The sequence below is a fragment of the Clostridium sp. Marseille-QA1073 genome, assembly GCF_054863625.1.
Map to the genome: position 1 here is coordinate 115,343 of NZ_JBSVQM010000005.1, position 57,671 is coordinate 173,013.

General features: G+C 28.5%; 45 protein-coding genes, 5 tRNA genes and 2 other annotated features (2 of these 52 running past the window's edge). Of the genes, 5 read left to right on the top strand and 45 right to left on the bottom strand.

The annotated features are described in order from the left end of the window. The 8 genes from ACY1IQ_RS06225 to ACY1IQ_RS06260 all read right to left on the bottom strand — a co-directional run. A protein-coding gene (locus ACY1IQ_RS06225; protein ID WP_461613151.1) for a DUF871 domain-containing protein crosses the window boundary here: on the bottom strand, positions 1-883 show its 5' portion. It extends 200 nt beyond the left edge of the window; the window shows 883 of its 1,083 coding nt (coding positions 1-883); it begins with the start codon at positions 881-883; its stop codon lies off the left edge, out of view. 64 nt (positions 884-947) lie between these two features. Beyond that, on the bottom strand, positions 948-1,256 hold the full coding sequence (locus ACY1IQ_RS06230; RefSeq protein ID WP_461613152.1) for a PTS lactose/cellobiose transporter subunit IIA: 309 nt from the start codon (positions 1,254-1,256) through the stop codon (positions 948-950). A 13-nt stretch (positions 1,257-1,269) separates the two neighbouring features. Then, complete coding sequence (locus ACY1IQ_RS06235; protein ID WP_461613153.1) at positions 1,270-2,577, bottom strand: 6-phospho-beta-glucosidase; 1,308 nt, start codon at positions 2,575-2,577, stop codon at positions 1,270-1,272. A 120-nt stretch (positions 2,578-2,697) separates the two neighbouring features. Then, complete coding sequence (gene celB, locus ACY1IQ_RS06240; RefSeq protein ID WP_461613154.1) at positions 2,698-4,011, bottom strand: PTS cellobiose transporter subunit IIC; 1,314 nt, start codon at positions 4,009-4,011, stop codon at positions 2,698-2,700. Between the two features lie 36 nt (positions 4,012-4,047). Then, positions 4,048-4,350 carry a PTS sugar transporter subunit IIB gene (locus ACY1IQ_RS06245; protein ID WP_461613155.1) on the bottom strand — a complete coding sequence of 101 codons (303 nt, stop codon included), beginning with the start codon at positions 4,348-4,350 and terminating at the stop codon, positions 4,048-4,050. A 15-nt stretch (positions 4,351-4,365) separates the two neighbouring features. Beyond that, positions 4,366-5,274, bottom strand: a complete 909-nt coding sequence (locus ACY1IQ_RS06250) for a BadF/BadG/BcrA/BcrD ATPase family protein (protein WP_461613156.1) — start codon at positions 5,272-5,274, stop codon at positions 4,366-4,368. A 33-nt stretch (positions 5,275-5,307) separates the two neighbouring features. Further along, positions 5,308-5,574 carry an HPr family phosphocarrier protein gene (locus tag ACY1IQ_RS06255; RefSeq protein WP_291566385.1) on the bottom strand — a complete coding sequence of 89 codons (267 nt, stop codon included), beginning with the start codon at positions 5,572-5,574 and terminating at the stop codon, positions 5,308-5,310. Between the two features lie 548 nt (positions 5,575-6,122). After that, positions 6,123-8,831, bottom strand: coding sequence for a sigma 54-interacting transcriptional regulator (locus tag ACY1IQ_RS06260; RefSeq protein ID WP_461613157.1), 2,709 nt, complete (start codon positions 8,829-8,831; stop codon positions 6,123-6,125). A gap of 410 nt (positions 8,832-9,241) precedes the next feature. Here ACY1IQ_RS06260 and ACY1IQ_RS06265 point away from each other — a divergent pair, with 410 nt between their 5' ends. Continuing rightward, positions 9,242-9,964 carry a hypothetical protein gene (locus tag ACY1IQ_RS06265; RefSeq protein ID WP_461613158.1) on the top strand — a complete coding sequence of 241 codons (723 nt, stop codon included), beginning with the start codon at positions 9,242-9,244 and terminating at the stop codon, positions 9,962-9,964. A 477-nt stretch (positions 9,965-10,441) separates the two neighbouring features. On the opposite strand, the gene ACY1IQ_RS06270 is transcribed toward ACY1IQ_RS06265, so the two are convergent. Continuing rightward, complete coding sequence (locus ACY1IQ_RS06270; protein WP_461613159.1) at positions 10,442-11,791, bottom strand: glycosyltransferase family 2 protein; 1,350 nt, start codon at positions 11,789-11,791, stop codon at positions 10,442-10,444. Between the two features lie 519 nt (positions 11,792-12,310). Next, on the bottom strand, positions 12,311-12,448 hold the full coding sequence (locus ACY1IQ_RS06275; RefSeq protein ID WP_461613160.1) for a hypothetical protein: 138 nt from the start codon (positions 12,446-12,448) through the stop codon (positions 12,311-12,313). A 121-nt stretch (positions 12,449-12,569) separates the two neighbouring features. On the opposite strand from ACY1IQ_RS06275, the gene ACY1IQ_RS06280 reads away from it, so the two are divergent. After that, positions 12,570-13,889: an amidohydrolase gene (locus tag ACY1IQ_RS06280; protein ID WP_461613161.1), complete on the top strand. Its 1,320-nt coding sequence runs from the start codon at positions 12,570-12,572 to the stop codon at positions 13,887-13,889. Positions 13,890-14,002: 113 nt separating this feature from the next. Here the strand turns inward: ACY1IQ_RS06280 and ACY1IQ_RS06285 are convergent, their stop codons facing one another. The 4 genes from ACY1IQ_RS06285 to ACY1IQ_RS06300 all read right to left on the bottom strand — a co-directional run bounded on the left by ACY1IQ_RS06285 (position 14,003) and on the right by ACY1IQ_RS06300 (position 19,417). Continuing rightward, positions 14,003-15,736 carry an ABC transporter ATP-binding protein gene (locus ACY1IQ_RS06285; protein WP_461613162.1) on the bottom strand — a complete coding sequence of 578 codons (1,734 nt, stop codon included), beginning with the start codon at positions 15,734-15,736 and terminating at the stop codon, positions 14,003-14,005. Further along, the gene (locus ACY1IQ_RS06290) at positions 15,733-17,541 is read right to left on the bottom strand and encodes an ABC transporter ATP-binding protein (RefSeq protein ID WP_461613163.1); all 1,809 of its coding nucleotides are present in this window, start codon (positions 17,539-17,541) and stop codon (positions 15,733-15,735) included. The genes ACY1IQ_RS06285 and ACY1IQ_RS06290 overlap by 4 nt, the downstream gene beginning before the upstream one ends. A gap of 69 nt (positions 17,542-17,610) precedes the next feature. Beyond that, positions 17,611-18,066, bottom strand: coding sequence for a Fur family transcriptional regulator (locus ACY1IQ_RS06295; protein ID WP_461613164.1), 456 nt, complete (start codon positions 18,064-18,066; stop codon positions 17,611-17,613). A gap of 343 nt (positions 18,067-18,409) precedes the next feature. Then, complete coding sequence (locus tag ACY1IQ_RS06300; protein ID WP_461613165.1) at positions 18,410-19,417, bottom strand: helix-turn-helix transcriptional regulator; 1,008 nt, start codon at positions 19,415-19,417, stop codon at positions 18,410-18,412. 879 nt (positions 19,418-20,296) lie between these two features. Here ACY1IQ_RS06300 and ACY1IQ_RS06305 point away from each other — a divergent pair. Continuing rightward, the gene (locus tag ACY1IQ_RS06305) at positions 20,297-20,962 is read left to right on the top strand and encodes a hypothetical protein (RefSeq protein WP_461613166.1); all 666 of its coding nucleotides are present in this window, start codon (positions 20,297-20,299) and stop codon (positions 20,960-20,962) included. A gap of 581 nt (positions 20,963-21,543) precedes the next feature. After that, complete coding sequence (locus tag ACY1IQ_RS06310; protein ID WP_461613167.1) at positions 21,544-21,906, top strand: peptidoglycan-binding domain-containing protein; 363 nt, start codon at positions 21,544-21,546, stop codon at positions 21,904-21,906. Positions 21,907-22,143: 237 nt separating this feature from the next. Here ACY1IQ_RS06310 and ACY1IQ_RS06315 read toward each other — a convergent pair whose 3' ends face one another. The 17 genes from ACY1IQ_RS06315 to ytxC all read right to left on the bottom strand — a co-directional run bounded on the left by ACY1IQ_RS06315 (position 22,144) and on the right by ytxC (position 41,699). Continuing rightward, entirely contained in the window at positions 22,144-23,064 is a 921-nt protein-coding gene (locus tag ACY1IQ_RS06315; RefSeq protein ID WP_461613168.1) for a transposase, read from the bottom strand. A 306-nt stretch (positions 23,065-23,370) separates the two neighbouring features. Next, positions 23,371-24,390, bottom strand: a complete 1,020-nt coding sequence (locus tag ACY1IQ_RS06320) for an alpha-hydroxy-acid oxidizing protein (protein ID WP_461613169.1) — start codon at positions 24,388-24,390, stop codon at positions 23,371-23,373. Between the two features lie 18 nt (positions 24,391-24,408). Further along, positions 24,409-24,879 (bottom strand): 2-thiouracil desulfurase family protein, encoded by a 471-nt coding sequence (locus ACY1IQ_RS06325; protein WP_461613170.1) that lies wholly within the window; start codon positions 24,877-24,879, stop codon positions 24,409-24,411. 90 nt (positions 24,880-24,969) lie between these two features. After that, entirely contained in the window at positions 24,970-27,336 is a 2,367-nt protein-coding gene (locus tag ACY1IQ_RS06330; protein WP_461613171.1) for an endonuclease MutS2, read from the bottom strand. 17 nt (positions 27,337-27,353) lie between these two features. Further along, on the bottom strand, positions 27,354-29,711 hold the full coding sequence (locus tag ACY1IQ_RS06335; protein ID WP_461613172.1) for a DUF3656 domain-containing U32 family peptidase: 2,358 nt from the start codon (positions 29,709-29,711) through the stop codon (positions 27,354-27,356). A 209-nt stretch (positions 29,712-29,920) separates the two neighbouring features. Further along, positions 29,921-30,916 carry a glycosyltransferase family 4 protein gene (locus tag ACY1IQ_RS06340; protein WP_461613173.1) on the bottom strand — a complete coding sequence of 332 codons (996 nt, stop codon included), beginning with the start codon at positions 30,914-30,916 and terminating at the stop codon, positions 29,921-29,923. 260 nt (positions 30,917-31,176) lie between these two features. Beyond that, positions 31,177-31,650, bottom strand: coding sequence for an ASCH domain-containing protein (locus ACY1IQ_RS06345; protein ID WP_461613174.1), 474 nt, complete (start codon positions 31,648-31,650; stop codon positions 31,177-31,179). 81 nt (positions 31,651-31,731) lie between these two features. Further along, entirely contained in the window at positions 31,732-32,346 is a 615-nt protein-coding gene (locus ACY1IQ_RS06350; protein WP_461613175.1) for a cell division protein ZapA, read from the bottom strand. A gap of 245 nt (positions 32,347-32,591) precedes the next feature. Beyond that, the gene (pheT, locus tag ACY1IQ_RS06355) at positions 32,592-34,976 is read right to left on the bottom strand and encodes a phenylalanine--tRNA ligase subunit beta (RefSeq protein ID WP_461613176.1); all 2,385 of its coding nucleotides are present in this window, start codon (positions 34,974-34,976) and stop codon (positions 32,592-32,594) included. 24 nt (positions 34,977-35,000) lie between these two features. Further along, positions 35,001-36,017, bottom strand: a complete 1,017-nt coding sequence (gene pheS, locus ACY1IQ_RS06360; RefSeq protein WP_461613177.1) for a phenylalanine--tRNA ligase subunit alpha — start codon at positions 36,015-36,017, stop codon at positions 35,001-35,003. Positions 36,018-36,188: 171 nt separating this feature from the next. Continuing rightward, positions 36,189-36,424, bottom strand: a binding site (T-box leader). Positions 36,425-36,479: 55 nt separating this feature from the next. Further along, the gene (locus tag ACY1IQ_RS06365; RefSeq protein WP_461613178.1) at positions 36,480-37,265 is read right to left on the bottom strand and encodes a TrmH family RNA methyltransferase; all 786 of its coding nucleotides are present in this window, start codon (positions 37,263-37,265) and stop codon (positions 36,480-36,482) included. Between the two features lie 11 nt (positions 37,266-37,276). Further along, a complete protein-coding gene (locus tag ACY1IQ_RS06370) occupies positions 37,277-37,936 on the bottom strand; it encodes a potassium channel family protein (RefSeq protein ID WP_461613179.1) in 660 nt (219 codons plus the stop codon). A 12-nt stretch (positions 37,937-37,948) separates the two neighbouring features. Beyond that, positions 37,949-39,304 carry a TrkH family potassium uptake protein gene (locus tag ACY1IQ_RS06375; protein ID WP_461613180.1) on the bottom strand — a complete coding sequence of 452 codons (1,356 nt, stop codon included), beginning with the start codon at positions 39,302-39,304 and terminating at the stop codon, positions 37,949-37,951. Positions 39,305-39,467: 163 nt separating this feature from the next. Further along, a complete protein-coding gene (gene rplT, locus ACY1IQ_RS06380) occupies positions 39,468-39,827 on the bottom strand; it encodes a 50S ribosomal protein L20 (RefSeq protein WP_039631142.1) in 360 nt (119 codons plus the stop codon). Between the two features lie 27 nt (positions 39,828-39,854). Next, positions 39,855-40,052 (bottom strand): 50S ribosomal protein L35, encoded by a 198-nt coding sequence (gene rpmI, locus ACY1IQ_RS06385; protein WP_291564431.1) that lies wholly within the window; start codon positions 40,050-40,052, stop codon positions 39,855-39,857. Between the two features lie 23 nt (positions 40,053-40,075). Further along, positions 40,076-40,603 (bottom strand): translation initiation factor IF-3, encoded by a 528-nt coding sequence (gene infC, locus ACY1IQ_RS06390; RefSeq protein WP_461613181.1) that lies wholly within the window; start codon positions 40,601-40,603, stop codon positions 40,076-40,078. A gap of 20 nt (positions 40,604-40,623) precedes the next feature. Continuing rightward, positions 40,624-40,730, bottom strand: a sequence feature (ribosomal protein L20 leader region). Positions 40,731-40,799: 69 nt separating this feature from the next. Then, the gene (ytxC, locus tag ACY1IQ_RS06395; protein ID WP_461613182.1) at positions 40,800-41,699 is read right to left on the bottom strand and encodes a putative sporulation protein YtxC; all 900 of its coding nucleotides are present in this window, start codon (positions 41,697-41,699) and stop codon (positions 40,800-40,802) included. A 181-nt stretch (positions 41,700-41,880) separates the two neighbouring features. Between ytxC and ACY1IQ_RS06400 the strand changes: the two genes are divergently transcribed. Next, positions 41,881-42,588, top strand: coding sequence for a DUF6873 family GME fold protein (locus tag ACY1IQ_RS06400; RefSeq protein ID WP_461613183.1), 708 nt, complete (start codon positions 41,881-41,883; stop codon positions 42,586-42,588). A 246-nt stretch (positions 42,589-42,834) separates the two neighbouring features. Here ACY1IQ_RS06400 and ACY1IQ_RS06405 read toward each other — a convergent pair. The 14 genes from ACY1IQ_RS06405 to ACY1IQ_RS06470 form a co-directional block, all read right to left on the bottom strand. Then, positions 42,835-42,908: transfer RNA gene (locus ACY1IQ_RS06405), tRNA-Cys, on the bottom strand. Between the two features lie 4 nt (positions 42,909-42,912). Next, a tRNA-Gly gene (locus tag ACY1IQ_RS06410) sits at positions 42,913-42,987 on the bottom strand. 7 nt (positions 42,988-42,994) lie between these two features. Further along, positions 42,995-43,070: transfer RNA gene (locus ACY1IQ_RS06415), tRNA-Phe, on the bottom strand. A 28-nt stretch (positions 43,071-43,098) separates the two neighbouring features. Beyond that, a tRNA-Asp gene (locus ACY1IQ_RS06420) sits at positions 43,099-43,175 on the bottom strand. Between the two features lie 10 nt (positions 43,176-43,185). After that, a tRNA-Val gene (locus ACY1IQ_RS06425) sits at positions 43,186-43,261 on the bottom strand. A 406-nt stretch (positions 43,262-43,667) separates the two neighbouring features. Continuing rightward, entirely contained in the window at positions 43,668-44,543 is an 876-nt protein-coding gene (gene hslO / locus ACY1IQ_RS06430) for an Hsp33 family molecular chaperone HslO (RefSeq protein ID WP_461613184.1), read from the bottom strand. 187 nt (positions 44,544-44,730) lie between these two features. Continuing rightward, the gene (locus ACY1IQ_RS06435; RefSeq protein ID WP_461613185.1) at positions 44,731-45,468 is read right to left on the bottom strand and encodes a class I SAM-dependent DNA methyltransferase; all 738 of its coding nucleotides are present in this window, start codon (positions 45,466-45,468) and stop codon (positions 44,731-44,733) included. Positions 45,469-45,629: 161 nt separating this feature from the next. Continuing rightward, a complete protein-coding gene (locus tag ACY1IQ_RS06440) occupies positions 45,630-45,872 on the bottom strand; it encodes a small, acid-soluble spore protein, alpha/beta type (protein ID WP_291568991.1) in 243 nt (80 codons plus the stop codon). A 369-nt stretch (positions 45,873-46,241) separates the two neighbouring features. After that, on the bottom strand, positions 46,242-47,945 hold the full coding sequence (locus ACY1IQ_RS06445; RefSeq protein WP_461613186.1) for a peptide ABC transporter substrate-binding protein: 1,704 nt from the start codon (positions 47,943-47,945) through the stop codon (positions 46,242-46,244). A gap of 861 nt (positions 47,946-48,806) precedes the next feature. Further along, positions 48,807-50,504 (bottom strand): peptide ABC transporter substrate-binding protein, encoded by a 1,698-nt coding sequence (locus ACY1IQ_RS06450; RefSeq protein ID WP_461613187.1) that lies wholly within the window; start codon positions 50,502-50,504, stop codon positions 48,807-48,809. A gap of 543 nt (positions 50,505-51,047) precedes the next feature. Continuing rightward, the gene (locus tag ACY1IQ_RS06455) at positions 51,048-52,748 is read right to left on the bottom strand and encodes a peptide ABC transporter substrate-binding protein (protein ID WP_461613188.1); all 1,701 of its coding nucleotides are present in this window, start codon (positions 52,746-52,748) and stop codon (positions 51,048-51,050) included. Between the two features lie 517 nt (positions 52,749-53,265). Next, positions 53,266-54,966, bottom strand: coding sequence for a peptide ABC transporter substrate-binding protein (locus ACY1IQ_RS06460; RefSeq protein ID WP_461613189.1), 1,701 nt, complete (start codon positions 54,964-54,966; stop codon positions 53,266-53,268). Between the two features lie 1,662 nt (positions 54,967-56,628). Further along, positions 56,629-57,594, bottom strand: a complete 966-nt coding sequence (locus ACY1IQ_RS06465) for an ABC transporter ATP-binding protein (protein WP_461613190.1) — start codon at positions 57,592-57,594, stop codon at positions 56,629-56,631. Further along, positions 57,587-57,671: the 3' portion of an ABC transporter ATP-binding protein gene (locus ACY1IQ_RS06470; RefSeq protein WP_461613191.1), read on the bottom strand. Its footprint extends 947 nt past the window's final position; the window shows 85 of its 1,032 coding nt (coding positions 948-1,032); its start codon lies beyond the right edge, outside the window; it ends in the stop codon at positions 57,587-57,589. Before ACY1IQ_RS06470 ends, ACY1IQ_RS06465 begins: the two co-directional genes overlap by 8 nt.

Sequence of the window (57,671 nt, forward strand, 5' to 3'; positions counted from 1 at the left end):
ATTCAAATTTATGATTTTTATATTTTACACGACTTTCCGTTGATCTAATCATATATTCAGATATATCTCCTCTATTGAAATGACTTTCCTCTAAAACTATTTTTTTCTCTATTTCTGGTAATCCCTCTAAAAGTTTGACCTTAAGTTCAAAAATATCCTTATTTAATCTACTAAGTCTATAAAGTTCTTCTTCTGATGCAAAACAATTTGCTATTATAACGTCATCAATCAATTCTGTATTAAATAAATCTTTTGCTTGAACATCAATTGGTAAAAATCTATGTTCTTCTAAAGTACATAGTCCATGAGAAGTTGGCCATGGTCCAAAATTTCCATTAGAAGAACTAATAAAAGCAGCCGTCCTTATACCTTTTTCTTTAAACTCTCTCGATGTGTTCAAGAAGTGTTTTCTTGATATCCCTGTATATCTATGAGGATAAAAGTTATGACATCCTATTATATTATCTTTATTAGGGCAATAACTTAAAATATTATCAAGATATTTAGTTCCATTGCTCATATTTATTTCAATTTTAAGCCCATATGGATTAAAACTCATTATGCTTTCTTCCGTTCCTGAAAACCCTAAATCTAATCTTATTCCACTTAAATTTATTTGAGAAAAGAATTGAAGATCTTTATAACTTAGGTTTAATTTTTTAAAAATAGAGGGATCTACATCTGCAATAACTTCCATTCCTAACTCTTTTGCAGTATTTGTTATTTCTTTAAACTGATTTAAATTATTTTCTATATTTTCTCCCAAAGATATAAGACAAGTGAATACTCTTGTAAATCCATATTTTGCAGCCATTTTTAAATAATCTTTATATTTTTCTATGTCCCCTTGTGGAGGATATATTGATATTCCTAATTTTCGCATTTAACTATCTCCATTTTTACTTCAAATTTTAATCAATACTAAGATCATAATATATATTTTTTTCTTAATTATTACTTGACACTTTTTTATACATATCTACAAATTCTATAGCTAAATCCCTCATGGTTATGGCATTCATTAAATGATCTTGAGCATGAACCATAAGCAATGTAATTTCAATTTTTTCATTTCTTGCTTCTGATTGAATAAGTTTTGTTTGTTCTTTATGAGCCTCTTCAAGACTTTTATCTGCTAATTGAAGACATTTTTCAGCCTCTTCAAAATTTCCTATTTTTGCATTGGTTATAGATTCCATAGAAAAGCTTTTAGCTTCTCCACTATAAGATATTAATTTAAATATTATATTTTCCATTATAAATTCCTCCCTACTTAAATTGAGGTAAATATTCTTTGTTTTCATCAAGTATATCTTTCAATAATTTTTTAGTAGTGTTTATTGAACCTCCTAATGGATTATTGATTAATGCTAAAAAAGCTTGATTATAATCTCCATTTATTGCTGCTTCTATTGTAAGAGTTTCATAAGCTTTAACCTGTTGTATAAGCCCTCTTATAGAATCCGGCAAAATTCCTACTGATATAGGTATAGCTCCATTTTTATTTACAATTGTATTTGTCTCTATAACTGAATTATTAGGTAAATCTACTATGGCACCATTATTTTTTACATTTAAAGTATGAATTTCATTTTTATCATTGTATATAGCACTCATAAGAGAAATTGCAGCTTCTGAATAATAAGCTCCTCCTCTTTTATCTAGCTCAGATGGCTTTTCATCAAGGTTTTGGTCATCATATATTTTAAATAATTTATTTTCTATCTCCATTACTTGTTTTGCTCTTGTACCATGTCCATTTTTTATCTCTTCTAATTCTTCTTTTAGAACCTCATTTTTCATATAAAAATATCTATGATAAGGACAAGGAATCATATTTAAAGATTTTAAAAACTCTTTATCCCATTTTAAATCAGGAATATTATTCATATTTATAGAAGCACCATTGGAAAGCTTACGAATTATATCCTTTGTTATATCCTCTCCATCAAGATAAACTGACTTTCCATAAACCATATGATTAAGACCTACAAAATCTATTCTTATTCTATTTCCTTCTACATCAAGTAATTTTCCAATATTATTTCTCATTGTTATTGGAACATTGCATACTCCAATAGCTTTAACTTTTGTATAACTTAAAACAGTTTCAGTAATAATTCCTGCTGGATTTGTGAAATTAATTAAAAATGCCCCTGGAGCTAATTCACTAATATCTTTACATATATCAAGTATTACCGGTATTGTTCTAAGTGCTTTAATAAATCCACCTACACCAGTAGTTTCTTGACCAATGAGATTATACTTTAATGGTATGTTCTCATCTTTTAATCTTGCTTCAAGTCCACCTACTCTAAATTGAGTAACAACAAAATCTGCATCTTTTATAGCTTCTTTTCTATTCAAAGTTGAAGTTATTTTTGTTTTGATATTATGTTTATTTAACATCCTTAAAGAAAGTTTGCTAATTATGTCAAGTTTCCATTGACCCTTTTCTACATCTACTAATGCTATTTCTCTTACAGGGAATTCTTCAATTCTTTGTATTATTCCATGAATAAGTTCTGGAGTATAGCTACTCCCTCCACCAATTACAGCAATTTTAATACTATTCATTCTTTCCCCTCCAATCATAAAATTATGTAATACTTTTCCTTTAAATAGAAAAATATCTTTTGTTGAATTATGCATGAAATTTACAATAAATATTGTAGATTCCATGCATAATTTTAAACTTTAACTTTTTATGCTATTATCTATTTCCTTTATTATAGTTTTAGATTTTTTATCCTCAATTTTTTCTGCTAAAACAATGAAAGGAATATATATAATCACACCGATAGCAAGATTTACTATTTGTAATAGAGAACCTCTAATTGATCCTCCAGTTGCAATCCATCCACTAATTAGAGGTGGTGTAGTCCATGGCACCATAGCAATAGTACGAGGAACTAATCCTGTAGCAATAGCAATATAACTTATTATTGTTAATAGCACTGGTGTTAAAATAAATGGTATTATAAATGCTGGATTTAATACAATAGGCATTCCATATATCATAGATTCATTTATATTAAATAATCCTGGTCCTAATGAAAGGTTTGCCATATTTCTATGATGCTTACGTTTTGAAGCTATATAAATAGCAATTATTAAACAAATTGTTGCACCTGAACCTCCCATATAGACAAAGGCATCGAAGAATGGTTTTGTAACGATATTTGGTATAGATGCATTAGCTGCACCAGCTGCGGCAGCTGCCATATTCTTCTCAAGTGCTGGAAGATAAACTGCTTGCATAACCGGTTCTAATATATTGGAACCATGTAATCCAAAGAACCAGAATAAGTGATTTAAAAGTGCAATTAATATTGCTGACCAAAGTGTATTTGCTACTGCTCCTAAAGGTGCTTGTAGTGCATCATAAATTAATTTATGAATATCATCTACTCCAATTACAGCAAATAATATCCTAATTACTGAAAATATAGCTATTGTTATCATAACTGGTAATAATGATGCAAAGGATTTGGAAACTGCTGGTGGTACATTATCTGGCATTTTAATTATAAGTGACTTATTTCTTCTTAGCCTTACAAATATCTCTGTAGATATAAGTGCTACAATTATTGCTAAGAATAATCCCACTCCTCCAGCTGCACTATAAGGTATTCCTGAACCATCTGCTGTAGGTTTTGTTATAGATAATAGTGCTGCAAAAGCTACAACACCTGCTGTAAGTCCATCAGATTCATAGGACTTTGCAAGATTATAAGCTATAGTAAACACTACAAGAAATGACATTATAGCAAAAGATCCTGACCAAATGTTTCCTCCAAAGTTTTTCCATGACTCACCAAACACATTAGTCATAAAATTTTGATATGCTTCTATTGGTAATGCATTGATTAATGTACCTAATGAACCTGCTATAATCAATGGCATTAAAGTTACAAATCCATCTCTTATTGCTACAAGATGTCTTTGAGCACCTATTCGGCCTGCTACAGGTACAAAATGTTTCTCCATAAAATTAATAAATTTTTTCATTTTTTACCCCCCTAATATTTATAAAAGAGATTCTATTTACTTAGTCATGTCAATAGCTTGTTTTAATACAGCCTCTCCGTTCATAGTTCCGTACAAAATACTGTCAATTACACTTACTGGTATTCCCTTTGGTGTCATTAATTTTTCCATCTTTCCAAGTAGATATCTAACTTGAGGACCAAGTAAAACCACATCTACATCTTCATGATTTTTTACATCTGCTTCTCCTATTGCAAATATTTCAGCTTCTAAATTTTCCTTAGCTGCAGCATCCTGCATCTTCTTTACTAATAAACTAGTAGACATTCCTGCACAACAAACCAACATTATTTTTTTCATAACTTTCTCTCCTTTTTAATATCCATTACTTTTTAAGGCTAGATTTAATGCACCATGGGCTGAGTCTTTATAAGGAGCATGAATTATTACTTCGGGGAATTCATCATTTATTTTTTTCTTTAATAAACTATTTATAAGAGATGATTTTAAAAGTATGCTGCCTCCAAAACTTAGTTGAAAATTCTGAATTTTCATCTTAAATGAAAGAGTTTTGACCATTTTAAATAAATCTTCTACAGCTTTATTTACGATGTCTTTAGAGATTTTATCGGAATAATAGCTTTCTAATACAAGAGGTGCAAGGTCAGCAATATGTTGTTTTTTTGAATTATAAATAAATGGTATAAGTTCTTCATAGTCCGAAATTCCAAGATTTTTACTTACCTTTTCCCAAAGTATAGTTGTTTCACTTCTTCCATCATAGCTTTCCATTATCTTCTTAAGTGCATCTCTTCCAATGGCAAATCCACTTCCCTCATCGTCAATTATATGGCCCCATCCTCCTACTCTAACAGCATTACCATGGATATCAATGCCATAGGATATGGATCCAGTACCACTAATTAAAATGGCATCTCTCATGTCACCATTTGCCCCAACCAAAGTAGTTATGGAATCATTAAATATTAATAACTTATTTTTATAGCCTAATGTCCTAAAAATATTCTTTAAAAGGTTTTCATCATCCTCACAATCAATTCCAGCTCCGCCTAAACATATTGCACTAATATTTTCTTTAGCAATATTGTATTTATCATAAAAATAAGTGAACATGGAACTGAATACCTCTTCTGTTTGTTTTACGCCTACGCTGTGATAATTTGTAGGGCCAGATTTAAAACTGCCTATAACTTCATTATTATGGTTTCCTAAAAGACAAATAGTTTTTGTGCCGCCTCCGTCAATTCCAATATAATAGCCCATATACTCCTCCTTCTTGTAATGGAACATTAGCTGTTATTCATTAGGTAAAGTTTTATTGAATAATTCTTCTAATTCATTAAATGCTTCTGTTTCATCCTCCCCATCTATTAAAACAGATACACTATCTCCCATTGCTGCCCCAATACTCAAAATTCCTATTATGCTTTTTGCATTTGCTGATCTTCCATCTTTCTCAATGGTAATATTAGATTCAAATTGTTGTGTTAAATTAACCAATGTAGCTGCTGGTCGTGCATGAAGCCCTGATTTACTTTTTACTGTTACATTTAATTTCTTCATAACTTACCTCCTTTACACTAATAATTAAAGCAAATGCTATGCCAAAATTCTCATTTATATATAATTATTCTATATTTTTTTACTTTTTTAATAATGAATGGCTCTACTAAAGGCTTTATCATATAAATAAAAATTTTTCACAGTATTATTTACAACTAATATTAAGAAAAACTAAATTTAAATAATTCAAATAAATGAAGAAATTTTTTAAAATTTATATTTTATTACAGTCCCATAACCCTTGTTATCTCAATAGTTTGATAAGTATTAATCTCATCCTAACAATAAAATATTTATATTTCAATAAAAATATAAATACGGAAAAATAGTGTGTATACTGATATACACACTATTCTTATAGACTACACAGATTACACTATACTTGCAATGTAATAGGTATAAAATAACATGACTACTTAAGGATTATATAAATATTTGAACTTATATAAGTAAATAAGTTATGCAATAATAAATCTAATAACAAAACTTATTGACATAATATAGTATAAAATGGTTTAACACAATATCCAAATATTCTTCAAGTATATTTAATCTAATTCATTAAACATAAACATACGGCAAATATAGGCCGTTTCATTATTTGTAATTTCTACATCATATTGTTCTTCAAGGTTTTTTAAACATTGTTTTATTTGTACAATTTCTCTACTGTATTCATCAGTGAAGTCTTCCAAATCTTTAAATATTGATTCATTACCGCCATTCTTTAGTTTATCTATTAAAAAACATATATGAATTATTATTCCTATTTCGACTTCATCACTAATGGCTTTTTCTAACTGTATTTTTATTTTTTCAACTGTTTGTTTTACATCTTCAACAGTTCTTTCACAACCGTCAAAATTTAAGTGTTCTTTAAGTGATGAACTAATTTTATTATAAGTATCATTTACTTCAACTATTTCTTTAAGGGTATTTATCCCACCTTCAATTAATAAATCTTTTGCAGATATAAAAGGTATATCATCTATATGAATTTTTACTGTTCCAACTATAGCTAAAATTTTATAATTTTCTCTATAATAATCTACTGAACTTAAAAACTCTCTTCTATTTATGATATTCATTGGAATTATCTCTATTTTCTCAGTACTTGGTAATTTCTCACAAATAACTCGTTTTAACCTTTCCGCAGCTCCATCTCCAGTAAAACAAGCAGTTATAATAATATTCTTCTTTTCTATATTAGTTTTTCTGATTGGTTCTCTTATAAAAGAATTATTTTCTTTACAACTTTGGTATACTTCTATTAAGTCTCTGCCCAAAACTGCTTTTCTTAAACCTTCAATAACCATAGGAGTACTGGCTCTATCAATAGTTTTAACAACTATTCCAGTTTCTTCATATATCATATCTCCAAAATTTACTAGTGACCCCATATCAACTAAAAGCAAAACGCCCTTTCCTTTATTTATATCTTGTGCCTTCTTCTTCGCTAACTGGTATGCCTCTTCTGCATTCATAGTTAAAGGCATGTCTAGAGCAACTGCATGATTTACTCCCACCAAATCATTAGCAACCTGTACCATACTGCTAGCAGTACTATTTCCATGAAATATTACAAGTATCCCTACTTTATCTTTTTCTTCATTTTCTAATTCAAAAGAATTTGATGCTAAAAACATAGCAATATAACCTATTTCGTCAAGAGGTGTTTCGATATAAAAGGTATTATCAATGACCCTTGCTATTTCCATAGCAATTAAGAACTCCTCATCATATTTAGCTCTTATAAAATTCAATTTTGGATTATATATTTTCCTTCCACTCTTAATTCTTCTTATACTGCCATTTAAATGTAATGCAAGAGCAAAATATAAATTATCATCATATTCTTTATAAAGTTTATTTTGTGCAAAAGTTAATATATAATCTACTGTGTTAACTATCTCTTCTCCAACTATATTTATTATTTCCTCCCTCTTAACCTTAGATGTTATATATCCAATATGTTTTTTAAAATGACTTTCTATATCAATATTAAGGATTTGATTAATCTCACTATCTTGAATACCAGTTGCTTTTAAATTTTCTAACTTTCTTTCTATATCATCATAAAAATCTCCTTTTTCCTCATTACTCTCCTCCATTTCTTTTAATTCTTCTTCTTTATAATAAAATTTAAGTATATCCCCAGTATTTTTTAAAATATTATCTATTTCTTCTCTATTATCTTTTATTTTTAAAATTCCCTTTTTTACATAAATAGGTAGATCTTCTTGAGTGATTATTATATAACTTTTTCTTTGTGATTTATAATTTAAAAATGCCTTTGCACAGGCTAATTGTATATCACTTTTTAACTGTCCTATATTATTGGGACAATCGTATAATAAAAAAGACTCTAAAGAATTACGATTGATATATATGCTCTTTCCCAATCTTTTCGATTCATCCTTTATGAATAACTCAATAAGCCTATATCTTTCCTTCATTCCTCTATTCATTAATGATGGTAAAGTAATTATCATTGGAATCCTTCTAGTAAATGTCTTTAAAAGATGAGATTGAGGATTTTCCGTGGTAGCAGCTATTATCTGGACTGATGCCCTTTCTATTCTTTCCGTTTCGCCTAACAGTCTAAAGTGTCCTTTATCTATAAATGTAAAAAGTATTTCCTGTCCATGAGGTGGCAGTCTATGTACTTCATCAAGAAATATAACTCCACCATCAGCCTTTTTTAGCAATCCTTCTCTATCTTTATCTGCGCCAGTATATGCACCTTTTTTTACTCCAAAGATATAGGCTATTAAAAGTTGAGGATTATCTGCGTAATCAGCACAATTAAAATGTATAAAAGGTGCATCAAAAGAAAGCATTCCTGCCTCTACAGAGAATTTATACATAAGCTCCGCAAAAAGTGACTTTCCAACTCCTGTTTCTCCAAGGATAAGAGTATGTAATCCCTTTGGTGGATAAAGTATAGCTGCCTTAGCCTGCTGAATAGGCATTCGTAGACTATTCTTGGAACCTATAATGTTATCAAGACTATTTTTACCGTCATCTGAAGCAACAATATTTTCTTCTAAAATTTTATAAAGTACTGGACGACCTTGAATCTTCTGAAGCTTTTTTTCTAAATAAAGTTTATTAAGATGTCTGCTAACATTTGCCCTATCTAAATTTAATACTTTACTTACATCAAAAGCAGATACTCCCTTTGGCATTTTCTTTTGCAATACTGAAACTGTCTGTAATATTTTATCCTTACTCTTCAAAACATTCCCTCCAAACATTAGTAGGAAAATTTTATAAAAACAAATTCATACATCTTTTAAAAATAACTAGTAGAACCTTCTAAGAACATTTTTACAAAGTTCGATGTATATAATATAAATTCCACAGCATTATCTAGTTATTTTTTTAAAGGATGCGTTATTTATATAATTATAACACTTCTAAATGTTATTCACATTATTTGGAAGAAACTTTTAAAGCTGTTATTAATAAATTTACATAAAAACCATATTTTCAAAATATAATTATGATTATAAAAAATTATTTATTAGATTTTTCATAGTATATACTAGAAATTTTAAAAGTTATACTCTAAAATCCCAAAAAGCTGTAGCCTGATTTTTTAAACTACATACTATAATTATTAGAAAGTAATCCTTTCAATTAGATTGTAAAAGGAGATTTAATTATGAAGAATATAAAAGAAGTTATTAATATAGATAATTCAAATGATCAAACAGCAACTACATCAACAGAAGAAAAAATGATTCCTGAATTAACATTAGAAACATCAATGACAAAAGATGCATTGGTAAATACAACATCAGAAGAAGAAATGGAAGAAGAAACTGATTTACCAACTGAAACTAAAGAAGCTAATGCCATATTGCCATGTGGTTCTCCTTGCCCTCCAATGCCTAATCGTACAGCAAATTTTTGTTGTATAATAGATATTCCTAGTAATCTAAGAATTACTGCATTTGATGCTGCAAGAATTACCTATAACCTTGATTGTTTACAGTGTGTTGTAGAACCTTGCACTACTACTGCTACAGTTTGCGGCTGCCCTATAACTCTTACTGTGTTTAATGTGAAAATTGTAGGATGTATCCCATTCTTGATAAATGCCTTTATTACCAGTACAGCATGTACAAGAGTTAGAAATGGCTTCCCTAGAGATGCTTCTTTATGTTGTCATGATTCTGTATGCGTAAATAATATTATATGTACTAGATGTAGTGAAGCTGAAGCTAATGCTGCATGTGATATTATTCGTAAAAAACTAGATAACTGTACTTGTGTTGATGCAACTATTAATCCTCTTAGACCATTAGGTTGTTCTAATTTCCCTGGAGTGATTAAAGGCATCGCTGTTTCTGGTTTCTTTACTCTTCCAAATTGCAATCCATAGGATATCTTCTTAATATTAACTAAAATTTTTCTTATAAGTTACTCATATAAATAGAAAAATTATGGCTGTTCCTTTTGGAGCAGCCTTCTTAATTAATATTAATTATCTTAAGTTAAATTTTAAGTTTCCTACAAAAATTATCTTATTATATAAAATCTTTAAAGTTAAATAAGAATATTGCTCCTATTAATCCAAATCAATATAATACTAGAACATTATTTGACTCTTTTATAACTTACTTTAGATAGATTACAAATTAAATTTTCAACATTTCTCTTATATTCTATAGTAGTTAAAATTATTAACTTTACATTCATCATCTATCGTAGTAAAAATGTTAATCTACCTTCTAAATATACATAAAAATTTAAATAATAAGAAGTACTTTTTCGTAAAAAAGCACTTCCTATTATTTAATCTAGTTTACTATACTGTAAATATTATAAATTAATTCTATTTTTAAATATCACTTATTTATTATTTCCACTTACGTCTAAGATTTAATATTTCTTGAGAATATCCTATTATAGACATAGGGCTCATAATCATTTGATACATAAGTACATATACAATAAAACCTAATATATTTCTTCTTACTCTTAATCCTAGTCTTTTAAATACATGCCTTTGATACCTATAAAGTATAAAATTCTGAAATAGTGCTAAAGGCATAACAAATAATGTAAAAGGCCCTACTACCCAAAATATTCCAAATAATGCTAGTATCAATCCTGGCATCCAACAAAAAGTATATACAAAATCAAGATATGGCATAACAAGATTTATACCTGTAAGATAACGAACATAGAATATTGGATGTTGCCAAGGCTTAACTATTTTTAAAGCCTCAAGCATTCCTCTTGCCCATCGGCTTCTCTGCCTTGACAAATGCTTTAATGTTTTAGGTACATCTGTAAAAGCTACAGCTAATGGTTCAAAATATACTTTAAGATTATGCTTTAAAAAATTCCAAGTTAAAACAATATCTTCACCAATGGCATCAGGCCATCCTTCCATTAATCTTAAAGCCTCTGTTCTGTATAAAGAATAAGCTCCTTGAGCTACCAATGTTCCTTGATATAAACCTTGCATTCTCTTAATACTAGCAATTCCTAAAAAATAATCCCATTCCTGAAGCTTTGCAATAAAATTTTCTCTACTATTTCTTACCAAAACAGTTCCTGCTACAGCGCAAACCTCTTTTGGTGCAGATTTAATTCTTGATACAATGTACCTTATTGCAGATTTATGCAATAAAGTGTCTGCATCTAAAGTAACTGTATACTTCGTTGTTATGTAATTTAAAGCGCTATTTAAAGCATTATATTTTCCTAGCTTTTCTTCATAAAGAACTTGTAAATTTAAGCTCATTTCTTCTCCTGCTACCTGTGCAGAATTAAATGTGTTATCTGTAGAACCATTATCAACAACAATTACATTAATGTTTCCATCGTAATCTTGATTTGCTATATATCTTAAAGTATTAGCAATATTTTTTTCTTCATTTTTACATGCAATGATAATTGTAATTTCATCATTAGGGCTTGTATCTAAAAAATCTGGCTGCCTATCCATTAGAAGACTAGTAACAATAAATGCATTAATATAACCCGGTATATACCCTATACCAGCAATAATTAATATTGCTACTGGTTTTGTAACTATCATTCCAAGATCATTTATCCATGGTAAAGATACATATATAGAAAATATCATCCAACTAAATGCAATTATATGACTTAATAAAAACTTATAAGGTACTTTAATATAAATTTTTTTATGAAATAAATTTATTTTGTTTTTTACTTTAGTTTCAATCTCAAACATTTTAACCTCCATTCTACTAGTCTATAAATATAATATTTAAATATTTATATTGTATTACAAATATTCAATATAATGTAAGCATTTTTACATAAATATTCTTACAAGAATTAATTATTTTGCACTAATATTATAACTTATGAAATTAAGAAATTCAGTACTTTTAAATATGTAGTTTATGGTAATTTAAATCATAAATAGGAAATTATACATAATAAAAATATTATGTAAAATAATATGCTTTCAGTAATTACAGAAATAAACTCTAGTCTTTGTTTTCCTATCATTTGCTAATTCATATTACAAAATATTAGATCTTAATTTTTCTAAAAATAAAAAACAGAGATATTTATTTTTAATGAAATTAATATTAAAAGAAGTGCTAATAAATTATTAGTAATGCTTTTAATTGGTTAATAGATAGACTTAAGCATTTCTATCGTTAAACTTTTCCAGATATTATGATTTCAGTATTAGCTGCTATAATTTTATGATAGTAAAATATATTCTCCCTGTATTTTCTTAGGTTACTATTATAGCTTTACTTTTAACTCTACCTTCTAGTACTATATTTAAATTAGTTATAGAGTAAACTAATAATATAAATTTTCTAAGTATTACTACACCTATCTTAGCTTTTGCTGGAATTTCTATAGGCAATAAAAGAGATGTCTTGTAAAATTGTAATAATATATAATAGTATTTATAAATATCTTTTTTTCTTACTAGGTATGTCCCATTTTATTCTAAAATTTTAAGATAAAATATAGGAGGAATAAAAATGAATAAAGATGAATTAAAAAAACAAGTAATTAAAACTATTGATAAAAATAGAGATAAAATTATTGAAATAGGTAAAAAAATATACTCTACTCCCGAGTTTGGATATAAAGAATTTAAAACTACAAATACAGTAGTAGACTTTATGAAAAATGAATTAAATTTAGATGTTGAAGAAAATATTGCAGTTACAGGATGTAGATCTGAAATAAATTCTAATAAAACTGGCCCTAAGATAGCCATATTAGGTGAGCTAGATGCTATATTCTGCAAAGACCATAAAGATGCTAATGAAATAGGTGCTATTCATGCATGTGGTCATAATATACAAATAGCTGGAATGTTAGGAGCTGCTGTGGGACTTGTTAAATCTGGCGTTACTGATAAGTTAGATGGTAAAATAGAATTTATAGCAACTCCTGCTGAAGAATTAATAGAATTAGAATATAGAGATAATTTAAGAAAAGATAAAAAAATAAAATTCTTTGGTGGAAAACAGGAACTTATTTATCGTGGTTACTTTGATGGTGTAGATATTTCTATGATGTTTCACTCTTTATATATGGGTGAAGATAAAGCCTTGGTAGGTACTGAAAGTAATGGATTTATAGCAAAGAAAATTAATTTTATAGGAAAAGAAGCACATGCTGGTTCAGCACCTTATGAAGGTATTAATGCTTTAAATGCTGCTATGCTTGCTATGAATAATGTACACGCCCAAAGGGAAACTTTTAAGGAAAGTGAAAGAGTTCGATTTCATCCAATAATAACTAAAGGTGGGGACATAGTAAATTCAGTTCCTGCAGATGTTAGAATAGAATCTTATGTTAGAGCTAGAACTATAGAAGGAATGTTAGATGCAAATGCTAAAATTAATCGTGCTCTAATGGCTGGTGCTTTTGCTGTAGGAGCTGAAATAGAGATTACAGAAATTCCAGGCTATTTACCAATATTAAGATATAGAGAATTAGATAATTTATTTAAAGATAATTTAATTACTATTGGAATAGCTGAAGATAAAATAATAGATGGAGGAGATTTTACAGGCTCCTTTGATTTTGGAGATGTATCACAATTAATGCCTACTCTTCATCCTATGATAGGTGGAATAAAAGGAAGTCTTCATTCTAGAGAATATGAAATAATAGACGAAAATTTAGCATATATAACCCCTGCAAAAGCAATGGCATTAACTGTAGTAGATTTATTATATGACAATGCAAAGAATGCAAATGAAATATTAAATAACTTTACTCCTAAAATGACTAAAGAAGAATATTTAAAATTGATGGATAGTAATGATAAAGTAATAAAAGCATAAAAATAACATTATCTTAAATATCTTTATCCTAAATCATTTGAATAACAAAAATTCATAATTATAAAGCAATCCCCGTAGAACTTATTTATTCTACAGGGATTGATTTATAATTATTATGAAGATATACTCCATCTGCTAGATTGATGTTGTAAATTCCAAAGACGAGAATATAATCCTTTTTGAGAAATTAACTCCTCATGAATACCTTGCTCTACAACTTCTCCATTATCTAAGACAATAATATTATCTGCTTGACAAATAGTTTTTAGTCTATGCGCAACTACAATAACTGTTCTTCCTTGGATAAGTTCATTTATTGCTCTTTGTATATCTACTTCATTTTCTGGATCCAATGATGCAGTTGCTTCATCTAAAAGTACTACTGGTGCATCCTTTAGTATTGCCCTAGCAATAGAAATACGCTGCTTTTCCCCACCGGAAAGAGTGGAACCTCCTTCTCCTACAGGAGTATCGTACCCTTGAGGAAGCTTCATAATAAAGTCATGACAACATGCTCTTTTTGCTGCTTCTTCTACTTCACTCTGCGTTGCGTTCTCTTTACCAAATCTTATGTTATTTCCAATGGTGTCTTGAAAGAGATATACATCTTGAAATACCATAGAAACCTTCTTAAGAAGAGCTTCTGGCTCTAAATTTTTCATATTTTCATTCCCTATGAGAACTTCACCTTTCTGCGGATCATAAAAACGAGCTATTAATTTTAAAATAGTACTCTTTCCACTACCAGAAGGTCCTACCAATGCAGTTAATGATCCCTCTGACATCTTCACAGAGACATCTTTAAGAACACTGTTAGTTCCATATCCAAATGTAACATTTTTTAATTCAATATCATGACCTTCAGATGGCATTTTATCTCCTGATAAAACAGGTTCATTTAATAAATTTACAATTCTTTCTCCTGCTTGCTGATCGTAATTAATTTCTGAGAAATCCCCAAGCGCTGTAGTTAGAGGATCAAATACTCTTGTCCCTACAATTAAAAATGTAACAAATGTTATAATATCCAATTTTCCACCTAAAAGTAAATGTGTGCCCACAAACACCATTACTGTAAGTCCTGCTCTAATACAAGCTAGCGCTGCCAATACTATTGGTTGTAAAAATCCTTCTATTTTTATACTTTCAATCATAAATTGTCTAAATGCCTTTTCAAGACGAGTAAATCTTTCTCCTGTTAAATTGTATGCTTTAATGGTTCCTATACCGTTTAAATACTCTTGTAATCTATTAGCAGCATATATTTTAGATTCCATATGTCTCTTACCTACTCTTTTTTGTAATTTAGAAGTAGCTTTTATAATCAAAGTTCCTACAGGTAGCGCCACAAACATAGCAATAGCCATACGCCAATCCAGAAATAACAATCCAATAAAAGCAATCACTGGCATAACTAATGCTCCCACTAACTGAGGCATAAGGTGAGATATACAATGTTCTATTAGAGCAAAGTCACCCATCATCATATTTCCAAGATCACCAGGGTCTCTGCTTGTCAAATATCCAAGTGGTAATTGTCTTAAATGTTCAGCTAATTTAGCTCTTCCCTCTGCAGCAACTATAAATGCTCCTCTATACGCTGACTTATAAGCAGGTATTTCTCCTAAAAACATTATTATCATAGATACAAATAATGCACCACAGGTTAACCACAACTTGCCTATATCAAGAGCTGCTCCAGTTGAATAAGATTCAAATATTATTTTTGCTGCTGTTATCGCTAAAGTAAAAGGTAAGATATTTAAAATATTAGATAGAACCGAAAAGAAAATTGGTTTTCTTAACTTCTCTGGATTTCCAGCAGTTATATTATAAAGGATTTTCATGCTATACTACCTCCCTTTTCAAGCTTCCATTTTCCTGCATCAGTATATGCATCCCACATTTTTTTATAAAGCCCATTATTTGCTTTTAATTTCTGATGTGTACCTTTTTCTACAATGCATCCTTCATTTAGAACAATAATTTGTTCTGAGTCTTGTATAGATGAAAGTCTATGAGCAATAACTATTACGGTCTTATTTTTCATTAATTCTTTAAGTGCTAATTGCATTTGATATTCGTTTTCTGGATCAGCAAAAGCTGTTGCTTCATCAAGTACTAAAATAGGAGAGTTCTTAAGTATAGCTCTTGCTACTGATACCCTCTGTTCTTCACCACCAGAAAGATAAGTTCCACCTTCTCCTATGAGAGTATCATATCCATTTGGAAATCTTTCAATAAACTCATGACATTGTGCAGCTTTTGCAGCAGCATACACTTCCTCTTTAGTTGCATCAGGTCTTCCTACCAAAATATTTTCATAAATAGTATCATAGAATAAAAATGAATCTTGAAAAACAAAAGATACTGTATTCATTAAATTCTCTGTACTCATATCCCGTATATCCACTCCACCTATAGTGATGGAACCTTTTTTTACATCCCAAAATCTAGGAATTAAGTTTGCAATTGTAGATTTTCCTGAACCAGAAGGACCTACAAGGGCAGTTACTTTTCCTTGTTCTGCCTTAAAATTTATATTTGAAAGTGCTTCTTTACGTATTGAGTTTTCAGTTGAATCATAACTAAAGGATACATTTTGAAATTTAATATCAAATTTTTTTGGCATTTTAGGATTCTTTACTTCGGGCATAGCTTCTTCTTTAAGAATTTTATCTATACGTTCAACACCTTCAGAAATATCTCCTATTGTAGAAGCAAAATTAGCAAACTTATACATAGGAGCTGATACTCCTGGTGCCATAATTAAAAAGAAAAGTAAAGTTAGCGCAAATGCTATATTTTCAGGTTTTCCACTTAAAATATATACACCTACAGGTAAAATAAATGTTAAAGAAGCTCCTAGCATTACCTTAAAAAAAACATAGCTATTTTGAAACTGATCTGTATATCTTACACAATAATCTCTATAACTTATCATATCATCATAAAATTTTCTAAAGGAACGTACAGTTTGTCCAAATATCTTTATAACTGGCATACCTCTTACATATTGTACAGTTGATGCATTGATTCTCTCTAAGGAATCATGATAAAACTTTAAGTTTTCTTTAGCTTTTTCACCAGTTCTCATTCTAGACTGAACAAAAAAACCTAAAAATAGTGGCACAATGCAAGCAATGGCAAGCAATGGACTCAAATAAAACATTGCTATTATCATTACTACTGTTGTAGCTAATACATTAACTAAATCCGGTAATTGATGAGCAACAAAGTTCTCAATTTTTTCTACATTTTGTTCCATAGTTTTTTTGATTGCTCCTGTGGAGTTCTTAGTAAAATATCCAAGTGGGAGTTTTACTATATGAGTTGAAAGTTTTACACGTAATCCATATAATATACGATAAGCAGCCATATGGGAACATAACCCAGAAAAATACATAGTTATAATTCCACCAATTAATCCTATTAATGCTATAGTGCCCCAATGCATCATTAATGCTCCATTAGCTAAAGAAGGATTAAAAGCATTCTTTAACAATTCTGCAAGTATAAAATAAATAGATATATAAGGTACAAGCATACAAATAGCACTAATAGATGATAATGTCCCTGAAATAATTAGTAGCCCTCGTTTTTCTCCAGCAATTTCTAATAAACGAGGGATTCCTGACTTTTTCTTTTCCAAAATTTTTGCCTCCTTTATATTGAAAATATTATACATTTAATTGTTTTAATTTTTTATTATGTATAAAGCTTAACTATTTTCATTACATACACTACATAGCCCATAAAATATAATATTATAGTTATTTATTTTAAACTTATTATTATTTTCTATTGTGCGTTCTACTTTATCTAAAAGTTCAGCTTCAATCTCTACAATCTTTTTGCAATTTAAACATATTAAATGTGGATGATATCCTTTGGAACCTATAGGAATAATCTCATATTTAGTAAAACCATCACCTAGATCAATTTCATGCAAAAAACCTATTTCTTTTAGTAAAAGTACAGTTCTATATATCGTTGCAATACCTATATCAGGTATGGTAATTTTTACAAGATCATAGATATCTTTTATAGATAAATGATCAAATTTATTTTCTATAATAATATTGACTATTGATTTCCTTTGAACCGTTAATCTGTAACCTTTCTCCATCAATTTGTTTTTTATATATTTTACTTCCTCTAGTGATAGTTTTGACATTCAATTCTTCTCCTTTTCCCTTTATACCTATCATCTTAAGCATCCGAAAAAATAACTATTTAAAGATACCAAAGATGCTAATATACTGGTTAGTTTTTTAAAGTTACTTTAATATTATTGAAGTGTAATTATACTTTGCTTACTTAATACACCTCCTTTATAAGTTGATATTTTAATTTTCTTCAAAAATATTATTGATAATGATTATCCCTATCATTTATTGTAAAAGAACTAATTCTTCCTCTCTACTCATATAAGGATTTAAAAAGACGAAAAAAGGATTATTAAATAAAAAATTGCTGTTATCATTTTTCTACACAGCAATTTTTTGATATTCTATATCTCATTGTTTAACTACGTTTTGTAAATATTCCTTTGGATTAACTCCAAACTTCCTGCGAAAAGCTGAAGCAAAATGGCTTGCATTTGCATATCCCACTAGGCTTACAACTTCACTAACCTGCATATTCTTTTTTTCTAACAACAAACGAGCTGTTTCTAATCTCTTATCGATAACATATGCATATACCGTATCGCCAAATATCTCTTTAAATCCATTTTTAAGCTTAAATTCATTAAGACATATCATCTTAGATAATCCTGTTAACGTAGGTGGATCAACTAAATTATTGTCCAAAATTTCTTTAGCCTTATAGAGGCTTTCTATATCTTCATTAGAAAGCTTTATTGAATTATGTTTTTCTTGTTGATAAATTCTTTCATTAAGATATATTGCAAGAATTTCAAGTATCTTACCTTCCATATAAATGTTTTTTAATCCCTTTTCATATGGACAATTCAGTATTTGTTGTAAAACAACCTGTATAGATGGCGTAATCTTATCTCTATAAAATATCTCATCCTTCTTACCATTACAAAATGTATTCCATTCTTTTTCAATGTTCTCTGTTATTTGATGAAATTTCTTAGGATGAATTTTGATCTCTATAAAATTAAAATTTCGCTCAGGTAAATAAGTACATCTTTTTATATTTTCTCTATTTTTAGCCTTAGCGAAAAAACTCTCTCCATTAGAAAGTCCAAATTGATCTTTATTCCCTTCAAATTCCCATTCTATTCCATCTCCTACACAGAAAAACATATCTATATGTGGAGTCTTTGAAATACCTTGCACCTCCATTTTTTTATGAAAAGTCATATTGAAATCTATAATTTGAATATTTTCATAAGAAACAATTTGTTTGAAGTACCCATGTCCTATTTCTTTAGGAATCTTGAATTCATGGCCATTAGCTTCTAAATTATATATATTAGTAAGATCTTTACAAACAGAACATTTTCCCTCTGTTATATTTGTTATATCATATTCCCTCATCCCTTTATTAAGCATAGTAATTCACTCCCTTTTATTATTATGCTTTTATAATTATCATGATTTTTTGCTTTATATTAATGATTGTAAAAGTCAACAAAAATATGTGATATTTTTAAATCTCTGTTATACCTATATGATATTAAACATAAAATAATGATAATAATAATCATTTTCATTACATATCTTTAAAATATGCAGCTATTAAAAGCTGCTTTATATTATAAATAAAAAATTATTCTATTAAAATAACATTATCTAATATGTATTATACTGCTTGCAATCATCATTATCAACATATTCTAGATTTTATATCTATCTTACTTTTCTAATTAATAATAATTATTATTAAAATTTTATTTAAGAACATATCCACAATAAGAACTATTTCATCTCTTTTAATAACTACTATACTTACACTTACCAGTTACTTTTATACTCTTTAAGGGACGGTTCATTTTTATTCTTATATTTCTATAAAATAATATAATATAACTTAAAACATAATCATGAACCGTCCCCCAGATATGGTTAGTTAATAAAACTATCTCTATTTTCTAAAAGATTCTATTGTTCCTTTTTATGGCTAAAAATTTTTCAGAACTAATTACTATAGCTAATACCTCTAAATATAAAAGCATTTAATTACCTTTGTTATAATAAATATGTAAGATTTTATTCTCAAATTGAATCTATAGTACATTTAATTTAGAATGAATTTTTTTAATTAAAAATATTTTATATAATACACTAATTTAAATTAATTTTTAGAGTTAATTATACATTTTCACCCATATATTTCATAAAATTTCATTTACATTTTTACAATTTCATGATAATATTACATATTGTTATACTTTACAACATAATTTTACATTAAAAAGGAAGGGTTATTTTATGAAAAAATTAAAAAATTTACTTTTATTAACGGCTGTTTTAGCTGTATTTACTTTTGGAGGCTGTTCTTCTAAAGAAAAAGCAGAACCTGTAGAGCCTATGAAAGCTAGCTTTGAAACTAAAGATTACGATGGAAAGAATTTCACTGCATCAATCCCTACAAATTGGGAAGTTGACGAGAAAACAATGGCTCCTATAGTATCATTTTTAAACGTTTCTGAAAGTACTGAAAATTTTGTTTCTAATGCTAATGTTAATATATTAGACTTACCTAAAGAAGACTTAGGAGACATGAGTAAATATGCTGAACTTGTAAAGAAAGAACTTGAAAATACTCAACAAGGACTTATTTTTAACGTAACTAATTCTGAAGCTATAAATCTTCCAAGTGGACAAGGTGCTTTATTTGAATTAGACATCAAGCTTTCACCTGAATCAATCAAATCTTTAGTGGATAGCAACAAGCTTGATAAAGAATGGTTAGACATACTTAATAAAACTGGTTCTATAGATGCTTTAAAAGATGAAGTATATTATAAGCAAATTCAAATACATATGCCACAAAATAATAAAATGGCTGTAATTGGTTATGCTTTCACACCAGCTAGCTCTGCAAACAATAAAGAAATAACTACTTATTTAGCTCATCATCTTAAAGTAAAATAAAATTTATATTTAAATTCATAGAAAAAAGTCTACTTACTTTTAATGTAAGTAGACTTTTTTCTATGTTTAGGGGACGGTTCATTTTTATTCTCATATTTTTATATAATACTATAATTCATTTTAAATATAATTATGAACCGTCCCTATTTCTATAGTAAATACCTTAATAGCGCTAATTTCTCCTAAAATTATTCTTTCACTGCTAATGCTTATAAATCCATTCTTACTCGAATTTATCTAAAGACTTTAACTGGTGAATAATATATTTAACTTTATTATACATATACTGAGAAATTCAGTACTTTCTAAGTATATAGGTTATAGTAATTTAATTCATAAATAGAGATCTGTGTACAGTAAAAATTTGTATAAAAAATAGCTATGTAAAATAGCCCTTGAGTTAAACTTAAATAGTGCACTTAATATAACTTATATTTTCACAATTTATATTAAATAATTATATTTATCATCATAATATTGTATAAAAAATAAATAATTTGATTTTATTGGACTATTATGGCAATATTTATATAAATAGTATATATTTGTATAAATATAATAAATTTTAAGGGGGAATTATCATGAAAAAACTTTTTATCGTAGCATTAACTGCTACTATGGTCACTACAGGATTAGTAATACCAGCAAAGGCTACAACTAAAACTAATATTGAAGAGTCAATGGGGAAATTAAGCTTTTCACAATCATACACTCAATCAGCTTATATTAGAACTTTATCTATAGGTTCATCAGGAAGTGATGTAAGAGTATTACAAGATTGCCTTATTTATATAGGCTATAGTCTTGAATCTGATGGTTATTTTGGACCTAGAACAGAGTCTGCAGTTAAAAGTTTCCAACGTAGTCACGGGCTTACTCCTGATGGTATAGTTGGACCATTAACTTGGGATGCAATTAATAAGGCAGTTGGTGGTATTCATTAAAATAAGCTAACTAAGGGACGGTTCATTCTTATTGACTAAAATTTTATAATATAATTAAACTAAATTATGAACCGTCCCTTAAATAAATAAATAAATAAATAAATAAATATTTACTATAATTAAATATCTTTAGATTTGTTGATATTTTAAGTTTCATCAAAATTTTATTGTAATTCTTAAGCTTGTCCTACTTTGTGTGTACATAAATAATGCTTTTAGATTTTTTATTTTAAATCGTTATGCTATCTTTTGAGCATTTAGATCTACTAACTCATCTAACATAGCTTGGTAAAATCTATTTCTAACTATTAGTTCTACTCCATATTTGCAAAGCATAGATACATTAGATTGTGTTATATTTTCTAATGTTTTGCATATCTCTTTTTGGCTTTTACCACTAAACTGAGTTAAAAATACTACATATATAGCCTTTGCTTTCCTACTTTTTCTTCTATGTTTTAATTTTAACTCTATATGTTCAATTCCTGTCTTCTTACAGACAAAATTACTTATTTCCTCTTCTGAACAATTTCTAAGTAAAATAACCTTTTCACTTCTATATTCTGATTTATCATTTTCAAATTCCATTTCTTTAAGCTTTTCTTTTTCTACATTAAACATAGTTTTATAATAGTTCTCTCTTGCTCTTCTCTTTCTCCTACCAAAGAAACTCATTATATATTCTTCATTACAAAGATTAAATCTATTTTTTTCTAATCCTAGGTACAATGATAAACTTGAATACGTGTACTCTTCTGGCTTTTCTTTATATTCTTTTATATCTACTGGATTTCTATGTATATATTTAGAAACTTCTATTAAGTATGCATCACTATTTATAGGTTTGCTTTTATATCTATCTCTAAACACTGGTCCTTTATGTTTCTTGTACTTTCTAAGATATCCTCCATATCTTAAGTTAAACTTTTTCATCATTTTACTTAAATCTCCACCATTAATGTCTATCAAAAAATGGGTATGGGTATCCATTAAACAATAAGCATAAACTTTAAAATTTTCTTCAATCTGTAATTTTCTTAATATTTGAAGCATTTTTTCTTTGTCTTCATCATCGTAAAACAAAGGTTTATCAGGAAAGCTTCTAGTCATAACATGATATATTCCACTTGCACTTAGTACTCTAGCTGCTCTAGCCATACAGCATCCTCCAATTAACATAGTTTTCTATAATTATTACCATTACCTAAATCCTCAAACAAAATTGTCATATAATAATTAGAAAATATAAATATTTTTAATGAACCGTCCCTAATAAATATATCCATCTTAACTCCTCCAATAATTATAGCTTTCTATAATTATTGACATCGCCTAAGGCCATAAACAAAATTTTTATATGATAATTAGAAAATATGAGTATTTTTAATGAACCGTCCCTAGTAAAAAATCCACCTTTGAAACAGTTATCTGCTCCAAAGGCGGATTTTCATTTATTGGATAATATTATTTTCTATATAGAACTCTACTATCTATATCTTTTATATTTTTACAACCTGTTAATACCATTGAGGATTTCAAATCACTTTTTAGTTCTTCAATATATGTTTTTACTCCTTCTACCTTTCCACCAAAGGAAGCCGTTACAAATGGCCTTCCTATAAGCACTCCATCGGCACCAAGAGCCAACATTTTTAATACATCTACTCCACTTCTTACTCCACCATCTACTAGTATCTTTACTTTTCCTTTAACAGCTTTAGCTATATCCTCTAAGACTTCAGCAGTTCCCGGTGTTTGATCTAGTACTCTTCCTCCATGGTTTGAAACAACTATTGCATCTACTCCTGCTTCAACTGCAAGTATAGCTTCATCGACGGTCATTATACCTTTTAGTATAAAAGGAAGTTTTGTACTACTTACAAGCTCTTTTATCTCTTCTACACCTTTAGGCATAACTGGTTTACCGTGTAATGCTAATGTTATAAGACCACAGGCATCAATATCTACTCCTACAGCAAAAGCTCCTGATTCTTCTGCAAGCTTAATTTTATTTATAATATTTTCATTTTCCCAAGGTTTAATAAATACTATGCCATTACCATTATATTTCTTTAATACTTCCAGGTTAGTCATTAGAAAAGCATCAACTGCTGTGTCTCCAACCATTGGATATATACCAGCTTGTACACATCCATCAATAACAGAAGAAATATATTCTTCCTCTGTAAGTTTTCCGCCCATATTTAAAGTAGTTCCAGTAACTGGTGCTGCAAAAACAGGGATATCCATTTTTCTTCCAAATAATTCTGTGCTTATATCAGGATTTTTAGCGTCATGGATAACTCTCATATTTAGCTTTATATTATTTAATGCATCAAAGTTAGCCTTAAAGGAGTCTCCTGTTCCTTTTCCACCCATTCCTGGCACTTCTCCAGAACATACTACCCCATTGCAAGCTTTACATACTCTGCAACTGTTATTTAAATTTTCTCTTGCAATTTTTTTAACTTCATTCATATTCATAAAATACCGCTCCCATCCTTAACTATTGTATATATCAAAGAATTCTTTAAGATTTTCCTCCGTAAATACCTTTATACCATTACGTATTAAAAGTTCTGCTGTAACTCCATTGCCACTTCTTTTATTACCACTAAAAGTTCCATCATATATTGTTCCTACTCCACAAGATGGACTTCTAGCTTTTAAAATAGCATATTCTGCTCCTATGGCCTTTGCAATTTTCAAGGTTTCTTCTGCTCCTTTTGTAAACTCTTTAGTAGCATCATCATTTTTAGGTCCTAATATTATAGCTTTACCATCTAAAACCATAGCACCATCACCCTGTATAATTTCATGTGGTTCTCTTGGAGTTTCTTGTCCACCTAACTGTTCTGGACAAACTGGTATTGCCTTTCCTTCTTTTAGAAGCTTTAAAACTTCTTCTCTAAGATTATTACCACCATCGTATTTACAGTTAACTCCACAAAGACATGCACTTACTAAAACCAAAATCTCACTCCTCTCATACAAATATATAGGATTTTGTAACGTATATATGGGAATAAATAATTTTTTATTTCTTGATTCTATCTTTTATATTTACTTAATTTCTACAACAGTAACTCCTGTACCACCTTCACCATAATTTCCCAATCTAAATCCTTTTACATGAGGATGGCTTCTTAATAAGTCAGTTATTGCACTTCTAAGTACTCCTGTACCCTTTCCATGAATTATTGACACTTCATTAAGGCCTGCTAAATAAACTTCATCTAAATATTTATCAACAGTATAACTAGCTTCCTCTGAATCCATACCTCTTAAATCTACAGAAGTTGCTACATTTCTTAAATTTAATTTTGCTTCTCTTTTTTCCATCTTCCTAATCTTTTTATCCTCAGGCGATACTTTTGATTTTCTAAGGTCAGAAACTTTTACATTTATTTTCATTATTCCTGCTTGTACTTGGACTTCACCTTTAGAATCTACTTTGGATATAACTATAACATTTTGATTTAATTTTGGAAGATAGACTTCATCACCTTCATTAATAGACTTAAGTTTTTCTCCTTTAGCTTCTTCTGTTTTTTGTGATGCAAATTCTGCATTTTCAAGTTTGTTTTTAATTTTCTTTCTCTCTTCTTCAAGTTTTGTTCTTACCTCTGAACTATATCCCATTCTTTCAAGCTCTCTAATATTTTTAAGAATAGTATCAGACTCTTCTTTAGCTTCTCTTATAAGCTGTTTTGCCTCTCTTTGTGCCTCATAAAGTGCATTTTCTCTAGACTTCTCAAATTTATAAAGCTTTTCTTCATATCTTTCTTTAAGCTTTTCTGCATCTTTCTTTAACATTTCAGCAATTCTTGCGTCATTTTCAGCTTTAATACTTTTTTGTTGTAAGCTTTGAATAAGCTCTTCAAACTCTAAAGTATCCTTGGAAATATTTTCTCTTGCACTGTCTATAATATATTCTGGAAGCCCTAGTCTTCTTGAAATCTCAAAAGCATTAGATTTTCCTGGTATACCTATAAGTAATTTGTATGTTGGTCTTAGGGTTTCAACATCAAATTCTACAGAAGCATTTTCTACTCCTATGGATTTTAATGCATATCCCTTAAGCTCACTATAGTGAGTAGTAGCAACCACTCTACATCCTCTTTTTCTCAAATTTTCTAGTATTGAAACTGCAAGAGCCGCTCCCTCTGTAGGATCTGTACCTGAACCTAATTCATCAAATAGTACTAAAGAATTCTCATCTGCATTTTCTATAATTCCAACAATATTGGTCATATGTGAAGAGAAAGTAGATAGGCTTTGTTCTATACTTTGCTCATCTCCTATATCAGCATAAACTTTATGAAAAAAACTTACTACAGAATTTTGTCTTGCTGGAATTAAGATACCACTCATTGCCATCAAGTGAATAAGTCCTACAGTTTTAAGAGTTACAGTTTTTCCTCCTGTATTAGGACCAGTAATTACAAGTGAAGTAAATTCTCTTCCTAAATATATATCGCTCGGTACTACTACCTTAGGATCTATAAGTGGATGTCTAACTTCTATTAAATCTATAATTCCATTACTATTTACTTCTGGACAAATAGCATTAATTTCGCTAGCATATTTAGCTTTTGCAAAAATAAAATCTAATTCCCATAATATATTTCCATTATTTTCGACTATTTCAACATTATCTGTAACCCTTTGAGATAATATCCTTAATATTCTTTCTATCTCTGCTTTTTCTTTTAATGTTAATTCTCTTATTTCATTATTTAAATTAACCAAACTCATAGGTTCAATGAATAAAGTAGCCCCGCTTGAACTTTGATCATGTATAAGACCCGGTACTGCATCTCTATATTCTGCTCTTACAGGAAGAACATATCTATCCCCTCTTATAGTATATAAGTTTTCTTGAAGATACTTAGAATTGCTTCTAACTAAGGAATTTACCTTATCCTTTACAGAAGAAGATTTTTCTCTTAGTTTTCTTCTTATATCATAAAGTTCCTGAGATGCTCTATCAGCTATTTCTTCCTCACTAATTATAGCTTTAAATATTTCATCTTCTACTTTTTTAAGAGGAACAATACCTATACATATGTCTTCTAGTACCCTATAGCTTTCTTCCTCTTCTTTATGAGCTATATAATCTTTAAATAATCTTGCACATTTAAGCATAGATGCAATTCTAATAAGCTGTTCTGGTAAAAGCACTGACCCTTTTTCTGCTCTTTTTATAGCTTCTCTAACATCGTATATTCCTTCAAAAGGAGGATTACCTTTTTTTATTAATAATTGAAAAGCCTCCTTAGTTTCTTGTAAATGCTCTTTTACCTCATATATATTATTATAAGGTTCTAATTCATCTATAATATCTTTTGCTGCGGATGTTCTTGTGTATTTTTTGATATTTTCTTTTATTTTTTGGTATTCTAATACTCTTAAAGTTTTATCCTGCATTGTACCACCAACTTTCTCTATTCTACTCCTCTTTTATAATGTCCTCTTGTAAAATTTGTATAATCTCCTAAAAATTCTTCATTTTTAATTATATCTAAAATTTCTTTTGTTTTATTATAATCTTCATCTATAAAGTCTGCTCTAAAGCTTTGTATATTGTTCTTTCTCAGTTCCTTCATATTAGGAATTAAATTAACAGGAACATTATTGAATATATGACTTCTACAATACTTATCTGTTAATACCTTAAAGTCTTCACCTTTTCTATCTCTCAAAATATAGTTACCTTTAGCACAATTAACAGTACAATTAGAACATAGTGACTTTTCTCCAAAGGTGCTTCCTATTACACAATATTCACTAACCATCAGCTCATATTTACCATAAACTACTATTTGAGAAGCAATGTTAGTATTTTTTACAACTGAATTTATTTCTTTATTATTAAGCTCTACACTTATTGAAGCTCCATCTAAATATTGATTATAGAATTCTCCACTATAGCTATTAAATATATTTAGTTTATAATCTCCAATTAAAGCTGTTTTATCTCTAAATCTACTTATAATACCTAAGTTAGCTGTTATTATACCTTTAATATTCTCTAAATTTTTATCTATAAATTCACAAATACCTTCAAATTCCTCTTTAATTATATTCGAAGTTTTTATATATAAATTAAACTTTCCATAGTTTTTAATTTCCTCAATTTTCAGCTGATTACCCTTAAAGAAAAAGTCCACTGCAATATTTTCCATTCCACTATCTAAAGCTGCCTTTAATTGTTCTAAGTTGCTTACTACAACTAAAAACTCAGGAACTTTACCTTTTTGCGGCTGTTTTTCTATATTATTAACAGTTAACTTTAATTCATCTTCTCTTCTGTAGCTTTCCTTTATAAAGTTTAATATTTTTTCAGTTAAATCTCTTCTTATAGAATTAATTGAAGACACTGGTATAAATCCTTCCTCAAAGGCTTTAAATTCAATATTATTAAATTCAAATGGAGTATCTCCTAATTTTTGAAGGTTTTTAATTATACTGTCTTTATCTATTGGTCTTTTTATTGCTTTTTGAACTAAATCTCCTTCTACAATAAAATTATTTCCATCAAAATTTGTGATAATCTTTATAGGTTTATCTACTATAAAATCTACTTTTACATCTATTAGAAGTTTCTTACCATATACATTTTCATAAATCTTTGAAAGTTCTTTTGAAAGTTCTATATCAGAAGTTTTATATAACATATCTCCTTCTTTATATCTAGTAGGCTTTAATATTACTTTTTCTCCTTTTGCAGCATATTGTGCTTCATTCTTACCTATCTTTATGCCAGACACAGTAAATCCACCTTCGCCTATTCTAACTCCATCCTTCAGATGAATATTCTCTTCTAACTTAATGGTCAAATCCTTTTCTACTTTTCCAATATATACTCCCGTGTTCTTAGGAAAATTATATGCCATCATATCTTTCCCTACATTTCCAAACATATATGCTTTAGAAAATCCTTCTCTATTGAAAAGTTGAGCTAATTTACTATACTCACCTTTTATATCAACAACATCATCATTTTCATAAAAAGCATCAATAGCTTTTTTATAACTTGAAACTACTCCTGCAACATATTCAGGCCTTTTCATTCTTCCTTCAATTTTTAGAGAAGAAGTTCCACTTTCTATAATTTTTTTAATATCTTCAAAAGTACAAATATCTTTAGGACTTAGTAAGTATCCTTCTCTTGTTTCATTTGAAATTTTATTAATTAGTGTATAGGGTAATCTACAAGGTTGAGCACACCGTCCTCTATTCCCACTTCTTCCACCTATAATACTACTCATAAGACATTGTCCTGAATAACTAACACATAACGCACCGTGAACAAATATTTCTGTCTCTATATCTAATTCTTTAGATATATATTCAATTTCCTTCAATGAAAGTTCTCTTGAAAGTACTATTCTCTTAAAGCCTAATTTTTTTAAAAATGATGCAGCTTCTCCATTATGAACTGTCATTTGAGTTGAAGCATGAATCTCAAAATCTGGTAATAACTTCTTTATAGCATAAAATAGTCCTAAATCTTGAACTAATATTGCATCTACTCCGACTTCATATAAAAATCTAACGTATTCTATAGCCTCTTCAAATTCAGATTCCTTAATTAAAGTATTTACAGCTATATAGACTTTAACATTATATATATGACAGTAATCTACTGCTTCTTTCAATTTCTCATCATCAAAATTATTAGCATAAGCTCTTGCTGAAAACTTACTTCCGCCCATATATATTGCATCACACTCTGAAAGCACTGCTGCATGTAAACTTTCCACGCTTCCACCTGGTGCTAATAGTTCTATTTTCCTCATGTTCATCTCTCCTATTACTGAGCTTATAATTACGAATATAATTATACCAATAGTAAGTATATAAGACAAAGTTTTTATTCCATTATATAGTTTTTATTTATAAAAATAAAAACCTACCTATATTATTTAGTTATAAATATAGTTTAAACCATATTAAATAGTGAAAATTCAAATTTCTACAAATAAAAATAAGTGGACTAAAAAGTCCACTAACTATTTATTAGTTTTAAATATTCTTCATATATTTGCTTAGCAGTATTTTCCCAGGTATATTTTTCACATACATATTCTTTTAATTCATCATTTTTTCTATTATTACATCCCTTAATTATAGCTTCTTTTATAGAATTTTCATCATAAGGATTACAGTATATAGCTAAATCTTTAAAATATTCTCTTGAAGCTCCTTCTTCTGTTACTACGATATTACATCCACTTGCTGCTGCTTCTAAGGAAGAAAGACTTGTTAGTTCCATAAAACTAGGTAATGCGTGAACTTTAGCAAATTTATAAGCATTATATACATTATAGTTATCCATAAAACCTAAGTATTGTACATTTTTATAAGCTAAACATTTCTTAAAATAGTTTTTATTTGAAACTCCTCCTACTAAAACTAAAGGTAAATTTAACTCATTACAAATCTTTGAAAGTATTAGCTGGTTTTTTGCCTCATATATTCTTCCTACAGATAACACATAATTATCTACGTCATGTCGTTCTGTAAAATTATAAAGTGGCACGTCTTCATATTCTAACATATTCACTCCGTTATAAATTACCTTACAAAGAGTATCAAACTTAAAATCTCTTTTTAAATTTTCTAATTCCCACTTACTATTACAAAAAATCATGTGACTTTTTCTTAAAAGTTCTCTTCTATATATATTACAACTATTCCACAATTTTAGTTTTTCATTTTCTCCTATATGGTTATAATAATTACTCATATTAAAATAAAGAGGAGTAATCACAATTTTACTTTTTCCTTTTAGGCTTTGTCTATAATACCTATATATCTCTCCTGGAACATTGATATTAAATAAGTGAATAATATCATAATCATTATATTCATATAACTCTCCTCTATCTATATCAACATTAACTCCTAACTGTCTTAAATTTTTGTAAATCTTTTTTACAATGATGGAGTCACCAGCAGAACTTTTTAAATAATCCTGTCTTGCACACAACAAAACCTTCATTGATAATCCTCCTATGTTTGCTACTTAAAATATAACTATGCAATCATAGTAGTTTTTATCACTAATTATTTAAATAAAATAGTTTATCTTAATAAGACAAATAGCTCTATTATTAATTTTATAAAATATTTTATCAAAATTATTTAACGACTTTCTAAATATAAAAAGTTGTTAAATAAAAAAACTCATAATTATTTAATTAATTATGAGCTATATGCCCTAAAGAAAATTCTTTATTCATACTTATGTTTTGATATTTTTTATTTATATACTACTTCAAACTCTTCACATACTATTTCCATATCTTCATTAAATTCTTTTCCTATTTCTTTTAGCTCATCTTCAAAATATATTCGATGAACATTTCTCCAATAGTCTAAGGATTTATCGCCTTCACCTTCTATTGAAGCAAATTTCTCCGTTACATCTTTAAAAGGTATAATTTCTATTTTAGTGGTTTTAATAATACATTTAGCAATACCTTGCCAATTAATAATTATACTATATTCATCAGCTTTTGGTAATCCTTCTCTTCCTTCTTTATACCAATAATATAAAGAAGCTGTTCCTCTTTTTGTTCCTTGTAAAACAAGTTCTGCTAACTCATTGGCAGACTTCTCATCATTACAAAAATGCCAAGCAGTATAGCTTTTTTTCGTAGTCTCTTCATTTTCACCTAAAGTCTTTAAATAGCTTAACCACATTTCTTTTACTGAAATATCATATTTACACATAACCTCTTCCCCTTTATTTACAATAATTTAACCTCCATATTTCTAACAACTGGAGGTTAAAGATTTCATTCTTATAAAAAGCTATTCTTTAATTTTTAATAATGGGTTGTTTTTTAATTTTTCTCTTATTAATTCTTCATTTTTATTATCTAATTGTTTAGCTAATTCTTTAATATTTCTAGTTTTATCACAAATATCCGATCTTAGTTCTCTATTTCTAGCTGCTAACTTTTTATTTAACATAGTAAGCTTTTCGTTTTCACTTTTTATTTCTTTTGAAACCTCTGTCATAACCTCCATCTCAGAATCAATTTTTTCCATTTCTTCTTTTAATCTAAGATCTTGGTTATCAGACAAATTTTCAACTTGCTCTTGAAGCTCCTTGTTAATACTCTCTAAAGATTCAACCTGTTTTTTCATTTGCTCTAATTCTGAAATTAAAATCTTATTGTCATTGGTCGCTTTTGTGTAGTTTTCAGATAACCTTTCGTAGCTTTCTTTATTCTTTAAAAGTTCATCTCCCATATTTAAAGCAGCTAATATAGTGGCATCCCCTGGGCCTAACTTAGAATTGTTCTCCATTAAGGTGCGAATACGTTTGTCCACAAATTTGGCTACCATATGTAAATATTCATCATTTTCTTCACCTTTTAAATTATATTCCATACCATTTATTTTAACTGTTATAATGTTCACTAAAACACCCTCTTAAAGATTATAGTTGTTCTTATTTTAACATAAAACCCTTATGAAATAAACCAAAATAATAAAATACTGCTATAATTTCAACTGTTTCCTTGATTATTCTCTAGTTTAACCTGCTTTTCTCAAATTCAATAAATATTAACCTTTAACATTTATGTAAAAGTTCATAATTGTTTTTTTACATAAATAAAGAAAAGTGAGTAAATCACTTTTCTTAAAAATCATCTATCCATTGATTAAATTTGTCTTAATTCTGCACCTAACTTATGCTCTAATGCTCTTAAAATTTTATCATGGACCTTATTAACTTCGTTATCAGTTAAAGTTTTTTCTTTATTTCTATATACTATTGAATAAGCAATACTCTTCTTACCCTCTGGTATTTGCTTACCTTTATATACATCAAATAATTTAATACTTTCTAGTATGTTTCCACCTTGTTTTTTAATAGTATCCTCTATCTCTTGAACTAATATTTCATCTTCAACTAAAAGTGCTATATCCCTAGTTACTGCTGGGAATTTTGGTAACGGAATATACTTCTTATCAACTTTAGCATGTTTTAATAATAAATCTAAATTTAATTTAGATATATAGCATCTTACATCCATATCATAGTTGCTTGCTACATCAGGGTGAATTTCACCTACAACACCTATATATTCTTTTCCTATGTATAGTGCAGCAGTTTTTCCTGGATGAAAGCTTGGATTCTCTGATTCTCTCTTAAAGCTTACACTTCCAATTCCTAGTTCTTCAACTACATTCTCAACTACTCCCTTAATATCTAAATAGTCCATATTTCCATACATTGAAATTGTAACTATATTTCTTTCTTCTGGAAGCTTATTTTCATCTTCATTAGGAATATATACCTTTCCTATTTCAAACAATCTTGCCTCTTCATTACTTTTACTGTAATTTCTTGATAATGCTTCCATAGCAGATGCTAATGTAGTAGTTCTCATTATACTAAAATCTTCACCTAAAGGATTTTTAATTGAAATAGATTTTCTTAAGTTACTATCTTCAGAAATCAATAATTTGTCAAAAATTTTGGGGCTTACAAAAGAATAGCTTATAGATTGATTTAATCCACTATTTATTAATGAATCTACAACCTTTTCTTCAAGTTTTTGTTTTTCACTTTTCCCGCTTTTTGTAGCTTCACATAATGCTATTGTGGAAGGTACATTATTATATCCATAAATTCTTACTATTTCTTCTGCAATATCTTCTTTAATATTAATATCACTTCTAAAAGTAGGAGATTTTACAACTAATATATCTTCCTTAATTTCTGTAGCTAATTCTAGACTATCTAAATACTTCTTCATCTCTTCTTTAGATATATCAATACCTAAAAATTTATTAATCCAATTTGAATCTACTTCTAAGTAATGTGGAGTTTTAGGCTCTGGATAAACATCTATTACTTCTTCCATTACTTCTCCTGCATTTAATTCATTTACTAGTGAAGCAACCCTAGCTACTGCTATTTCACATAAATTAGGATCAAGATTTTTTTCAAATTTGGTTGAAGCTTCTGTTCTTAAATTTAGTTTCTTCGATGATTTTCTTACATTAACACCATCAAAGTTTGCACATTCTAAAATAACCATCTCAGTGTCTTCTTTTATCTCTGAGTTTAATCCTCCCATTATTCCTGCAAGTCCAACAGTTCTTTCTCCATCTTTAATACATAGTATATCACTATCTAAAGTTCTTTCTATTTCATCTAAAGTAGTGAATTTTTCGCCATCTTTAGCTCTTTCAACTACAATAGTTTTACTTGTTATTTCTCTTGCATCATAAGCATGCAATGGTTGCCCAAGCTCTAGCATAACAAAATTTGTTATATCAACAATATTATTTATTGGTCTAACTCCTGCTTCCAATAGTCTTTCTTGCATCCATTGTGGTGATGGCTCTATCTTTACATTTTTAATTCTCTTTAGCATAAACCTTCTGCAAAGTTCATCTTTTATTTCTACATTATAATCATCTTTCACATTTTCACTGCAAGTAGAAGTATATTCTAAATTAGGCATTTTGTAAGTAGTTCCTAATGTTGCTGCTGTTTCTCTTGCTATTCCTATAACACTTAAACAATCTGCCCTATTTGATGTAATTTCAAATTCTATTACTGCACTTCCTATATTGACTATTTCTTTTATATCTACGCCTATTTGAGTATCTTGTGGTAGTATCATAAGACCGTGAACTGGTTTGTCTCCTGCTATTCCAAGTTCTTCTTCTGAACAGAACATACCATTAGATACAACACCTCTTAATTTACCCTTTTTAATTTTAAGTCCGCCATGTAACGTTGAGCCATGTAATGCTACAGGAACTATGTCTTGTTCTTTCATATTTGTAGCTGCAGTTACTATTTGAATTGGTTCTTCAGCATTTATATCAACTTGACAAATCACAAGTTTTTCTGCATCTGGATGTCTATCTATTTTTATTATTTTTCCTGTGACTACATTTGAAATCTCTTCTCCTGAAACAACTACTTCTTCTACCTTAGAGCCAGATAGTGTTAGTCTATCTGCCAACTCCTTAGGGGAAATATTTATATCAACATAATCTTTAAGCCATTTAACTGGAACTTTCATTGGTAATCCTCCTTTAACATTGTATTAAAATTGATTTAAAAATCTCATATCACTTTCGTATAATAGTCTGATATCATCAATTCCATATTTCTGCATAACCATTCTATCAAGACCAAATCCAAAAGCAAATCCACTATAGACTTCTGGATTAATTCCACAATTTCTTAAAACCTGTGGATGCACCATACCGCATCCTAATATTTCTATCCATCCACTTCCTTTACAAACTCTGCATCCTTCACCATTACAAACAAAACAAGTAGCATCCATCTCTGCTGAAGGTTCAGTAAATGGGAAATGGTGTGGTCTAAACTTAGTTTTAACATCTCCAAACATCTTCTTAGTAAATAATTCTAAAGTTCCTTTTAAATCTGCAAAAGTTACTCCTTTATCTATAACCAATCCTTCTATTTGATAAAATATTGGTGAATGAGTAGCATCAGCTGCATCTGAACGGTAAACCTTTCCTGGTGCTATCATTTTTATTGGTGGTTTTTGATTCTCCATTGTTCTAATTTGTATTGGAGAAGTTTGAGTTCTTAAAACTAAATTATCATTTATATAAAAAGTATCCTGTTCTCCTCTAGCTGGATGATCTTTAGGTATATTTAATGCTTCAAAGTTATAATAATCCTTTTCTACCTCTGGTCCTTCTTCTATAGAAAATCCCATTGATAAAAATATTTCATTAATTTTTTCTAAAGTTAAATCAAGAGGATGTCTATTACCTATGATTTGCTTTTTGCCTGGCATAGAAATATCAATTATTTCGCTTTGTAGTCTTTTTTCTTTTTCTTTATTTTTGATTTCTTCAGTTGCCTTAGCTATAGCATTTTCTAATGTTTCTCTTACTTCATTAGCAACCTTACCTACAAGTGGTCTTTCCTCTGGTGATAAACCTCCCATTCCTCTTAATATTTGAGTAAGTTCTCCTTTTTTTCCTAAATATTTTACTCTAATGTTTTCAAGTTGAACCTTCTCAGTAGCAGTCTTCAATTCATTTAAAGCAGAAAGCTTAATATCTTCTAATTTTTCTCTCATTTTAAAATCTCCTTTCATATTTTTCTTATAATTAATAATTATTACCTTTTATTAATTCTCAAATAACAATGATTAATTAAAATTCCTAGACAATATTACTTTTATTGAATAATGTATATCTTTAATATAAATTACTCTAATATATATTTAAAAATAAAAAACCGTCCCTAAAAAAGGGACGGAATATCCGCGGTACCACCCTAATTGGACTATAAAATAGACCCTCTTAGTAAATTTATCGATTTTAATCGCTAATCATTACTTATAGTGTTTTAATCAAAACCTATTTTCACAATTAGAACTCAAGAGTGAACTTCAGTATAAATTTATCATATAAAGGCTTTCAATCTATGACCTTTACTCCCTGTATGTAACCTTATACCTACTCTCTCCTTCACAGTTTAAAATATTTAATTTTTAATTTAAAACCTATTATACCTATGTTTGTATAAAATTTCAATACTATTTAATAACATTCTTTTGTCTTACAGCCTCATACATCATAATAGATGCAGCAACTGATGCATTTAATGACTCTGCACCACCAGGCATAGGAATTTTAACTTTTTCATCAGAAAGCTCATATATTTCTTTACTAATTCCACTACCTTCATTTCCAACAGAGATAATGCATTTACCGCTTAAATCTATATCATAAAAGTTATTATTTGTATCAAGAGAACTTGTAATAAGCTTATAACCTTTATATTTTAACTCTTTAACAAGAGTTAAATCCTTATCTTCTATAATAGGAATATTAAATATAGATCCCATAGTTGAGCGCAGAGTTTTTTCATTATATACATCCACTGTACCTTTAGTTAATATAATTCCTAGTCCATTTGCTGCATGAGCAGTTCTTATAATTGTACCTAAATTTCCTGGATCTTGCACCTTATCTACTAATACATAAAATCCATCACAGTATTTTAAATTAAGAACTTTATTCTCTACTACTGCAATTACTCCTTGCGGTGTTTCAGTGCTAGTTAGAGTTTTAAAAACTATATCACTTACAGTATAAATCTCAGCATTACATTGATGTATACTTATATATTTCTCACAGTATTCTTTATCTGCATTTTCATTTATAAAAATATATTTTACATTAAAGGATGACTTTAATGCTTCCTCAATAAATCTAAAGCCTTCAACTAAAAAAGCCTTATTTTCAAATCTATGCTTTTTTTCTTTTAATTTCTTTATTTGCTTTATTAGTGAATTCTCTTTACTACTAATATATTGCAAATTATCTTCTCCTATCTTACTAACTTTTCTATATTATTTAGCTCTTGATTACCACCAATAGCTACAATTATATCATTAGCCTGAATAATCTCATCAGCAGAAGGAGAAACATCTATTTCATTATTTCTCTTTATCGCCATAACATTTATTCCATATTCTGCTCTTAAATTAAGATCTTTTAAGCTCTTTTCATGCCATTCCTGTGGACTTACAATCTCAGCAATGCTAAAGTCTGGTGATAATTCAATATAGTCTAATATATTTGAAGAGCATAAATTGTGTGCAACTCTTACTCCCATATCTCTTTCTGGAAATATAACTCTATTTGCTCCAATTTTATATAATACTTTAGCATGAAGTGCATTATTAGCTTTTGTAATGATATGCTTAACGCCTAATTCTTTAACAAGTAGTGTAGATAATATACTGGCTTGAATATCTGAACCTATACTTATAATGGCAACATCAAAATTTCCGACTCCTAATGCTCTTAAGCTTTGCTCGTCATTTGCATCAACTTGAACTGCATGAGTTACCTTCTCTGATATATTTTGTATAACTTCCTCATCAACATCAACTGCCAATACATCATTTCCTAATGAGTATAATGTTTCTGCTACAGATGTTCCAAATCTCCCTAATCCAATTACAATAAATTGCTTTTTAATCATAATTTCCACCTTCTACCCAACTAATATTTTATCTTCTGGATACTTTATAGCTAAAGCTTTCTTACGTCTATTAATTGAAATTGCTAAAACTAACGTTAATGGTCCTAATCTACCAGCATACATAGTTAAGGCTACAATTATTTTTCCTATAGCGCTTAACTTTTGAGTTAATCCTAATGTGGATCCAACTGTTCCAAAAGCTGAAGTTGCTTCAAATATATAATATTCAAAAGGCATGCCAGTTTGATGCTCTGTAATAGAAAGAAGTACTGTTACTATTATAACTAAACCTAAGGCTATAATCATAATAGAAAATGCCTTATAAACCATATCCTTACTTACTTTCTTTTTAAATATCTCTGTATCTTCTCGTCCTTTAATAACTGATTTAACTGTCATATATAATATACCAGCAGTTGTTGTTTTTAATCCACCTGCTGTTGATCCTGGTGACCCTCCAATAAACATCAATATAATACTTAAAAAAATTGATGGTATAGTCATATCTGGTAAGGATATAGAGTTAAATCCTGCCGTTCTAGGACTAACTGATGCAAAAATTGATGCTAATATTCTATCCTTAAAGCTCATTCTTCCCATTGTAGCTTCATTTGAAAATTCAAATAAGAAAAATAAAATTGCACCACCTATTATTAATGCAATAGTCATAGATATTACTAATTTTGAATGAAGAGATAACTTTTTAATATTTTTGTAATTATATATCTCATTCCAAACATAAAATCCTAATCCACCTGTAACTATAAGAGCAGATATAGTAGAAATTATAACTATATTTCCATTATAATTAATTAAACTATTAAAATTACCCATCAAATCAAAACCTGCATTACAAAAGGCTGAAACAGAATGGAATATACTATAGAAAATTCCTTTTGATAATCCAAACTCAGGAATAAATTGAGTGCTCAATAAAAGTGCTCCTAATCCTTCTATAGAAAAAGTAAATATTAATATGTATTTTGCTAATTTAACTATACCTTGAAGAGATGTCGAATTCATAGCTTCTTGCATTACTAATCTCTCTTTTAGGGTAATTCTTTTACCTATAATTAATGATAACATAGTAGCAAAAGACATAAATCCTAAGCCTCCAATTTGAATAAGCATCATAATTACTGTTTTACCAAAATAGCTCCAATGTGTCCCTGTATCTACTGTTATAAGTCCTGTTACGCACACTGCTGAAGTGGACGTAAATATACAGTCTAAAAAAGGTGTAGATACTCTAGCATTTGTTGATATAGGCAGTGCTAATAGCATTGCGCCTAAAAATATAATAACTGCATATCCAATGGCTAATACCTGCATAGGAGTAAATTCTCTCTTTTTTAAAACATCTTTCATTTTTAATTCCACTAAAAAACACCTCAATTCTCTCTGTATTTAAACTATAGTTATTTTCATTATATACTTTTTTAGTATATTATAGTATTTCCATATTAATATTTAAAATTAGTGTATAATACAAAAATGTAGCCTATGGCTACATTTTAAAGTCAATATTTAATTAAGCTTCTAGTTGTTTTTTAGCAACTTCAACTAATTCTGCAAAAGCTTTTGGATCATTAATAGCTATTTCAGAAAGCATTTTTCTGTTGATGTCTACTCCTGCAAGTTTCATTCCATTCATGAATCTTGAGTAAGAAAGTCCATTCATTCTTGTAGCCGCATTTATTCTTGCGATCCAAAGTTTTCTAAAATCTCTTTTCTTTAATTTTCTTCCTACATATGCATTTCTTAATGCTCTTATAACTGACTCATTTGCAGTTTTAAATAACTTGCTTTTTCCACCATAGTATCCTTTTGCAAGTTTTAATACTTTTTTATGTTTTTTACGAGCGTTAACAGCTCTCTTTACTCTTGCCATTTAAAATACCTCCTAGTTCACCTTCGATTATAAGTATGGTAATAATTTCTTCATTGCTTTTTCTTGTGAAGTTGAAACATATCCAGTTTTTCTAAGATTTCTCTTAGTTTTTGCGCTTTTCTTAGTTAATATATGGCTTCTGAAAGCTTTCGCTCTTTTTAACTTACCTGTTCCTGTCTTCTTGAATCTTTTTGCTGCACCTCTATGAGTTTTCATTTTTGGCATAATAAAATTCCTCCTCTCAGTGTTTATGCTCTTTTAGGAGCTAATATTAATATCATATTTCTGCCCTCTTGCTTAGCAGGCTTCTCAATTACATATACATCTCCAAGCTTCTCTACAAAAGAGTTCAATATTTCATGTCCTACATGTGAGTTTTGAACTTCTCTTCCTCTAAATCTCACAGTAACTTTAACTTTGTCTTCATCTAGTAAGAATTTTCTAGCATGATTTGCTTTGATTTCAATATCATGGTCTTCAATAGTAGCATTCATTCTAACTTCTTTTATGTTTATGACTTTTTGCTTTTTCTTAGCTTCTTTATCCTTTTTCTGTTGCTCATAAACATACTTCCCAAAGTCCATAATCTTGCATACTGGTGGATTTGCATTTGGAGAAATAACTACTAAATCAAGTTCCTTCTCTTCTGCAATTTTTAAGGCTTCCTTAGTTGGTAGAACCCCTAATTGCTCACCATCAGCACTAATAACTCTTACTTCTTTTTCTCTTATGTCTTCATTAATTATGAAATCTTTATTTTTACTAATAGTTTTCACCTCCTAGGTGTTATAAAAATATATAAATAAAAGGGCGACAAATGCCGCCCTACTGTAATATACAAATTTCAGTTTAACCTTACTAGCTTAGCTGTAAGGTGAGAAACGGCTGTTTCTTCTTTAAATAATAATATTATTCATTTATTCAACAAGTAGTATTATAATATATGTTTTTCTGGTTGTCAACAATTTTAAACTACATCTTTATATTATTTTTAAGTTGCGTACATTTTGGACAGTCATTACAAAATTCTACTCTTTCAACAAATACATTTTTAATAGTTTCTATCAATTCTTTATTTCTGGAATTTTCCACACAATGTATAACTATTTTTTTAGGAGCAGAAGTAATTAAACCACTTATTATTAAATCTTCCGAACTTACTTTTGAACTTATTCTGCTATCATAAAGTTCATTTATTAAGTTATTTAAGATATCATTTCCAAGTTCATCTTTTACTAAATAATCTCCATTTTTATCTATCATAATATTAACTTTGTCTATCTTACTTTCCTGAACATCAACAAAATACCTTAATAGCTTAATAAATTCATTATATTCTTTTTCTATCATAAACTTTTCAACTATCTTATCTATTATGCTTTCTAAATCATGTGCTATTTCCTTCATTCTAAAAGTTAAAAAGCCTTTAATGTTTATCTCATCATTCTCTTCTAGATAAAGAACAATTTTATCTATGATTTCATTCTTTCTATTCATATAATATATCATATTGTCATCTATTATATTGCTTTCATTTTCAAATACATCAATTATGATATTTTTTACTTCTTTTATGTCCTCACCCCTCAAAAAGTAAAAATTATCCGATAAGTATTTTGAAATGTTTTTCTTGCAAAATTCTTTTATAACAACTTTAAAAAGTACAGTACCTATATATAAGTTAAACATTCTATGAAACTTTTCATCAAAATTCTCATCATCACAATAAACTTTAACAATATGAAGATTGTTTTCTAAGCTTTCTGAAATACCTACCGTTACATTCTTTAATTTAAAATAATTTCTGGCATTTCTTATCTCATCTATTATATACTCTTTGCTGTCATCTTGTATTAATGTTAATAATAACATATAGCTCACTCCTTTATAACATGGCTTAATTACCACAACTCAAAAGCTATAACTTGTAAACTGATTTCTAAAATGCTAATATAATTTTAAAAATTATATGTCTATCTTATTATGCGTTTTCTCACAATGGATATGCATTAATAATTTAAACATTTATCGACATTTGAATTGAGGTGATAAAATGAAACTTGCTATAGTAGACTTTAGAATTTCTAATAGTGAAATAAAAGCCTTACAGACTTTAGGTTGTAAAGTTTTAAAATGTCCTCCTAGTGATAAACTATATGATGCTGTATGTGGTCATCCAGATATGCTAATTCATACTATTTCAAAAAGTACGTTAATGACACACCTTAGCATGGACAAAACTTTCATCAATTTATTACAAAATGATTTTAATTTTGATGTTATATTTTCTAAAAATGAACTAAAGGAAAAATACCCCTATGATATTACTTTAAATGCAGTAAATCTAAAGGATTATTTTATACATAATATTAAATATACTGATGAATTTTTATTGAAATATATGACAGATAAAACTCTTATCAATGTCAAACAAGGGTATACTAAATGCTCTACTGTAATAGTTAATGATAATGCAATTATTACTAGTGATAAGTCAATTGTAAAAGCTTTAAAAGAAACAACTATAAATATATTATTACTTCCTCCTGGGGATATTGAGCTGCCTGGACTGAATTATGGTTTTATAGGTGGTAGCTGCGGTCTATTGGATGAGAACCACTTGGTTTTTTATGGAAACTTAGAAAGTTATAAATATGGTAATGAAGTACTAACATTTTTGGATAAATATAATATAACTCCTATTTACCTTAGTGATAATAATTTAATTGATAGGGGTAGTATTTTCTTTTTAGATGTTTAAATTCATATATGTGAAATTCTTTTAAAAAAACTTTACATATAAATATAAAATGGAATATTAGTAGTATATAAAGTTAATAGAAATTATGTATATATTTCCTAAACTTATTGGATTAATATTTACTATTTAAAAGTATTTATTTTATATATAATTAAAAATATAGATAAAATACACTCTTAATACTAAGGATAATCAATTTATTTCTATATCAAATAAAAAAAGCATTGCTATTTAGCAATGCTTTTTTGGAGGCGCCACCCAGATTTGAACTGGGGATAAAGGCTTTGCAGGCCTCTGCCTTACCACTTGGCTATAGCGCCATATTGGAGCGGAAGACGGGATTCGAACCCGCGACGTTCACCTTGGCAAGGTGACGCTCTACCACTGAGCCACTCCCGCGTTTATTTGGTGGCTCGAGCAGGAATCGAACCAGCGACACGAGGATTTTCAGTCCTCTGCTCTACCGACTGAGCTATCGAGCCAAAAATAACTGTCATATTAAAATTTAAATGGCGACCCAGAAGGGACTCGAACCCTCGACCTCCGGCGTGACAGGCCGGCACTCTAACCAACTGAGCCACTGGGCCATATATTATTTGGTGGTCGCAACAGGGATCGAACCTGTGACCCTCTGCTTGTAAGGCAGATGCTCTCCCAGCTGAGCTATGCGACCACTTTTTCTCAGCAACCTGCCGAATACATTTATATTTTATAAAAAATAAGCATTAATGTCAATAGATTATTTTGCTATTTAAAGAAATTATTTTTATATTACTCTATTTTTTGAAATATATCTTTTATTTTCTTATATTTAATAACCTATAACTTCTTTGTTAATTAAAAATGAAAAATTTATAAAAACTTACTTAATATAATTAAAGATTATCTATTTACAAATCATAATTATTCACTTTTTTAAGAGAAGTCTTTAATTGATTTCTTTTTTAAAATTGTACATTAGATTATTATAAAAAAACTAGCAATTATATTGCTAGTAAAAAATTTATTAAAGAAATTAATCTTCAAAGAATTAATTTCTTTAAATTTTTTATTAATACTTTTAATATCATTGCCTCATTTTATAATTCTTTTAATAATTGTCCTATTTGTTCCGTTGTAAAGTCGTAAGCTTTATTACAAAAATGGCACTTTATTTCTTCTGTTTTTCCATCTTCATATAAATTCTGTAATTCTTTTTTACCTATACTAATTAAAACTCTCTCTACTCTCTCTCTTGAGCAATCACATTTAAATTCTATTTTTCCTTCTTCATATATGTTAATATCCATATCTTCAAATATATTTTTTAATATTTCTTCTATGGTCATTCCATCACTTATCATAGTAGTTATTGAAGGAATTTCTTCAAGTCTATAAGTTATTATATCTGCTAAAAACTCAGAAGCTCCTGGCATCATTTGAATTATAAATCCACCAGCTGCTTTTATACTTAAATCTGTATCAACTAATACACCTAATGCCACTGCAGATGGTGTTTGCTCTGAAACTGTAAAATAATAGGCTAAATCATCCCCTATTTCTCCAGTATATATAGGAACTTGACCTACATATGGCTCTTTAAGTCCCATGTCCCTTATAACCTTTAAATAGCCTTCTTTTCCTATAGCACCTCCAACATCTAATTTACCATTTGGCTTTAATGGTAAATCTACATTTGGATTTCCTATATATCCTTTAACACTTCCATCAGCATGAGCAGTTACCACTACACTCTTTGCTTCTCCCTCTCCATCTATTTGAAGAGTTAAACTATCCCCTTTAGCTTTAAGCATAGCTCCCATTAAACCTCCAGCTGTTAACATTCTTCCTAAAGCTGCTGATGCTGTAGGTGTGCAATTATGAGCTTTTATTCCTTCTTGAACCATATTTGTAGTTATTGCTGCTATTATTCTAACATCACCATTATGTGCTGTTGCTCTTACTAACTTATCCATCTTCTTCCTCCTAGTTTAAATCCATATATTTGTATATCTTAAAAAATAACTAGTCAATATACTAGTCTGTTTTTTATTATCCTATCTTATTAAAGCTCACTCATAGCATACTATGATGGAACTCTATTTCCTAATCCAATATAAAATAATACTACTATCTTTAACTAATATTTTATATAACTTAAATTTATTTTCTTAATACATATGTGATTCTTTCAGTTTTTTCACTTACAGGTATATTATCATAACAATCTAATTTTTTCTCTAATTTAAATCCTAAACCTTTAAAAATTCCCTCAATATATTCTTCGCTGTAAGCTCTTTCACAATGTTCTTCATCAAATCGTTTATAGACTTGTCCTTCCCTTACAAAAAAAGTTAAATACATATTTACTATATCATTCTCCAAGTAATTTTCCCATATATATACAACATCTTCACTATCATAGTTAAAAGTGTTATTACCTAATATATTAATAAGTTTATGTTGGGAATTTATATCAAATATAAACACTCCATCTTCTCTCAATAAATTATAGACACCTTCAAAGTATTTTTTTAAATCTTCTTTTTCTGTAATATAGTTAGTAGAATCTAAAGCACAGGTAATTAGATTGAAATTATTTTTTATGCTCAAATTACATATATTTTGGCAAAAAACCTTTGCTCTTATGCCATTATCACGAAGCTTTTCTTCTGCTATTGTAAGCATTTCCTGTGATAAGTCTACAGCGTAAACATTTTGAAAGCTTTTACCTAATTCTACTGTTAAATTTCCTGTGCCACAGGCTAAATCTAAATAGTTTCTTCTTTCTAAGGAGTATTCCTCACATATTTTTAATATTTTTTCACACCAATTTTTATAATCAACATCACCATAAATAAGTTCATCATATATACTGGCAAAATTCTTATAACAGTACATTCTTCTTCTCCTTAAAATTATATAAAATTAATAAACTCTTATAATAAATAACAATAATATATTACAGCTTTTCTAAATATTTGTCCAAAGTTTTATAATTAAATATATAAAATATAAAACAATAACAGCTCAATAAATTTACAATATATACCATTTTTTTATTAATATGCATCTTCGTTTTTAGGAATATTTAGCATCTTCTTTTTCTTAGTCATCAATCCTCCAATTCGCCCTGTTTCCTCTGCGGTAAGACCACTCCACCCCAATTCCTTTACCTTATCTATAAGTCCTAATTCTTCTGCAATTTCATATTTTATCTTTTCTCTCATCTCCTCGTAAGGAGTTAATTCTTTATTACTTTTAAGCTTAGCTTTGATAACCTTTTTTAATGGTGTTTTTCCCATGTTTATACCCCTCCTGCTATAGTTATATTCTCTACCAGGAAAGGTTTTTTATACCTAAATATCGTCTAATAAATTTAATTTTAAAAAATATTTTTTCTAAAAATGATTTTTTATATTTTATTCATTTAACAATGTTATATTTTATTTAATATTGTAAATTTATTTTTATAAATCAGTAAATAAAAGTGTTTGTTTGTAAATATATTAGACTATATATAGACATCCTGGCTCTAAAATCAATGTATATTTCAAAATAATTAGCCTTTTTAGTATTCTAATTAAAGCTATTAAATTCACAATGGTATATTTCATAGTTTACAATTCAGTTATAAATAAAAAATAGGGCAAAACTGCCCTATTTCTTATTTATTATCTACCTTCAATATAAGTATGTTTTAAATCAATTGTTCCAAAAGTTGGAGATGAATAATTCTTAACATATTTGCGAACATAAGTATTTTTAAATCTCCATACACCAGGACTAATTGCTGCATCTTCATAAACTAATATTTTTTCAGCTTCAGCAAAGATTTTAGCTCTTTCTTCTAAATCCTGTGTTTCACTAGCTTTCTTTATTAGTTCATCATATTTAGAATTTTTCCATCCAGTTCTGTTCATACCAGAATTTGATGTCCATAAATCGAAGAAAGTGTTAGGATCATTGTAATCTCCAGTCCATGCCTGAGATGCAATTGCATAGTCTCCTGAATCTGTTCTCGCTTGGAATACTGCCCATTCGCAGTATTCGGGTTGAATATTTATACCTAATACTGATTTAAAGTTCTCTTGCTCGAACTCTGCAAACTCTTTATCTCTAGCACTAGTACCTGATTGGATGAATTGTATAGTATGTTTAGATGGATCTGGGTCTAACCCTTCTTCTTTTAAACCTTCTATAAGTAAAGCTTTAGGATCTGGATTATCCTTCTTTAAATCCTCTAATGGTTCAGATTTAACTTTTTCTCTAAATTCTACTTCACCTATTTGTACTGCTGGAGGACACCAAGCCTTTGCTGGTTCTGATAAACCTCTATATAAAGTATTACTCATACCTTCTCTATCCATAGCTATAGTAAAGGCTTTTCTTATTTTAGCATTTTTAAAATATTTATCATTTTGATTAAAGAACATATAAGTTGCTGAACCATCATATCCTTTTATAACATCGTAGTTTCCAGTCTTATCAAGCTTATCTATCCATTCTTGCTTAGTAACTGCCGTCACATCTAATGAACCGTTATAAAGTTCGTTCATTCTTGAGGCTTCTTCTTTTATAATTTTCATTGTTGCTTTTTCTAATTTTACATTTTCAGCATCCCAATATTCTGGGTTTTTAACTAGTTCAACTTTATTATTATGAACCCATTCTTTTATGATGAATGGTCCATTAAATACCATAGTTTCTGCTTCAGTTCCGTATTTATCACCATGTTTTTCAATTATATCTTGTCTTTGAGGTTCCATTACTTTAAAATGTGTTATATCTAAAAAATAAGGGCATGGCTTTTCTAAAGTAAACTCTAAAGTTTTTTCATTAACAGCTTTAACCGCAACATCTTCTGCTTTAACTGTATCTTTACCTCCATTGTAAGCTTCTGCGTTCTTTATTGGATATAATAGAAATCCATATTGAGAAGCAGTTTTAGGATCTAAAGTTCTCTTTATACCATAAACAAATTGTTCCGCTGTAACTGGTTGGCCATCTGACCACTTCATATCTCTTAGCTTAAAGGTCCAAGTTAAGCCATCCTCTGATGTAGTCCAACTTTCAGCAGCTCCAGGTACAATTACATCTTTTCCATTTTTATCAGTTTCGACTCTTGTAAGTGCTTCCATTACATTGGTTAAAACTTGAGAAGAGTATGAATCTGTACTTTTAGAAGGATCTAATGATTTTGGTTCAGACTGTAATAGTAAATTTAAATATTGATCCTTGTCCATCTTAGCTTCATTTGTGTTTCCATTTTCGCCTTCCGCTGATTTATCTTCTGCCTTCTTTCCACAACCTGCTAATGCTACAGAAGCAGTTAGTGAAATTGTTAATAATGATAATAATAATCTTTTACTCTTCATAGTGTATCCCCCTCTTTTAAATAATAAGTTCTTTTGTATTTTTCTTATTATTACTGTTTATTAATTAATATTTTTCCTAAAACATTAATTAAATTAGAAAAAAATTAATTTATTCTTTATTTGTTTAAACAATTTGTCATAAATTGTTTAAATTTATTGTTATTTGAATGTTTTTGTCTTTTGCCTCTCACTTGAAATAAATAATATACTAAAAATTTTATAAAATCAAGATATTTTTTATGCAAAGTTTTTTTAATAAAAAAATTTAATTTTAATAATTTTTATTAAAATTATTAATAAAGTATTAAAAGTTAACTTTTAATACATATTTAAATCCCTTATTATAGCTTAGTTTGTGTTGTATTATAACTTCTTACATTTTTTATTAATTTTTAAATAAGTTCTTGTAAACTTTTACTTTATTTTATATTTCTAAAGATTTATATTGTTTTTTGAACAAAAACTTATAAATAAAAGATAATTTTATAATTTTATATTTTGCAATAATATGTTAGACTTTTTGCAATTTCGTTTTTACAATTTTTCCTATATTTTTTTAATTCTTATAAAGTATTATGCTTAGAGCATATTCTAAAAAATTAATTATTGTAAATGTTCTCTTCAGTAGTTTCTAAAAAGTTCTAATAAATAAATTATTATATTTTTAAAAATCTTTCTTTTTTCTAGAAATAAACTTCGTATAATATCTATTGTTATTTTAAAATTAATAAAATAATTGATAAGGAATTAGGTAATTAAATTAGCTATGTAAAAATTACTTTAGTTAGTTATTAAAAAAAGACAGCTATTCATGACTAAATTTAATCATAAATAACTGTCTATTTTTTTAATATTTAATTATTATCTTCCATCTGTATAAGTATGTTTAAGATCAACTGTTCCAAAAATTGGTGATGAGTAATTTTTAACATACTTACGTACATAAGTATTTTTATATCTCCAAACTCCTGGAGTAATTGCTGCATCTTCATAAACTAGCATTCTTTCAGCTTCAGTATATAGTTTAACTCTTTCCTCTTCATTTTGAGTTTCATTGGCTTTCTTTATTAATTCATCATATTTTTCATTTTTCCATTCTGTTCTGTTCATACCAGAAGTTGATATCCATAAATCAAAGAAAGTGTTAGGATCATTATAATCTCCAGTCCATGCTTGAGATGCAAGTTCATAATCACCTTCGTTTGTTCTAGCTTGGAATACTGCCCATTCACAATAATCAGGCTCAATATTTATACCAAGCGCTTTCTTATAATTATCTTGTTCAAACTCAGCAAATTCTTTATGAACATTACTAGTACCAGATTGAATAAATTTAATTGTATGTTTAGATGGGTCTGGATCTAATCCTAATTCTTTTAGTCCTTCAATTAACAATGCCTTAGCATCTGGATTTTCTTTTTTCAAATCTTCTACAGGTTGAGATTTAGCCTTTTCTCTAAAGTCCACTCCACCTACTTTTACTTCTGGAGGACACCATGCTGTTGCTGGTTCCGCTAAACCTCTATATAATGTTTTAACCATACCTTCTCTATCCATAGCTAATGCAAAGGCTTTTCTTATTTTAGCATTTTTAAAATATTTGCTATTTTGATTAAATTGTACATAAGTACTTGAACCATCATATCCTCTTCTAACTTCAAAATTGCCTGTTGCATCAAGCTTTTCTATCCATTCCTGTTTAGTAACAGCTCCCATATCTAAGGATCCATTGAAGATTTCATTCATCCTAGAGTTTTCTTCTTTTATAATTTTCATTGTAACTTTTTCTAATTTTACATTTTCAGCATCCCAATATTCTGGATTCTTAACTAGTTCAACTTTATTATTATGCACCCATTCTTTTATCATAAATGGACCAGTAAATACCATTGTATCAGCTTCCGCTCCATATTTATCTCCGTGTTTTTCAATTATATCCTGTCTTTGTGGCTCCATTACTTTAAAATATGTTAAGTTTAAAAAATAAGGACATGGTCTTTCTAATGTAAACTCTAAAGTTTTTTCATCAACAGCCCTAACTCCAACATCTTCTGCTTTAGCTTCTTCTGAATTGTAAGCTACGGCATTTTTTATTGGATACAATAAAAAACCATATTGAGAAGCAGTTTTAGGATCTAATGTTCTTTTTATACCATAAACAAATTGCTCTGCTGTAACTGGTTGTCCATCTGACCATTTCATATCTCTTATTTTAAATGTCCAAGTCATCCCATCTTCAGATGTCTTCCAGCTTTCTGCCGCACCTGGTACAATAGTTTCCTTACCATTTTCATCAGTTTCAATTCTTGTAAGTGCTTCCATTACATTTGTTAAAACTTGAGAAGAATAAGAATCTGTACCTTTAGATGGGTCTAAAGACTTTGGTTCAGCTTGCAATAATAAATTTAAATATTGCTCCTTATCCATTTTAACTCCGCTAGCATTCTCATTTCCACCTTCTGCAGGCTTCTCGTCTGCCTTCTTTCCACATCCTGCTAACACTACAGAAGCAGTTAGTGAAACTGTTAATAATGATACTAATAATCTTTTACTTTTCACAACTAATCCCCCTCTTTTATAAAACATTCTCAAATATTTTTTAAAAATATTAAGAATATTTAATAGTTTACTAAATGTATAACCCATTAAATATTTAGTATTTTAATAGCTTGTTTGATATATATACATTAAACTAAACTTTTTAACAAATCAAGAAGTTTTTTTCTGAATAAAGATTTGATGGCTTATGAATTATTTATTTTTCTGAAAAATTTTTTTATATTTTTTAATGTTTTTTACAAATTTCACCTCATTTAATTGAAATATTTATTCCATATATGGTGTTTTATTCTTTTTATTATAATTATTTTAAAATTTTTTTAAATTTATTTTAAAAATACAAATTCACATTCTTCACATATTTATAATATTTTTAATCTTTTCTTCATATTATATTAATAGTTTATTAATAATTTTAAATAATATTATCTTCTTCATAGTTAAATTAGTAAATTTATTCTTATTATTGTCGTGTAAAATCTACAAAAACAAAAGTGATGCAACTTTTATTGCATCACTCATTTTTTCTATATTTTATACAAATTATTCTCTTCCATCTGTGTAAACATTTTTAAGATCAATTACTCCAAAAGTTGGTGAATTGTAGTTCTTAACAAATTTACGTATATAAGTGTTTTTATATCTCCATACACCTGGAGCAAATACTGCCTCATCATAAATTAACATTTTCTCAGCTTCAGCAAATAATTTAGCCTTCTCTTCTGGGTCAGCAGAACCATTAGCCTCTTTAATTAATTCATCGTATTTTTCACTCTTCCAGTTAACTCTATTTACTCCTGAAGTTGATAACCAAACATCAAAGAATGTACTAGGATCATTATAATCTCCACTCCAACCTTGAGACGCAATCTCATAATCACCTTCATTTGTTCTACTTTGGAATACTGCCCATTCACAATATTCTGGATCAATATTTATTCCTAATACTTCCTTAAAGTTTTGTTGTTCAAATTCAGCAAATTCCTTAGTATTAGAATCTGTACCAGATTGAATGAACTTTATGGTATGCTTAGATGGATCCGGGTCTAATCCTAATTCTTTTAAACCTTCAATTAATAATGCCTTAGGATCAGGATTATCTTTTTTCAGATCCTCTATCGGTAAATAATTAGCTCTTTCTCTATAATCTGTCCCACCTATCTCTACTTTTGGAGGACACCAAGCTAATGCTGGTTCTGCTAAATCTTTATATAAAGCTTTAACCATACCATCTCTATCCATCGCTATTGAAAATGCTTTTCTTATTTTAGCATTTTTAAAGTATTTGCTATCTTGATTAAAGAACATATAAGTAGCTGAGCCATCATAGCCTTTTTTAACATCAAATTTTTCTGTTTTATCAAACTTTTCTATCCATTCTGGCTTACTAACCGCTGCTAAATCTAATGAACCATTATAAAGTTCATTCATTCTTGAATTAGGTTCTTTTATAATTTTCATTGTTGCTTTTTCTAATTTTACATTTTCAGCATCCCAATATTCTGGATTTTTAACTAATTCAACTTTATTATTATGCACCCATTCTTTAATTGTAAATGGACCACAGAATACCATTGTATCCGCCTCTGTACCATACTTATCACCATGTTTCTCAACTATATCCTGTCTTTGAGGTTCCATTACTTTAAAATATGTTAGATCTAAGAAATAAGAACATGGTCTTTCTAAAGTGAACTCTAAAGTTTTTTCATCAACAGCTTTAACTCCAACATCTTCCGCTTTAGCTTTATCTGAATTGTAAGCTACTGCATTCTTTATTGGATATAGTAAAAATGCATATTCAGAAGCAGTTTTAGGATCTAGTGTTCTCTTTATACCATAAACAAATTGCTCTGCTGTAACTGGTTGTCCATCTGACCACTTTGCATCTCTTAAAGTGAAAGTCCAAGTTAAATTATCTTTAGATACTTCCCATTTTTCAGCTATTCCTGGTGTAATAACATCTTTACCTTCCTCATTAGTTTGAATTCTTGTAAGACTTTCCATAACATTGGTTAAAACTTCAGAAGAGTATCTGTCTGAACTTTTTGAAGGATCCAATGATTTTGGCTCAGCTTGTAACAATACATTTAAATATTGTTCCTTGTCCATTTTAACCTCTGAAGTTTCTTTATTATCACCTTCAGCTGGCTTTTCATCTGTTTTCTTTCCGCATCCAGCTAAAGCCATGGAAGCAGTCAGTGAAACAGTTAGTAATGCAACTAATAATCTTTTACTTTTCACAATTAATTCCCCCTTTTTTATTACCCAACAATCTTACTTATTGTGTTCAAACTATCTTTACCCTCACATGGAAATTATTAACCATGAAGGTTATATAAAATTAAATTATATCCTTAATATATATTATTAATATTTCTTTGCTTTAAACTACTTAAAAAGACAAATATCATATAAAGAAAACATTTTCATTTATATATTTCATATTTTTAATTTTTCATAATTTTTAAACTATTCTATATATTAATATAAGGAAATTTAAATATTTTTTATAAGTCTATTTCATATTTATGATTATATATAACAGCATTTTATAAATCAATAGATATTTCCTTATTTATAGCTATTTTGATAATATTTAAAACTTTATACACATTTTAATAATAATTTGTTAATTTAGTTCAAATTATATATATATCATTCACTTTTAGTTAAAAATTTTACACATTACAAATTTCTAATAATAAAAAAAGTGATGTAATTCTTATTACATCACTCATTTTTCTATTTTTTATATAAATTATTCTCTTCCATCTGTATAAACATTTTTAAGATCAATTACTCCAAAAATTGGTGAATTGTAATTTTTCACAAATTTGCGTAGATAAGTATTTTTAAATCTCCATACACCTGGAGCAAATACTGCATCATCATAAATTAATATTTTTTCAGCTTCAGCAAATAATTTAGCTTTCTCTTCTGGATCTTGAGTTCCATTAGCTTTATTAATCAACTCATCATATTTTTCACTCTTCCATCCAACTCTATTCATTCCTGCAGTGGACAGCCAAATATCGAAGAAGGTACTAGGATCATTATAATCTCCTCCCCAAGCTTGAGATGCAACTTCATAATCACCTTCAGTTGTTCTACTTTGGAATACCGCCCATTCACAATATTCTGGATTAATGTTTATCCCTAATACATTCTTAAAGTTTTGTTGTTGGAATTCAGCAAACTCCTTAGCATTAGCATCTGTACCAGATTGAATGTAATTTATAGTATGCTTAGATGGGTCTGGATCTAATCCTAGCTCTTTTAGCCCCTCAACTAACAGTGCCTTAGGATCTGGATTATCTTTCTTTAATTCCTCTACAGGTAAAGAATTAGCTCTTTCCCTATAGTCTACTCCTGCTATTTCTACTGCTGGAGGACACCAAGCTAATGCTGGTTCCGCTAAATCTTTATATAATGTTTTAACCATGCCTGGTCTATCCATTGCTATTGAAAAGGCTTTTCTTATTTTAGCATTTTTAAAGTATTTAGTATCTTGATTAAAGAACATATAGGTAGCTGAGCCGTCATAACCTTTTTTAACATCAAATTTTCCTGTTTTATCAAACTTTTCTATCCATTCCGGCTTAGTAACTGCCCCAAGATCTAATGATCCATTATAAAGCTCATTCATTCTTGAAGTAACTTCTTTTATAATTTTCATTGTTGCTTTTTCTAATTTTACATTTTCAGCATCCCAATATTCTGGATTTTTAACTAATTCAACTTTATTATTATGCACCCATTCTTTTATTGTAAATGGACCAGTGAACACCATTGTGTCTGCCTCAGTACCATATTTATCACCATGCTTTTCAATTATATCTTTTCTTTGTGGCTCCATTACTTTAAAATATGTTAGATCTAAAAAGTAAGAACATGGTCTTTCTAAAGTAAACTCTAGAGTTTTTTCATCAACAGCTTTAATTCCAACGTCTTCTACTTTAGCTTTACCTGAATTGTAAGCTACTGCATTCTTTATTGGATATAATAAAAACGCATAGTCAGAAGCAGTGTTAGGATCTAAAGTTCTAGTTATGCCATAAACAAATTGCTCAGCTGTAACTGGTTGACCATCTGACCACTTTGCATCTCTTAAATGAAAGGTCCAAGTCAACCCATCTTCAGATGTTTCCCACTTTTCAGCTATTCCTGGCGTAATAACATCTTTATCTTCTTCATTGGTCTGAACTCTTGTAAGTGATTCCATAACATTGGTTAAAACTTGTGAAGAATACATATCTGTACTTTTTGAAGGATCCAACGTTTTTGGCTCAGCTTGTAACAGTACGTTTAAATATTGCTCCTTATCCATTTTAACTTCTGATGTTTCATTATTATTACCTTCAGCTGGTTTCTCATCTTCTTTCTTTCCGCATCCAACTAAAGCTATGGACGCAGTCAATGAAACTGTTAATAATGCTGCTAATAATCTTTTACTTTTCACAAATAATCCCCCTTTTTATTGACTTAGCAAAGTACACTTTACTATGTTTAAATTCATTACTACTATGTTTTACTACTTTAAAATTACACAAATTAACTTCATTTCAGTTTGGTAAACTTCACTACTAAATGCCAACATTCTATACATATACGATAATCTAACATATTCATAAAATCAAGTTACCTTTTTATGAACTTTGAAATATTTTCATTACATTTACTTTAATTTTCTAAAATTTATTAGTATTTTACGCCTTATTTTCTTGATTTTTACCATAAAATGTATTATTATTGACATATTATTAAATAATTTATTCAATTGTACATTTTCCAATTTTCGTGGAAATACTATGAGTTTACAACATTAAATATATTATTAGATGTTTAGTTTTATTACATTTTTTCAAAACTAATACTAAAATATTAATAGATCATTAAAAATTTAAATAGTTTTAAATTTTTATCAAGTTTTCGCTGTAAGAATGACCAAAACACACTTTTCAGTAATAATGAAGCCAATAAAAAATATTCTTTTCACTTCGTCATTTCATTATATACTTATAAAGATGACTTCTTTAGCTATTCTTGTCCACTTATATAGTCTTTTAAATACACATCTAACCATATGACCTTTTTCATCCTATCATCTTTCAAAAATGCTAGATATATAAAAAAACTAGCAAAGCACTTGCTAGTTTTTTCTGAAAATTAATTTTAATTATATATATTTAATTTGAGTTTTATTTTAAGATAGTGTTAATGTCATTATAAAAATAAAGAATATCATTTAGTTTTTCTATGTCTATGATTATCTAATCCTTTGAAAGATAATTGAATTTGCAATTCAGTATATTTGATATATTTATTTCTTACCCATAATATTGTTTAATCATTTTAATACATTCTAATATTCTCTATTTCTAATTCTTTCTTACTTATTATTTTAAAATTTAAATTCTAGAGGTAATTATCTTTATTATCTAAAAAACTACTAGCAATATCAATTATTACATCTTATATTTGTTCATAAATAAGGTAACTTGATACTTTCACCCTTTGATAAAATTCCCTACGCTGAATTCAATTTCATCTTTAACTTACTGTATAGAATATTTATCTATTTTTTCTTATTATAATCAATTTTAAGATACTTTTACGGCTATTAGTAAAGAAGATATCCTGTAAACTATAGTAACCCTTTAATTGCTTATTTGTCATTCTCTAATCATATTAAATTTATAATGCTGCTACATATTCTATCTACAGCACATTCTACACTTCTTTTTGAAGATATCTCTCTTCTTTACTTCTTCATCGCATTTATAAATCCCTCTTAACATAGTAAAATTCTAATTTTTCTTATGTTTATCTTTAAAACTAATTATAAAAAAGCAAGCAATATTAAACATCAAAGGCTTTAATATATTTTTTAATGCTATAACTCATAATCATATATTTAGCATACTATAATTATTTATCCATAAACTTCTTATATTATTTTTATAAAAATGAAATTTATTCCTCCTTTTTTCTCTTTAGGAGTTATCTAAAACACAGCATAATTTTTAATTTGTTATATCTGCACTTTCACGCTCTAGCACATTTTTACTCTATTAGACCATTATATAAAAAAAGACAGGGAACTCCCTGTCTTTCATATCTATTATAATAAGTGACACGCAACAAAATGTTTTGGCTCAATTTCTTTAAATTCTGGAAGCTTTTCACTGCAAATTGGCTTAGCATATCTACATCTTGCAGCAAATCTACAACCTGGTTTTGGATTAATTGGGCTAGGAACTTCACCTTCAAGTTGAATTCTCTTTTTACCCCTTTCCACTTCAGGATCTGGAATTGGAATAGCTGATAATAGCGCTTGAGTATATGGATGTAATGGCTTCTCATATAAATCATGACTTGACGCAAGTTCAACCATTGTACCAAGATACATAACCCCAACTCTATCTGAAATGTGCTTAACCATTGAAAGATCGTGAGCTATAAAGAGATAAGTTAATCCTAATTCATTTTGTAATTTTATTAATAAGTTAACAACCTGTGCTTGAATTGACACGTCAAGAGCTGATATAGGTTCGTCACATACTATAAAATCTGGCTCTATAGCAAGAGCTCTAGCTATACCTATTCTTTGTCTTTGTCCACCTGAAAACTCATGTGGGAATCTTGAAGCGTGTTCTTTATTCAAACCAACTAATTGTAGTAAATTAAATATTCTATCTGTTCTTTCTTGTCCACTATATAATCCGTGTATATCTATACCTTCTCCAATTATATCTCCAACAGTCATTCTTGGATTTAAAGAAGCATAAGGATCTTGAAATATTATTTGTGCTCTTCTAGTAAAATCTTTTTTCTGCTTTTTATCCAATTTTCCTACATCTTGACCATCAAATAATATTGCTCCTTCTGTAGCATCATATAATCCCATAACAGTTCTTCCACAAGTTGTTTTTCCGCAACCCGACTCTCCAACTAAACCTAAAGTTTCCCCTTTGAAGATATCAAAGCTAACATTGTCAACAGCCTTTAAAGTAGCAGTCTTTCCAACTTGGAAATATTTTTTTAAGTTTTTAACTTCTATTAAGACTTCATTTTTTTCATTAGCCATTATTCTTCACTCCTCTCAAAACTTCAGGAACTTCTACTTTGGGAGCCATTGGATGTTTTAACCAACATGATACTTCA

Excerpts from the sequence above, each read along its gene's own strand:
- pheT (WP_461613176.1), bottom strand. The coding sequence starts at position 34,976 with ATGAAAGTTCCAGTTAAATGGCTTAAAGATTATGTTGATATAAATATT.
- ACY1IQ_RS06465 (WP_461613190.1), bottom strand. The coding sequence starts at position 57,594 with ATGGCTAATGAAAAAAATGAAGTCTTAATAGAAGTTAAAAACTTAAAA.
- ACY1IQ_RS06340 (WP_461613173.1), bottom strand. The coding sequence starts at position 30,916 with ATGAAGGTTTTGTTGTGTGCAAGACAGGATTATTTAAAAAGTTCTGCT.
- rpmI (WP_291564431.1), bottom strand. The coding sequence starts at position 40,052 with ATGCCAAAAATGAAAACTCATAGAGGTGCAGCAAAAAGATTCAAGAAG.
- ACY1IQ_RS06445 (WP_461613186.1), bottom strand. The coding sequence starts at position 47,945 with ATGAAGAGTAAAAGATTATTATTATCATTATTAACAATTTCACTAACT.
- ACY1IQ_RS06370 (WP_461613179.1), bottom strand. The coding sequence starts at position 37,936 with ATGATTAAAAAGCAATTTATTGTAATTGGATTAGGGAGATTTGGAACA.
- ACY1IQ_RS06245 (WP_461613155.1), bottom strand. The coding sequence starts at position 4,350 with ATGAAAAAAATAATGTTGGTTTGTTGTGCAGGAATGTCTACTAGTTTA.
- pheS (WP_461613177.1), bottom strand. The coding sequence starts at position 36,017 with ATGAGAGAAAAATTAGAAGATATTAAGCTTTCTGCTTTAAATGAATTG.
- ACY1IQ_RS06260 (WP_461613157.1), bottom strand. The coding sequence starts at position 8,831 with ATGTTTGGAGGGAATGTTTTGAAGAGTAAGGATAAAATATTACAGACA.
- ACY1IQ_RS06300 (WP_461613165.1), bottom strand. The coding sequence starts at position 19,417 with ATGCTTAATAAAGGGATGAGGGAATATGATATAACAAATATAACAGAG.
- ACY1IQ_RS06235 (WP_461613153.1), bottom strand. The coding sequence starts at position 2,577 with ATGAATAGTATTAAAATTGCTGTAATTGGTGGAGGGAGTAGCTATACT.
- ACY1IQ_RS06280 (WP_461613161.1), top strand. The coding sequence starts at position 12,570 with ATGAATAAAGATGAATTAAAAAAACAAGTAATTAAAACTATTGATAAA.
- ACY1IQ_RS06345 (WP_461613174.1), bottom strand. The coding sequence starts at position 31,650 with ATGTGTAAATATGATATTTCAGTAAAAGAAATGTGGTTAAGCTATTTA.
- ACY1IQ_RS06270 (WP_461613159.1), bottom strand. The coding sequence starts at position 11,791 with ATGTTTGAGATTGAAACTAAAGTAAAAAACAAAATAAATTTATTTCAT.
- ACY1IQ_RS06310 (WP_461613167.1), top strand. The coding sequence starts at position 21,544 with ATGAAAAAACTTTTTATCGTAGCATTAACTGCTACTATGGTCACTACA.
- ACY1IQ_RS06255 (WP_291566385.1), bottom strand. The coding sequence starts at position 5,574 with ATGAAGAAATTAAATGTAACAGTAAAAAGTAAATCAGGGCTTCATGCA.
- rplT (WP_039631142.1), bottom strand. The coding sequence starts at position 39,827 with ATGGCAAGAGTAAAGAGAGCTGTTAACGCTCGTAAAAAACATAAAAAA.
- ACY1IQ_RS06440 (WP_291568991.1), bottom strand. The coding sequence starts at position 45,872 with ATGGGAAAAACACCATTAAAAAAGGTTATCAAAGCTAAGCTTAAAAGT.
- hslO (WP_461613184.1), bottom strand. The coding sequence starts at position 44,543 with ATGGATAAGTTAGTAAGAGCAACAGCACATAATGGTGATGTTAGAATA.
- ACY1IQ_RS06265 (WP_461613158.1), top strand. The coding sequence starts at position 9,242 with ATGAAGAATATAAAAGAAGTTATTAATATAGATAATTCAAATGATCAA.
- ACY1IQ_RS06305 (WP_461613166.1), top strand. The coding sequence starts at position 20,297 with ATGAAAAAATTAAAAAATTTACTTTTATTAACGGCTGTTTTAGCTGTA.
- ACY1IQ_RS06335 (WP_461613172.1), bottom strand. The coding sequence starts at position 29,711 with ATGAGGAAAATAGAACTATTAGCACCAGGTGGAAGCGTGGAAAGTTTA.
- ACY1IQ_RS06285 (WP_461613162.1), bottom strand. The coding sequence starts at position 15,736 with ATGAAAATCCTTTATAATATAACTGCTGGAAATCCAGAGAAGTTAAGA.
- ACY1IQ_RS06250 (WP_461613156.1), bottom strand. The coding sequence starts at position 5,274 with ATGGGCTATTATATTGGAATTGACGGAGGCGGCACAAAAACTATTTGT.
- ACY1IQ_RS06330 (WP_461613171.1), bottom strand. The coding sequence starts at position 27,336 with ATGCAGGATAAAACTTTAAGAGTATTAGAATACCAAAAAATAAAAGAA.
- ACY1IQ_RS06295 (WP_461613164.1), bottom strand. The coding sequence starts at position 18,066 with ATGTCAAAACTATCACTAGAGGAAGTAAAATATATAAAAAACAAATTG.
- ACY1IQ_RS06230 (WP_461613152.1), bottom strand. The coding sequence starts at position 1,256 with ATGGAAAATATAATATTTAAATTAATATCTTATAGTGGAGAAGCTAAA.
- celB (WP_461613154.1), bottom strand. The coding sequence starts at position 4,011 with ATGAAAAAATTTATTAATTTTATGGAGAAACATTTTGTACCTGTAGCA.
- ytxC (WP_461613182.1), bottom strand. The coding sequence starts at position 41,699 with ATGTTATTATTAACATTAATACAAGATGACAGCAAAGAGTATATAATA.
- ACY1IQ_RS06315 (WP_461613168.1), bottom strand. The coding sequence starts at position 23,064 with ATGGCTAGAGCAGCTAGAGTACTAAGTGCAAGTGGAATATATCATGTT.
- ACY1IQ_RS06320 (WP_461613169.1), bottom strand. The coding sequence starts at position 24,390 with ATGAATATGAATGAAGTTAAAAAAATTGCAAGAGAAAATTTAAATAAC.
- ACY1IQ_RS06375 (WP_461613180.1), bottom strand. The coding sequence starts at position 39,304 with ATGAAAGATGTTTTAAAAAAGAGAGAATTTACTCCTATGCAGGTATTA.
- ACY1IQ_RS06435 (WP_461613185.1), bottom strand. The coding sequence starts at position 45,468 with ATGTACTGTTATAAGAATTTTGCCAGTATATATGATGAACTTATTTAT.
- ACY1IQ_RS06400 (WP_461613183.1), top strand. The coding sequence starts at position 41,881 with ATGAAACTTGCTATAGTAGACTTTAGAATTTCTAATAGTGAAATAAAA.